The organism is Caballeronia humi (assembly GCF_001544475.1).
Classification (GTDB): Bacteria; Pseudomonadota; Gammaproteobacteria; order Burkholderiales; family Burkholderiaceae; genus Caballeronia; species Caballeronia humi.
The window spans coordinates 1-56,177 of the sequence record NZ_FCNW02000010.1; the positions used below are offsets into that span (position 1 = coordinate 1).

Genomic DNA, 56,177 nt, shown 5'->3' on the forward strand with positions numbered 1-56,177 from the left:
CAGTGGGTCCGCGAGCCAAGCCCGGTTCCATCGTGAGGGCGACACTTACTCTCCAGCGCCAATCCCAATCAAACGCTTGTGGTGGATTGTTAGTTTTGGCGGTGGGAAGCTGCTTTCTTTGCTTACTTTCTTTGCAGCAGCAAAGAAAGTGAGTCCCGCCCCGGACAGGGGCAGAGCTAATAGACCAAAAAGAAAGCAAGTTCCATAGAAGCACAAGCGCATCAAACGGTTGAAACAAGACAAACGACCACCCCAAGCGCCAGCGTCAAACCTTGTGCAAAGAAGGCGAGTGAGCACGAGCGCATCAACCGGTTCAAACAAACACCGCGTTGCGCACCAGCATCAAACATCAAACGGTGTTGAACACCTGAAACACAAAACCGAGCATTAAAGGAGCGATCATGGGCGTAGCCGGCAAGCACTATCCTCGACACGCAGAGCCACCGGAATCCGCCGACGCGGAAGACAAGGCGAAGCCATCCGACGAACGCGTGCGCCGCGAATCGTGGTTCGGGCATCTGCTGAACCGGCCGGAATTCGCCGCGATCTCGGGGACGGTGCTCGTGTTCGCCGTGTTCGGCTTCGGCGCCGGATCGTCAGGCATGTTCAATCTCGACGGCGTGATGAACTGGTCGCAGGTCGCCGCCTACCTCGGGCTGCTCGCAGTGGGCGCGTGCTTGCTGATGATCGCGGGCGAATTCGACCTGTCGATCGGTTCGATGATCGGCTTCTCCGGGATGATGGTCGCGCTCCCCTCGGTGTACTTCCACTGGCCGATCTGGGTCGCGATCGTCTTTGCGTTCGCCGCATCGATGCTGCTCGGCGCACTGAACGGCTATCTCGTGATGAAGACGCGGCTGCCGTCATTCATCGTCACGCTTGCGTTTCTCTTCATCCTGCGCGGCCTGACGCTCGCGCTCTCCATCATGTTCGCGGACCGCACGATCATCTCCGGCGTCGGCGACCTTGCACAGAACGACTGGATCACGAACGCGCTGTTTCATGGCGTCGCGCTGCACGGCTTCTTTACGTGGCTCGCGCATATGGGGATCGGCTCGCTGCTCGATAACGGTCAGCCGCTCGTGCCGGGCATTCCGAAAGTCATCCTCTGGTGGTTCGCGCTCGCGGCGGTCAGCGCGTTCATCCTCGCGAAGACACGCTACGGCAACTGGATTCTCGCGGTCGGCGGTGACGCGAATGCGGCGAAGAACGTCGGCGTGCCGGTCAAGCGCGTAAAGATTTCTCTCTTCGTCTTGACCGCGTTCTGCTCCTGTCTCTTCGCTGTGCTGCAAGTGTGCGACATCGGTTCGGCGGCGGCGGATCGCGGCTTGCAGAAGGAATTCGAAGCGATCATCGCGGCAGTCATCGGCGGGACGCTGCTGACAGGCGGTTATGGCTCGGTGATCGGTGCGTGCTTCGGCGCGCTGATCTTCGGCGTCGTGCAGATCGGCATCACCTATACGAATGTGAGCTCGGACTGGTTCCGCGTGTTCCTCGGCGTGATGCTGCTGCTCGCCGTGCTCTTCAATCACTACGTGCGCCGTCGCGTATCACAGGCTCAATGAGCGGACAACGATCATGAACGACGACATCATCCTCGCGCTCGAAAACGTCAGCAAGTTTTTCGGCAAGGTCATCGCACTGAACGGCGTCACGCTACGCTTGAAACGCGGCGAAGTGCATTGCCTCCTCGGCGACAACGGCGCGGGCAAATCCACGCTCATCAAAACGCTGGCCGGCGTGCATACGCCCTCCTCCGGCGAATATCTGGTCGACGGCAAGCCGGTGCATTTCGAGTCGCCGAAAGAAGCGCTCGACCTCGGCATCGCGACCGTGTACCAGGATCTCGCGCTCGTGCCGCTGCTCTCGGTCGCACGCAATTTCTTCATGGGACGCGAGCCGCAGAAAAAGCTCTTTGGCCTCTTCAACGTGATGGACCTCGACCTCGCCGCCGATACCTCGCGCGGCAAGCTCGCCGAGATGGGCATCAACGTGCGCGACCCGCATCAGCCGATCGGCACGATGTCCGGCGGCGAAAAGCAATGTCTCGCGATCGCGCGGGCGATCCATTTCGGCGCACGCGTGCTGATCCTCGACGAGCCGACCGCCGCGCTCGGCGTCAAGCAGAGCTTCAACGTGCTGCGGCTGATCCATACGGCGCGTGCCAAGGGCATCTCGGTGATCTTCATCACGCACAACGTGCACCACGCGTATCCGATCGGCGATTCGTTCACGCTGCTCAATCGCGGCAAATCGATGGGTACGTTCACGAAGGACACGATCAGCAAGAACGAAGTGCTCGACATGATGGCGGGCGGTGCCGAAATGCAGAAGATGATCGGCGAGCTCGAAGGCGCGACGATCTGAGGACGACAACATGCCAGTGAAATCCCGTTTTGCCCCGGGCCGCACGCGCGACATCGTGTGCCTGGGCCGCCTCGCCGTCGACCTGTACGCGCAGCAGGTCGGCGCGCGGCTCGAAGACGTGTCGAGCTTCGCGAAGTACCTCGGCGGATCGTCGGCGAACATCGCGTTCGGATGCGCGCGGCTCGGTCTGAAATCGTCGATGCTCGCGCGCGTCGGCAACGATCACATGGGGCGCTTTCTCACCGAGACGCTCGAACGTGAAGGCTGCGACGTGAGCCACGTGCGCATCGATCGCGAGCGGCTGACCGCGCTCGTGCTGCTCGGCATCGAGGATCGCGATACGTTTCCGCTCGTGTTCTATCGCGAGAATTGCGCGGACATGGCCGTCGATGAAGACGATTTCGACGAGGCGTATATCGCTTCGTCGAAAGCGCTGCTGATCACCGGCACGCACTTCTCGACCGAGCAAGTGAACCGCACGAGCCGACGTGCACTCGACTTCGCGCGCCGCAATCAGGTGCGCACGATTCTCGACATCGACTATCGGCCGGTGCTGTGGGGCCTCACGAGCAAGGCCGATGGCGAGACGCGCTTCATCGCGAACGAAGGCGTCACCGCGCATTTGCAGCGCATCCTGCCGCTGATCGATCTCGTGATCGGCACGGAGGAGGAGTTTCGCATCGCGGGCGGCAAGGATCAGTTGATCGACGCGCTCACGATGGTGCGCGCGGTGACGAGCGCGACGCTCGTCGTCAAGCGCGGGCCGCTCGGGTGCTCGATCATCGAAGGCGCGGTGCCCGCATCGATCGACGATGCGCCGATTCATGGCGGCGTCGAAGTGGAAGTGCTCAACGTGCTCGGCGCGGGCGATGCGTTCGCGTCGGGCTTTCTCTCCGGATGGCTGCGCGACGAACCGCTCGAAGCGTGCGCGCGCACGGCGAATGCGAGCGGCGCGCTGGTCGTATCGCGGCACGGCTGCGCGCCTGCGATGCCCACGCCCGCCGAGCTCGACTACTTCCTCGATGCCGCGAGGAAAGACCCGGTCCGCATGCGCCGCCCCGATCTCGATGCGACGCTCGCGCGCCTGCATCGTGTAAGCCCGAATCGCAAGCAATGGGACGAAGTGCTTGGCTTCGCGTTCGATCATCGCAACCAGTTCTTCGATCTCGCGCAGCAGACCGGTGCCGATGAAACACGCATCGCGAAGCTCAAAGGCCTCTTCGTGGAAGCGGTCGCGCAGACGGAAAAGCAGCTTGGGCTCGAAGGCCGTATCGGCGTGTTGATCGACGATCGGTATGGACAGGATGCGTTGAACGCGGCGACTGGACGCGGCTGGTGGATCGGCCGGCCGGTGGAACTGCCGGGTTCGCTGCCACTCGTCTTCGATCACGGCCGCTCGATCGGAACGACGCTGATCGAATGGCCGCGCGAGCATGTGGCGAAGTGCCTCGTTCAATATCATCCCGATCATCCGCACGAATTGCGGCTCGAACAGGAAGCGCAGATCCGCGCGCTCTACGACGCGGTGCAGACGAGCGGACACGAGTTGCTGCTCGAAGTGATCGTGCCGAAGAACGGCCCTGCAGTCGCGGACGATACGGTTTATCGTGCATTGAAGCGGCTCTACAACCTCGGCATCTATCCGGAATGGTGGAAGCTCGAGCCGATGAGCGCGCAGCAATGGCACGCGGTCGATGCGCTGATCGCCGAGCGCGATCCGGCTTGCCGGGGTGTCGTGCTGCTGGGCCTGTCGGCGGCGGTCGATCAGCTTTGCGACGGCTTCAAGGCGGCGGCCGCGTCGAGCACATGTCGCGGCTTTACGGTCGGGCGCACGATCTTTCATGAACCGAGTCATGCGTGGCTGGCGAACCAGATCGACGACGACGAACTCATCGCACGCGTGCGTGGCACGTTCGAAACGCTGATCGATGCCTGGCGCAACGCGCGCGCCGGGGCCGGCGTGGCGGTGAAACAGGAGCAGGCAGCATGAACCAGCGCGCAATGCATACGACACCGGAGCACGCCGTCATGGGTACGGTACGTCTCACCACAGCGCAAGCGCTCGTGCGCTATCTCGCTGCGCAACGCACGGCATCGGGCGAAGCGCTTTTCGGCGGCGTCTTCGCGATCTTCGGCCACGGCAACGTCGCGGGGATCGGCGAGGCCCTGTATCAGCATCGCGAGGCGCTCCCGACCTATCGCGCGCACAACGAGCAGGCGATGGCGCACAGCGCGATCGCCTACGCGAAAGCGAATTTCCGCAGACGCATGATGGCGGTCACGACGTCGATCGGGCCGGGCGCGACGAACCTCGTCACCGCTGCGGCGCTCGCGCATGTGAACCGCTTGCCGGTGCTGCTCCTGCCCGGCGACATCTTCGTCTCGCGCGCGCCCGATCCGGTGTTGCAGCAAGTCGAGGATGCGCACGACGGCGGCGTCTCCGCGAACGATGCGCTGAAACCCGTCTCGCGTTACTTCGACCGCATCGTGCACCCGGCGCAGTTGCTGAGCGCGTTGCCGCGCGCGATTCGCGTGCTGACCGATGCTGCTCTGTGCGGCCCCGTCACGCTCGCACTGCCGCAAGACGTGCAGGCGATGGCCTACGACTACCCCGCTTCGTTCTTCGAGCCGCGCGTCGTGCCGTTTCATGCGCCCGCGCCCGTCGCGCATGAAATCGAGCAGGCGGCCGCTGCGTTGCGCGAGTCGCGTGAACCCGTCATCGTGTCTGGCGGCGGCGTGCTCTATGGCGAAGCGACGAATGCGCTGTGCACGTTTGCGGAACGCCACGGCATCCCGGTAGCCGAGACTCAGGCCGGCAAGAGCGCATTGCCTTGGGATCATCCGTTGAATGTCGGCGGAATCGGCGTGACAGGGTCGTCGTCGGCTAACGAGCTCGCCAATGCAGCCGATTGCGTGCTCGCCGTCGGCACGCGTCTACAGGACTTCACGACGGGTTCGAACACGCTCTTCGCTGAAGCGCGTCTCATCGGCATCAACGCGAACGCGTTCGATGCGCTGAAGCAAAACAGCCTCGCCGTCGAATCCGATGCGGCACTCGCGCTCGATGCGTTGAGCCACGCACTCGGCGACTGGCGTGCCGCGCCGCAATGGACGACGCGCGTGCATCATCTCGCCGACGACTGGCGCACAGCGGTCGCGAGCGTGACGCACATGCCACCGCACGAAGGCCTCTTGCCGCGCGAAGCCGACGTGATCGGCGCGGTGCAGCGCTCGAATGCGCTCTCGGCTCAAAACGACATCGTCGTGTGCGCGGCCGGGACGCTGCCCGCTGATTTGCAGAAGCTCTGGCGCACGAGCACGCCCGGCGGGTATCACGTCGAATACGGCTACTCGTGCATGGGCTACGAGATCGCGGGCGGCCTTGGAGCCAAGCTCGCGAAACCGGATCGCGAGGTGATCGTGATCGTCGGCGACGGCAGCTACCTGATGATGAACAGCGAACTCGCCACCTCGGTGATGCTCGGCGCGAAGCTGATCGTCGTGCTGCTCGACAATCGCGGCTACGGTTGCATTAACCGCTTGCAGCAGGCATGCGGCGGCGCGCCGTTCAACAACCTCATCGACGATTGCAAGCAAGGCCCGCAAGGCGCACCCGCGATCGACTTCGCGATGCATGCGCGCTCGCTCGGCGCGGTGGCGGAACACGTTGCGAACATCGGCGAACTCGAAGCCGCGATGCAGCGCGCACGCGCCGCCGATCGCAGCTACCTGATCAGCATCGATACCGATCCCGCTCGACCCACCGAGGAAGGCGGCTGGTGGTGGGAAGTCGCAGTGCCGGAAGTGTCGGAACGCGAGGCAGTGCGCGACGCGCGCGCGGACTACGAACGCGCGCTCACGGCCCGCTCGACGAGCACGAGCCAATAAGGAAAACTTCAATGACGACTTTCGATGTACGCATCGGCATCAACCCGCTGTCGTGGATGAACGACGACCTGCCGTCGCTCGGCGGCGAAACGCCGCTCGATGTCGCGCTGACGGAGGGACGGCGCATCGGCTACGAAGGCTTCGAACTGGGCAACAAATTTCCCCGCGAGCCGCAGGCGCTGAAGACGCTGCTTGCGCAATACGACCTCGCGCTCGTGTCGGGCTGGTACTCGGGACGGCTCGCGGAACGCAGCGCGGAGGACGAGATCGCCGCCGTCGGGCCGCATCTCGATCTGCTTGCAAAGAATGGCGCGACGGTCATGGTCTATGGCGAAGTCGCGAACTCGATCCAGGGCGCGCCGCAGCCGCTCTATCAGCGTCCGCGCTTCTTCTCCGATGCGCGCTGGCGCGAGTACGCCGAGCGCCTGAACACGTTCGCCGCGTACACGCTCTCGCGAGGCGTGCGTGTGGCGTACCATCATCACATGGGCGCATATGTCGAAACGCCTGCTGACGTCGATCGCCTGATGCGCCTGACGAGCGACTACGTCGGCCTGCTTTTCGATGCGGGTCACATCACGTTCGCGGGCGGCGATCCGCTGACGGTGCTTGACAAGCACATCGCCCGCGTGTGCCACGTGCATTGCAAGGACGTGCGGCCCGAGATCATCCGGCTTGCACGCAACCGCAACTGGAGCTTCCTCGAAGCGGTGATCAACGGCGCGTTCACCGTGCCCGGCGACGGCACGATCGACTTCGCCTCGATCATCGCGCGGCTAAAAAGCCACGGCTATCGTGGCTGGCTCGTCGTGGAAGCCGAACAGGACCCGGTCATCGCGCCGAGCTATGCGTATGCCGAGAAAGGCTATCGCACGCTGCGGGCTTTGGTCGACGCTAACATTGAGGAGGCAGCATGAGTCTGCTAGTCAAGGCATCGCGCGAGGACCAGACGATCGCGCGCGTGACACCGGAATCGGCCGGCTGGAAGCATGTCGGCTTCGCGGCGTATCGTCTGGATGGCGGCGATCTCGTCCATATCTATGAAGCGGAGCGCGAGGTGTGCATCGTCGTGCTGACGGGCACGGTAACGGTCGAAGCAGGCGATCAGCGCTGGGAGTCGATCGGCAAGCGCGACAGCGTGTTCGAGGACACGGCGCCGTATGCGCTCTACCTGCCGCCGAAGCTCGCCGCGATCGTGCGCGCGGATCGCGAGAGCGAGATCGGCGTCGCGAGTGCGCCTGCGACCGGAAAGTATCCGCCGCGTCTCATCGAGCCTTCGCAGATGGCGCGCTCGACGCGCGGCAAAGGCGCGAATACGCGATATGTATGCGATATTCTTCCGCAGACGGAGCCGGCGGAGGGCTTGCTCGTGGTCGAAGTGAGGACACCCGGCGGACATGCTTCGAGCTATCCGCCGCACAAGCACGACAAGGACAACGTGCCCATCGAGAGTTCGCTCGAAGAGACTTACTATCATCGATTGAATCCGCCGCAGGGGTTCGCGTTCCAGCGCGTCTATACGGATGAACGCGATCTCGACGAAACGATGGCCGTCGAAAATCACGACATCGTGATGGTGCCTCGCGGCTATCACCCGGTCGTCGTTCCATATGGCTACGACAACTATTATCTGAACGTGATGGCGGGCAACAAAAGGACGTGGCACTTCAAGAACGATCCGAAGCACGAATGGATCTTCGAGCGCGACAGCAAGGGCTAACCGATCGAGAGCCAGTCGTTCATGATGCGCGCGTCGTTGGCGAGCGCGTCGAAGCTGCCGTCGAAGACGATCGCGCCGTGGCCCATCACCGCGACGCGATTCGCCAACGCACGCGCGATCGTCATGCGCTGTTCGATCAGCAGCATCGCGACGCCGCGTTGCTTCAATGTCGCGAGGCATTCGGTAAGTTGCGTGACCACTTGCGGGGCGAGTCCTTCGGCGGGTTCATCGATGATCACGAGTCGCGGATCGCCGACGAGCGTTCTCGCCAAGGCGAGCATCTGCTGTTCGCCGCCGGACAGCGCGCCCGCGCTCACCGATGCCCGTTCACTCAGCACGGGAAAGAGGCTCATGGCGTCGTCGAGCGTGAAGCGCACCGTGCGTGAACGCTCGCCGAGCATGAGGTTTTCGCGGACGGTCAGCGTCGGAAAGATGTCGCGTTGTTCGGGCACGTAGCCGACGCCCAGACGCGCGATGCGGAACGGCCGCATGCCCACGATCGCGCGGCCCAAAAACCGCATGCTTCCCTCCGCGCGCACGAGTCCCATGATCGCCTTGGCGAGCGTCGAGCGGCCCGAGCCGTTGCGTCCGCTCAACGCGAGCACTTCGCCATCAGCGATCGATAGCGTTACTCCGTGCAGCACGTGACTCGCACCGTACCACGCATGCAAGCCCTCGATGTCGAGCAGCGGCAAGCTCATTGCGGCACCTTCCCATCGCCGAGATACGCTTCGCGCACGCGTGCGTCCGCGCGAATCTGCGCGGGCGTCCCGGTCGCGATCACGCGGCCGCGCACGAGCACGGAGATGCGGTCGGCAAGCGCGAAGACCGCTTCCATGTCGTGCTCGACGATCAGCAACGTGCGGCCTTCGGTCGTTGCGCGGATCAGGTCTAGTGCGCGCGCAGCTTCCGCGCGATTCATGCCGGCGGTCGGTTCGTCGAGGAGCAAGGTCGATGCGTCCGTCGCGAGCGCGATGCCAAGATCGAGCGCGCGTTGTTCCGCGTAGCTGAGGCTCGCGGCAAGTTCATTGGCGCGCTTGTTGAGGCCAATCGCATCGAGGATCGTGTGCGCGCGCTGGTCAATCACGCGCGGACGCAGCCATCGATCAATAAAACGCGATGACGCCGCGCAGCGCAGATTATCGAAGACGGAGAGACCCGCGAACACGCGTGTCGTCTGGAAACTGCGCGCGAGTCCGCAGCGCGCGATGCGGTATGGAGGCTTCCGCGAGATGTCGATGCCGTTCAGGACGACGCGTCCCTCACTCGCTCGCGTGCGGCCGGAGACGAGATCGAAGAGCGTCGATTTGCCCGCGCCGTTCGGGCCGATCAACGCGTGACGCTCGCCCTGTTCAATCGACAGATCGACGCGGCGCAAAATCTCCGTTGCGCCGAAGCGCTTCGTGATTTGATGAAGTTCGAGCGCGACGGTCATCGTGCAAGCCGCGTCAGGAACGCAGCGACCAGAGCGCTGATCGAAGCAAGGAGCCACGGCATCCACGTTCTACCATTTAGAGCGAAGGCCCCGAGATGCGCGAGACCGTCGCCGCTGGTTGCGAACTGCATCGCGTAGGCGACTTCGCTCGCGATGACGATGGCGAGCACCCACGCCAGCGCTGCGAGAACCGCAAGAGGCGAAGCGCGCCGGCCAATACCATCGGGCGCGGCCACGACGACAAACACGAAGAAAACCCCGAGATACATCATCCAAGCCGGCGACACGCTTGCAACCGCGACGCTGAAGAACGTCAGCACCGCAGCGCCCAACACCGGCCCGAAGAACGACGACGTCCCGCCGATCACCGTCGCGATCAGCACGCTCCCCGAGCGCGCCAAGCCGACGCCTTCCGCCGATGCCAGCTCGACGTTGATCAAACCCAGCACGCCCGCGACGCCCGCGAAGAACGCCGACACGACGGACATCGTGAAGCGCACGCGCCGCGGATCAAAGCCGATCGCCGCGACGCGCACGGCGTTGTCGCGCACAGCATTCGCGAGGCGAACCGTCGGCGTGCGGGAGAACAGGAACATCGCGATGCACGCGATCACGCACCACGCCGCGATCAGCGCGTACGCTTCGCGCGCGGGGCCGAACGTCCACGCGAAAACGCGCACACCGCTCGCGCGATCGATCGGAACACCGCCCTCCCCGCCGAACCAGCCCGGCACGAGCCACACGCTCGCCGCGACCAGTTCGCCGATGCCGAGCGTGATCATCGCGTAGGTGGTGCCCGCGCGGCGCGTCGAGACGAAGCCGAACAGCACGCCCGCGAGCGCACCCGCCGCGCCGCCTGCAAGCGGCAAAAGCGGCAGCGGCACGTCGTATCGATTGAATGCGTGCGCCGCGGCGAACGCGCCGAGGCCCGCATACGCGGCGTGGCCCAACGAGAGCAGTCCCGTCTCGCCGAGCAGGAGGTTGTAGGAGAGCGCGAAGACGATCATCGTCGCGGTTTGCGCAAGGTACGCGAAGAGCCAGCTTTGCGACGAGAAGCACACCGGAACGCCCAGCGCCGCGATCAGCACGAGCCACGGCACGAGCGATCTACGCATCGTCGCCACGCTCGCCGAAGAGTCCGCGCGGCCGCACGCTCAGCATCGCGACGAGCAGCAAATAAGGCAGCACGGGCGCGATCTGTGCCACCGTCAGCGACGCCCACACCTTGGGCACCGAAGCCCCCAACATCGCCGCGATGCTGCCCACCGACGCCGAACTCGCGACCGCAAACGTCTGCACAAAGCCGATCAAGAGCGATGCCACGAGCGCGCCACCGAGCGACCCCAATCCGCCAATCACCACGACGACGAATACGATCGGCCCCATCGCATCGGCCATCGACGGTTCGATCACCGAGAGCGGTGCGCCGATCACACCGGCCAGCGCAGCGAGCGCTGTGCCGACGGCAAACACCATCGTGAAGACGCGCGGCACGTCATGGCCCAGCGTCTCGACGGTCGAAGGATGCGTGAGCGCGGCGCGCACGATGAGCCCTGTCTTCGAGACGCGCAGCACCGCGTACAACGCGACGAGCATCGCGATCGATAACGCCATCATGAACGCGCGATATCGCGGGAACGCTGCGCCATAGAGCGTGAAGAGCGGACCATCGAGCAAGGAAGGAATCGATGCCGCGAGCGGCGCCAATCCCCAGACGAGCTTCACCGCTTCAGCGATCAGATACGCCGCGCCGAACGTCAGCAGCAGTTCGGCGAGCGCGCCGCGCGCATGAACGCGGCGCAAGAGGAAGCGCTCGAACAGCGCGCCCAAGATACCTACGATCAAGGGCGCCGCGATCAATGCGAACCAGAATCCGCCGTGCGCGGCGAGCGCGTAACCCGTGTACGCGCCGAGCATGTAGAAACTCGCGTGCGCAAAGTTAAGCACGCCGAGCATGCTGAAAATCAGCGTCAGCCCCGCCGACAGCATGAACAGCAGCAGCCCCACGCTCACGCCGTTGAGCAGGCTCGGGGCGAACCACTGAACGAACGACTGCACGCTCAGGCGTTCGCCAGCGGTTCGAGCGCGGCGCGCAGCGCGTCGGGCAACGCGACCGGCCGGCGCGTCACGCGATCGACGTACACGTGCACGAAATGCCCGTGCGCCGCCGCTTCGTTCACGCCCTCGCGGAAGATCGCGACTTCGTAGCGCACGCTTGTCGTCCCGAGTCTCGTCACGCGCAGGCCTGCCTCGATGCGCTCGGGAAACGCGATCGACACGAAGTATTTGCAATGCGTATCGACGACCAGGCCGATCGTCGCGCCATGCTCGAAATCGAGCACGCCGGTGCGCATCAGATACTCGTTCACGACCGTATCGAAGTAGCTGTAGTACACGACGTTGTTCACATGGCCGTAGACGTCGTTATCGGACCAGCGCGTCGGGATCGCGAGGAAGTGCGGATAGTCGGCGCGGGTTGTCGGAAGGGGCCTGGTCATCGTTTCAAGCCGCGCAGAGCGTGCGGATTTCGTCGGTGAATTGCTCGACGGTCTCGCGCTTCGTATCCCATGCGCACATCAGCCGGCAGCCGCCCGAGCCGATGAACTGGTAGAACTTCCAGCCCTTGTTGCGCAGCGCGAGCGCCACATGTTGCGGCAGCTCCGCGAACACCGCGTTCGCTTGCGTTTCGAACAGCACCTTCACGCCGGGGAGTCCGGCGAGGCGCTCGGCCATCAGGCGCGCCATCGCGTTCGCGTGGCGCGCGTTGCGCAACCAGACGTCGTTATCGAGCAGACCGAGCCATGGCGCCGAGATGAAGCGCATCTTCGAGGCGAGCTGCCCGGCCTGCTTCAGGCGATACGCGAAATCGGCGGCGAGCGCCTTGTCGAAGAACACGACCGCCTCGCCCACCGGCAAGCCGTTCTTCGTGCCGCCGAAGCACAGCACGTCGACGCCCGCGCGCCACGTGATCTCCGACGGATGCACGTCGAGCGCCGCCACCGCGTTCGCGAAGCGCGCGCCGTCCATATGCACCGTCAGATGCCGCCGTTTGGCGATCGCCGCGATCGCGCGCACTTCCTCGACGGTATACACGGTGCCGACTTCCGTCGATTGCGTGAGCGTGACGACCTTCGGCTTCGGATAGTGGATGTCGGCGCGGCGCGTGACGACCGCTTCGATCGCGTCGGGCGTCAGCTTGCCGTTTGCGCCGGTCGCAGTAAGAAGTTTGGAGCCACCGGAGAAGAATTCCGGGCCGCCGCATTCGTCGGTTTCGACGTGCGCGAGTTCGTGGCAGATGACCGAGTGATACGACTGGCAGAGCGACGCCAGCGCGAGGGAATTCGCCGCCGTGCCGTTAAATACGAAGAAGACTTCGCAGTCGGTCTGGAACAGGTCGCGGATGCGGTCGCAGACTTGCTGCGTCCACGAATCCTCGCCGTAGGACGGCTCGTGGCCGCTGTTGTTGGCGTCGATCAGCGCGGCGAGCGCTTCGGGGCAGATGCCGGCGTAGTTGTCGGAGGCGAAATGTTGCATGCGGCTTTTCTTGGGGTCACGTGGTGGGTCGGTAGTGCGGGCCATTTTAGCCCGTGCTAAATCAACGCGCGGGATGGCTGAGTTTCTTCGGTAGCATCGAGCGCCGCCGCATCCGCGAGCAGCATCTCACGCAGCACGTTGAGCGCCGCCGAGAAGTGCCCGCGCCGCCAGACGAGCAGCGTATCGATGATGCCGATCGACGGCAGCGCATGCACCGCGACGCCCTCGCTCGGCGTGCTGCTGAGCACCGCGCGCGGCGCGACCGCGACGCCCGCGCCCGCCGCCACGCACGCGATGATCGCGTGGTATGAGCCGAGTTCGAGCACGCGCGCCGGCCGCACTCCGTCGCGCTCGTACCATCGTTCCGCATACGCGCGGTACTCGCAGCCGCGCTCGAATGCGACCAGAGTCGACAGCGCGATATCGCGCGCGCTCGCGATCGGCCGATGCCCGCGCGGCGTCAGCATCACGAGTTCCTCGTGAAAGACCGGCACGTAATCGAAGGTATCGGAGGGCGTGGTTTGCGCGCCGGGCGCCTTCGCGACGAGCGCGGCATCGACTTCGAAATTGCGCACGCTCTCGATCAGGTCACGCGTCACGCCGGTCACGAGTTCGAGCGTCACCTCGGGCCAATTCTGGTGATACTGCGCGAGCGCGCGCGGCAGACGGCTCGCGGCGGTGCTTTCCATCGTCCCGAGCCGCAGACGCCCGCGCGGACGGTTTTCCGCGATCGCATGGCGCGCTTCGTCCGCGAGCGCGAGCAGGCGCTCGGCGTAGGGCAAAAGCGTCTCGCCGGCGGGCGTCAGCACGAGTCGGCGACCGTCGCGCGTGAAAAGCTCGGCGCCGAGTTGCTCTTCGAGTTGCTTGATGCGCGTCGTCACGTTCGACTGCACGCGGTTCAGCTTCGCCGCCGCGCGCGTCACGCCGTTTTCACGCACGACCGTGCGAAAAATATGAAGCGCTGCGAGATCCATTTGAATCTCTCCTGGTGATCCATTCAATCTCGATTATTCATTTTTCAGGATGGATCGGTCAAGTTAGCATGGGCTTCAGTTCTTCCTGGTGCGCTAAAAATGTCCGCCTTGCTGCCGCTTCGCCTCTCCGTCCGTCATCCCGCACGCGATGCCGCGCTCGGCTGCGCCGTCGTGCTGGCGGTCGCGCTCGGCGTCGGGCGCTTCGCGTTCACGCCGCTCCTGCCGATGATGCTCGCGAGCGGGGCCATCGATATCCGTCACGGCGGCTGGCTCGCGTCGTTCAACTACGCAGGCTACTTCGTCGGCGCGCTTTCATGCGCGGCCATTTCCGCCGATCCCGCGAAGATGGTGCGCGGCGGCCTCGTCGCGACAGTCGTCCTGACCTTCGCGATGGGCGTCACCGATGCGTTCTGGCTCTGGGCGATCGTGCGGTTCGCCGGAGGCGTGGTGAGCGCGTGGACGTTCGTGTTCGCGTCGCAGTGGGGCTTGCGGCGGCTCGCCGAACTCGGCGCGCACGGCTGGAGCGGCGTGATCTACACGGGGCCGGGTGTGGGGATCGTCGTGACGGGGTTGCTCGGAGGAGCGGCCGGAGCGCTCGGTGCGAACGTGGCGTGGATCGGGTTCGCGGTGTTATCGGCGGTGGCCGGCGCGTTCGTTTGGGGAATTTTCGGGAGGGCCTCCGGCGTTGCGGGGAAGCCTGTGTCTCAAGCCGGTGCGAGCGCTTTCGTACTGGTCACAGCGCATCGAGCACAGGCCGCGTGGCTCGTGTTCCTTTACGCCCTGCCGGGGTTCGGCTACATCATCACGGCAACCTTCCTGCCCGTCATCGCGCGACACGCATTGCCGGGATCGCCCTGGCCCGACCTGTTCTGGCCGATGTTCGGCGCGGCGCTGATCGTGGGTGCGCTGATTGCCGCACGCCTGCCGAACGCTTGGGACAATCGCACGCTTCTCGCCGGCTGCTACGTGCTGCAGGCGGCGGGAATCGCATCGGGGATCGTCTCTCCGACGACGGTCGGCTTCGCCGTCGGCAGCTTGCTGATCGGCTTGCCGTTCACCGCGATCACGCTTTTCGCGATGCGCGAAGCGCGGCGGCTACGCGGCGAGCGCGCCGCCGGGCTGATGGGTTACGCGACGGCGGCCTACGGCCTTGGACAGATCGCGGGGCCGCTCGTCGCCGCGCCGATCGCCGCGCACACCGGATCGTTTTCGATCGCGCTGTGGCTGGCGGTTGCGGCGCTGGCGGGTGGAAGTGTGGGGCTGGTTGGAGTGGCGATGCGGCATCGGCCCCGCCGTTGAGCCCCTACTTCGCCGCCGGCTGGCTCGCGGCGGCATCTTTCTGCGCTTTGTCCTTCTTGCTCGCTTCGTGATGGCCGATGGCGCAGCCGCCCGCTGCGCCGACCGCGCCGTGCTTGCCGGCCACGTGTCCCGCCACGCCACCGACGGCCGCGCCTTCGATACAGCCCTTCGCCTGCACGGCGCCGGTTGCGATCAGCATCGTCGATGCAAGGGCTAGAGAGGCAAGTTTGATGTTCATCGAGGGTCCCTGTTTATTGGTTGAGGTGACTTGGTATCCGCACGGCGCGTACCTGTTGGCGTTTTGCAAGGACATAAAAAAACCTGCTCCGTCGAAACGAAGCAGGTTTTCTCAAGCACGGCGCCCGTAACGGACGCCCGTAGCGTCAAAGCTGCTGCTGCACCCAGCCGGTGACACCCGCCAGCGCCGCCGCCAGATTCGCCGGCTCCGTGCCGCCTGCCTGCGCCATGTCGGGCCGGCCGCCGCCCTTGCCGCCCACCTGCTGCGCGACGAAGTTCACGAGTTCGCCTGCCTTCACCTTCTTCGATGCATCCGCTGTCACGCCCGCGATCAGGCTGACCTTCCCGCCATCGACGGAAGCCAGCACGATCGCCGCGCTCTTCAGCTTGCCCTTCAGCTTGTCGACGGTTTCGCGCAGCGTCTTGACGTCGGCGCCATCGAGTTGCGCGGCGAGCACCTGCACGCCGCTCACATTGACCGCCTGCGACACGAGTTCGTCGCCCTGGCTCGATGCGAGCTTCGACTTCAGCGCGCCGAGCTCTTTCTCCAGCGACTTCACGTGCTCCTGCACCTGCGCGATGCGCTGCGTCAGCTCCGACGGCTGCGCTTTCAGCACGGCTGCCGCCGCGTTGATGCGCGAATCGAGTTCCTGCACGAAGCGCACGGCGTTGTCGCCGGTGATCGCCTCGACGCGGCGAATGCCCGCCGCCACGCCGCCTTCCATCACGATCTTGAAGAAGCCGATATCGCCCGTGCGATGCACGTGCGTGCCGCCACAGAGTTCGCGCGAGAAGCCGAGGTCGAGCACGCGCACGGTGTCGCCGTATTTTTCGCCGAAGAGCGCCATCGCGCCGCCTTTCACGGCTTCGTCGTAAGGCATCACGCGCACGATGCCCGGCGCGTTCGCGAGCACTTCCTCGTTCACGATGGCCTCGACGCGGCGGATCTGGTCGTCGGTCATCGGTGCGTTGTGCGCGAAGTCGAAGCGCGTCTTGTCGGCATCGACGAGCGAGCCTTTCTGCTGCACGTGGCCGCCGAGCACTTCGCGCAGCGCCTTGTGCATCAGGTGCGTCGCGGAGTGGTTGCGCGCGGTGCGGGCGCGGCGGATGGCGTCGATCTCGGCCTTCACGACGTCGCCGACCTTGAGCGTGCCCTGCTCCACCGAGCCGTGATGCCCGACGACATCGGCCTGCACCTTCAGCGTGTCGAGGACGGCGAAGCGCACGCTCGCGTTCGCGAGCACGCCCTGATCGCCCGCCTGACCGCCGGATTCGGCGTAGAACGGCGTGTGATCGAGCACGACGACGGCTTGCTGGCCGGCTTTGGCCTCCTGCACCGACGCACCTTCGACATACACCGCGACGACCCTGGCGTCGTCGAAGATTTCTTTTTCGTAGCCGTGGAATGTGGTCTTCGCGCCCGAGTATTCGAGGCCTGTCGCGATCTTGAACTTGCCGGCCGCGCGGGCCTGATCGCGCTGGCGCGCCATCGCGTCGTCGAAGGCGGGTTCGTCGACGGTGATGCCGCGCTCACGACACACGTCCGCCGTCAGATCGAGCGGGAAGCCGTAGGTGTCGTGCAGCTTGAACGCGAGTTCGCCATCGAGCGTCTTCGAGCCTTTCTTTTCCAGCGCCGCAAGCTCGCCTTCGAGGATCGACATGCCGTGCTCGATCGTCTCGAAAAAGCGCTCCTCTTCCTGGCGGAGAACATCAGTGACGCGCGACTGCGCATCCTTCAATTCGGGATAAGCCGCGCCCATTTCCTCGACGAGGTCCGGCACGAGCTTGTGGAAGAACCCGCCCTTGCGGCCGAGCTTGTAGCCGTGGCGGATCGCGCGGCGCACGATCCGGCGCAGCACGTAGCCGCGGCCTTCGTTGCCGGGAATCACGCCATCGACGATCAGGAAGGAACACGCGCGGATATGGTCGGCGATCACCTTGAGCGAGTTGTTCTCGAGGTCAGCGGTATCGGTTTCGCGGCCCGCTGCCTTGATGAGCGTCTGAAAAAGATCGATCTCGTAATTGCTGTGGACGTGCTGCAGCACCGCCGCGAGCCGCTCCAGCCCCATGCCCGTATCGACGCATTGCTTCGGCAGCGGCGTCATGGTGCCCTGCGCGTCGCGGTTGAACTGCATGAACACGAGATTCCAGATCTCGATGAAGCGGTCGCCGTCTTCCTCCGGCGATCCGGGCGGACCGCCCCAGATTTCCGGACCGTGGTCGTAGAAGACTTCCGAGCACGGGCCGCACGGGCCGGTGTCGGCCATCTGCCAGAAGTTGTCGGAGGCGTAGCGCGCGCCCTTGTTGTCGCCGATGCGGATGATGCGCGCCGCCGGTACGCCGATTTCCTTTTCCCAGATGCCGTAGGCCTCGTCGTCTTCCTGATAGACCGTGACGGTGAGCTTGTCGGCGGGAAGCTGGTAGACCTTCGTCAGCAATTCCCAGCAGTAGTGGATCGCGTCGCGCTTGAAATAGTCGCCGAACGAGAAGTTGCCGAGCATCTCGAAAAACGTGTGATGCCGCGCCGTGTAGCCGACGTTTTCGAGGTCGTTGTGCTTGCCGCCCGCGCGCACGCTGCGCTGCGCGGTGGTGGCGCGCGCGTACGGGCGCGACTCGGCGCCGAGGAACACGTCCTTGAACTGGACCATGCCCGAATTGGTGAAGAGCAGTGTCGGGTCGTTACCGGGCACTAGGCTCGACGAACGGACGATCGTATGGCCCTTCGATTCGAAGAACCTCAGGAATTTCTCGCGGATTTCGGCAGCTTTCATGGCGTACTGGGGCGGTCTGCTGTTTTGTGAGGCGTCGGACTGGCGGCGAGGGCTTGGCTCACGTCGCCTGCTGTGTCGGTTTTGCCGCGCGCCGGGTGAGAACGCGCGGGCAAAGGTGGTCATTGATTATACGGGATCGCTGAACGCCAGACGCGGCGCGGTTCGGGCGGCGCGTGAGGGTCGGCGGCAGTGCGGTCGGCGTCGCGAATTGTGAAACGTTGATGCATGGCATCTCGAAAATTGACCCGTTCAGGCGCGCGTGAGAGATTGCATCGCCCCCAAAAAAGGGACACATGTCGCGGCTGAAAACGCCGCGCTCCACCCGCGCCGCAAGGCATCTCAAGCCAAGAGAACCATCGATTCCAGCATGACAAACCGCCTCCTGATGACGCTCGCCCTGAGCACAGCCACCCTCGCCATCGCAATGAACGCCAGCGCCGAAGTCCGGGGCCACGATCGCGATGCCCGCGTGAACAATGTCCGTGTCGACAACTCGCGCCACAACGTGAACGTGAATCGCAACGTCGATGTCGACGTTCACGGTCGCGACGACTATCACCCGGTCGCGACCGCCGCCGCGGTGACTGCAACCGTCGGTTTGACGGCGGCCGTCGTCGGGTCGATCACGCGCTCGCTGCCTTCGGGCTGCGCGCCGGTCCTGGTCGGCAACGTGGCTTACCAGCAATGCGGCAGTACGTGGTATCAGCCGCAGATCGTCGGATCGCAGACGCAGTACATCGTCGTGACCGCGCCGCGTTAAAGCCTCGGCGGCGGTGCGCGGGGCCCGCCGAATGCCTTACCATGCTCCAAAACGCGGAATCCGGTGCCGAAGCCAGAATCCGCCCTACACGGAGACAGAAAAACCGCATGGGAGCACTCAGCCACATCCGCGTACTGGACCTGACCCGCGTGCTCGCGGGCCCCTGGTGCGCGCAGACCTTCGCCGATTTCGGCGCCGACGTCATCAAGATCGAACGCCCCGAAACCGGCGACGACACCCGTCACTGGGGCCCGCCCTACCTCAAGACGCCTGCGGGCGAAGACACGCACGAAGCCGCCTACTACCTCGCCGCGAACCGCAACAAGCGCTCGGTGACGGTCGATATCGCGACGGCCGACGGCCAGCGCATCGTCCGTGAACTGGCGGCGCAAAGCGATGTCGTGCTGGAGAACTACAAGGTCGGCCAGTTGAAGAAATACGGGCTCGACTACGAGTCGCTGAAAACGGTGAAGCCAGACCTCGTCTACTGCTCGGTGACGGGATTTGGGCAGACCGGCCCGTACGCGACACGCGCGGGCTACGACTTCATCATTCAGGGAATCGGCGGCTTCATGAGCATCACCGGCGAGCGCGACGGCCAGCCGGGCGGCGGGCCGCAAAAAGCGGGCGTCGCGATCGCGGACCTGATGACCGGCATGTACGCGACGATCGGCGTGATGGCGGCCCTCGCGCACCGCGACCGCACGGGCGAAGGGCAGTACGTCGACATGGCGCTCCTCGACGTGCAGGTCGCCATGCTCGCGAACATGAACACGAATTTCCTCGCGAGCGGCCAGCCGCCGGTGCGCTGGGGCAACGCGCATCCGAACATCGTGCCCTATCAGACGTTCCAGACCAGCGACGGCTGGATCATCGTCGCGGTGGGCAACGACGGCCAGTTCCGCAAGTTCGTCGATGCGGGCGGCCGACCGGACCTCGCCGACGATCCGCGCTTCTCGACGAACCCGTCGCGCGTGCGCAACCGCGACACGCTCGTGCCCGTCCTCTCCACGATGGTGCGCGAGCGCGGCAAGCACGAATGGCTGGCGTCGCTGGAAGCGGCGGGCGTGCCGTGCGGACCGATCAACGATCTCGGCGAGGTGTTCGAGGACCCGCAGGTGATCGCGCGCGGGATGCAGGTCGAGTTGCCACATCCGACGGGCGCGAACGTGAAGCTGGTCAAGAGTCCGATCCGCATGAGCGCGACGCCGCCCGAAGCGCGCCTGCATCCGCCGATGCTCGGCGAACACACGGACAGCGTACTGCGCGACCTGCTGGATTACGACGATGCGCGGATCGCGCGGTTACGGGAATCGAAGGTGATATGAGCGTCTGTCCGCTCGCGTTTGCGCTTTTTAACGCGTGCCCGCGCCGATCAGCCCGCCCGCGGCCGCCCCGGCGATCGTGCCGATCGGGCCGCCGGTGAGCACATAGCCGAGCGCGCCGCCCGCGCCCGCGCCGATGGCGGCGTGCGCCTGCTGGCGGCTCATCCCGGAGCACGCGGCAAGACTAGCGATGAGGGCGCCGGCAGCGGCGAGCTTGATGGTCGTGTAGGCGATCTTGTTCATGTCGGTACGTTCCTTGTTTTAATCGATGGCCCCGAAAGGCGAGTGAATCTTACGGGTCGCGCTCGAACACCAACAACTCGATTTACGTCCCGTTACGCCCGAAACAAATCCTGTGAAGAACCGCCAAACCGCTTCGCAAAGCCCGCGCGCCTTGCATCCACCGTCCCGCGCCCCCATTTTCGACGGGTATTCGCAACACACCGGGACATACAGGCAATGTCCGAGTGACAAAAGTCCCGGTGTGGCCATCGCCGGGCGGCGCCTAAGGTAGAATCGACAGATAAATCAGGTCTTTTCGAACGCTTTTTGCACGCTTCCGAACGCTTCGGAACGTCTGGCGCCCTCGTCCGCTCTCTTTTTTCGCATGAACACCGATCGCAACGACGCCCCGGCGGTATCCAATTTCATCCGCAACATCATCGACGAAGACAATCGCAACGGCAAATGGTCGCAGCGGGTGGAGACGCGCTTCCCGCCTGAGCCGAACGGCTATCTGCACATTGGCCACGCGAAGAGCATCTGCGTGAATTTCGGCATCGCGCGCGACTACGGCGGCGTCTGCCATCTGCGTTTCGACGACACCAATCCGGAGAAGGAAAGCGTCGAGTACGTGGAATCGATCATCGACGCCGTGAAATGGCTCGGCTACGACTGGAACAAGAACGGCGAGGAGCACCTTTACTTCGCGAGCGACTATTACGACAAGCTCTACGATTTCGCTGAAACGCTGATCCAGCGCGGCCAGGCGTATGTCGACAGCCAGTCGGCGGAGGAAATCCGCGCGAATCGCGGCTCCGCCACCGAAGCCGGCACGAATTCGCCGTTCCGCGACCGCTCGCCTGAAGAAAACCTCGACCTCTTCCGCCGCATGAAGGCGGGCGAGTTCCAGGAAGGCGAGCACGTGCTGCGCGCGAAGATCGACATGGCGTCGCCGAATTTCAACATGCGCGACCCGGTCATTTATCGCATCCGCTTCGCGCATCACTACCGCACGGGCGACACGTGGTGCATCTACCCGATGTACGACTACACGCACTGCGTGTCGGACGCGCTCGAAAACATCACGCATTCGCTCTGCACGCTCGAATTCGAGGATCACCGCCCGCTCTACGACTGGTTCCTCGCGCAACTCGCGGACGACGGCGTCTTTACGCGCCCGCTGCCGCAGCAAATCGAGTTTTCGCGCCTGAACCTGACCTACGCGATCACCAGCAAGCGCAAGCTGCTGCAACTCGTGCAGGAAAATCACGTCGACGGCTGGGATGATCCGCGCATGCCGACCATCGTCGGCGTGCGCCGGCGCGGCTTCACGCCGGAGAGCATCCGCCTGATGGCGGACCGCATCGGCGTAACGAAGGTCGATTCGTGGATCGACATGAGCGTGCTGGAAGGCTCACTGCGCGACGATCTCGACGCCAAGGCGCCACGCGCGATCGCGGTGCTCGATCCGCTCAAGCTCATCATCGACAATTATCCCGAAGGCACGAGCGAGAATTGCAGCGCGCCGGTGCATCCGCATCATCCGGAGCGCGGCACGCGCACGTTCCCGTTCTCGCGCGAACTGTGGATCGAGCGCGAGGACTTCCAGGAAACGCCGCCGAAGGGGTATTTCCGGCTGTTTCCGGGCAACAAGGTGCGTCTGAAGTACGGCTTCGTCGTCGAATGCACGGGCGCGGACAAGGACGAAAACGGCAACGTGACCGCCGTCCACTGCAACTACTTCCCCGACAGCAAATCCGGCACGGAAGGCGCGAACGGCTACAAGGTGAAGGGCACGATCCACTGGGTCAGCGCCGAGCACGCGTACGCGGCCGAAGTGCGTCTCTACGACCGCCTCTTCAAGGAACCGCAGCCGGGCGCGGGCGGCGCGGAGTTTCTGGACGCGCTCAATCCGGATTCGAAGCGCATCGTGAACGCGTTCCTCGAACCGAGCGCACGCGATGCCGCAGCCGAAGACCGCTTCCAGTTCGAGCGTCACGGCTATTTCGTCGCGGACCGCCTCGATTCGCAGCCGGGCAAGCCGGTGTTCAACCGGATCGTCAGCCTGCGTGACAGTTGGGGCAAACCCGCCTGACGGGTGGCGCGTTTTGCTTGCAAAGCGCCTCGTGCGCTGACTTCCGGGTCCGCGCACGTTTTCACTTTTCATAGAAGCGCCGTAAGCCGCACCCTGCCGCAACGAGCGAGGACACCATGAAATCGCAGCATGCTCCCCCGCTTAGCCGCATTCGCTGGATCGCCGCCGCCTTGCTGTGCGCCGTCACGACCGCTCATTCAGCGGGAGAGATCGCCTCGGCGCAGACCGCCGTCGACCAGTTGCCGCCGTCCGCCACGCTCCGCAAGATCGTCGAGAACGGCGCGATCGTGCTAGGCGTGCGCGAATCGTCGGTGCCTTTTTCGTATCTCGACCGCCAGCAGCAACCGATCGGCTATTCGCACGACATCGCGCTCAAGATCGTCGACGACATCAAGAAGCGCCTGAAGCTCCCCAATCTTGCCGTCAAGACCGTGCTCGTGACTTCGGCGAACCGGATTTCGTTCGTCGTCAACAATCAGGTCGATCTGGAATGCGGCTCGACCGCGCATATCGCCGAGCGCGACCCGCTCGTCGCGTTTTCGAACAGCTTCTTTCAGTACGGCATCCGCATGGCGGTGAAGCGCAAGTCCGGTATCACGGACTATGCCGATCTCGCCAACAAGACCGTCTCGACGACCGCCGGCACATCGGACGAGCGCATGCTGCGAGAAATGTCGCGTGAGAAGAAGCTGAATCTGCGCATCATCAGCGCGCGCGATCACGCAGAGGCATTCCAGGCACTGAAAACCGACCGCGCGGTCGCGTTCGTGATGGACGATCCGCTGCTCTACGGCAAGATCGCGCAGGAAGGCGCTGCGCGGCGCGATTACATCGTGACGGGCGCGCCGCTCGCGTTCGAAACCTATGGCTGCATGATGCGCAAGGGCGACCCGGTGTTCAAGCGCATCGTCGACGACGTGATCGCCAACATGCAGCGCTCGGGCGAAGCCGCGAAGCTCTACGACACCTGGTTCATGCAGCCGATCCCGCCGGACGGCATCAATCTGCAGTTCCCGATGTCGGCGGAGATGAAAGCGCTCTTCGCCAATCCGAACGACCGCACGCTCGATTAATCGAGGGCTGCGTGGAGATCGGCGAGCGAGAGCGTCGTCTGGAAGAGTCGCGCTAGGCTGCGGCTCGCGAATTCGTCGACTTCAGCGGGGCTGACCCAGCGGTAGGCATCCATTTCCGGAATCATCGTACCGTCGCCGCGGCGCGGGAAATAGGATTCGCAGACGCATTTATCGAGCTGCACTTCTTCTTCGGTCACGCGCACGGCGAACAGGTGCAAATCCTTGTCGCGGCGATACAGGAAGCGCCCGAGGTCTTTCAGGCGCGCGGCGGGCAGCACGATGCCCGTCTCCTCGACGAGCTCACGCAACGCCGCTTCGACCGGTTCCTCGCCGGGATCGGCCTGGCCTTTGGGCACGTCCCAGTGCGAGGTTTCGGTCGCGTGGCAGAGCAGCACGTCGCCCTGCGCGTTCAAGATGACGACGCCGCACGAGACGGTACGACCGGTCATCCGCGTTCACTCCGGCTCACGCCGCGCGCCGCCATCATTGCTTCTTCAGTTGCCATTTGCCGCCGCCGCTCGGCTTGCAGGCGGTGGGCGTCCAGCTTTGAGTCTGCCCCTTCGCGACCGCGACGAGCGTCACCTTGCGGCAGGTGCGCCCGCCTTCCTCGAAGGATTCGTGCGGCGTCACGGTGCCTTTGATCGATACCGGATTGCCCGTGCCCTGGTTGTTCCAGTCCGACGACTCGCCGTTCTTGTTGCTTTCGAGCGCCGCGCTCGCCGCCTTGTTGAGCGCCTGCAGGTCTCGCTGCTTCATGTAACTGATCGGGGTGTCGTTGAGAAAGCCGAGGTTCGCGGCGAATGCGGCCGCCGTCCCGGCGACGAGCGCGACAGCCACCACCGACTGGACACAGCGACGGGTGAACGCACGGGATTGCATCGGCATGGAACATCCTCCTCAAGGTCGAATTCGATGGCCGCGCGCGAAGCAAACCGGAGCGCGGCCGGGTCCGACGAGAATAGCATGAGGCGCTGTCCGCAAGCGCCGCCGGACGGCCGTCGGACGCTTATGAGAGTCTTATCAGAACGTATCGGGGGAATTTTAAGATTGGTCCAATGGCCCGCTCATCCGGGCATGTCTAGCATGACGGGATTGTCCTTTCTCCGCTCATCCGATCATGTCCGAACTTCTGTTTTCCCCCCAGTCGCCCACTATTTACTGGCTGCTCTCGATCGTCAGCGTGGCGTGCGCGGCGGGTATTCCCGGTGCCGTCCTTCTCGTCGACCGGGTGCTCGCGCGCGGACCGGTCTGGAAGCAGCAGGACGACGTCTGCGACTGGCCGCGCGTCGTCGCGTGGAGCGGCATGACGCTTTTGCTCGCGTCGTTCGTCGCGCTCGTGCTGCTCTGCCGTTTGCTTGCTACGGCTTAGTTCTCTGCTGTCTTGGCCGGCGCCTTCGCCGCCGGCTCGTACCCATCCGTCAGCGTGTTCAGAAACGCGACGACATCTCTGATCTCCGCCTCATTCAACGCCGGCTTCTCGCCGCGTTTGCGATCAAACGGCGGCTCCATGTTCACGTTGGCCCAGTAACGCTTCGGCAAGTCGTCGAACTTCTGCGCCACGCCCTTCGATACCGGATAGAACTTCTCCGGATTCGTATCCCGCTCGACATAGAACCGCACCACGTCCTCGAGCGAGTGGTAGATCCCGTTATGAAAGAAGGTCTTGCGCAGCGCGACGTTGCGCAGCGACGGCGTGCGGAATAATCCGCAGAATTCGTCGCGTCCCTTCAGATCCGTCCGCTCCGGGCCGCAGGCGCCCAGGTCGTGAAAACGCGCGTCCTTGTTGATCGGCAGCGCGCGGTTGCGCGGCACGCCGATCGCGATCAGGCCGAAGTCACTGAACTGCGGCGGCGTGCCGTCTTTTGCGCGCTGGCTGATGTGGCACGCAGCACAATTGCCCTTCCGTTCATCGTTGAAGAGTTCCAGACCATGCATCTCCGCCGTGGTCAGCGTCGCCTTGCCTGCGAGAAAAGCGTCGAACTTGCTCGTGTACGGGTAGAACTTCTTCGGCTCCTGCTCGAACGCTTCGAGCGCGCGCAGCACGGCGGCGAAAGTCTTGTCGTCGCTATCGAAGACGCTAGTGCCGAACGCGCGGCGGAAGTCGTCCGCGTAGGGCGCCGCCTTTACCGCTGCCGCTACCTTCGCGGGCGAGCTGCCCATTTCGAACGACGACAGCAACGGAATCCGCGCCTGGTCCGCGCCATGATCGACGCGTCCGTCCCACGTGAGGCCGCCAGTCGGCCCGGCATCGACGCTTTCGTCGCCTTCATCATCGGAGTCGTGAAAATGCTCGCTGAACGCGGGCACCGCCTGCAAATACGTGAGCGACGGCACCGCGCGAAAGCCCGGCCGATGCATGTCACTGCCCCCGAATTGCACTGATAGCGCATTCGGCGGCCCGAACGCGTGACTCGGGCTGTGGCACGACGCGCACGCGAGCTTGCCCGATCCCGAGAGCGACGGATCGGAGAACAGCTTCGCACCGACAGACGTCATCTCCTTCACCGCGGCGAAGACCTGGGCCCGCGATTGCGCCTGCGGCGACGCGGTCGCCGTCTCGTGAACGGGTGGCGGGTTGGCCGCGTGCGAATCGCAACCGCTCAATACGATCGCCGCCAGCGCAGCTGCGATGAGGGAGAAAGACAAACGCATCGGGGACATAAGCGGACAGGCGAATGAAAAGAAGCCGAAGCGTATGACGCGAAGATGTCGATTACATGTCACCGCGAAAAGGCCGCACGACCTTACGCATCCGAAAGCGTTATTACACGGCCACGTCAAACGCGCTTGCGACACTTGCGCGCCGGCCACGTACGGCAGCGCTTCCGCGCGCTCCGGCGAGCGCCGGCTCCCCAACATCAGAGACCATTCAATGAACAAGAAACTCGTGTGCGCAACGCCCCTCGCGGCGCTGCTCGCATTCGGCCTCTACGCGTGCGGCGGCAATGGCAGCACGCATGCGGATCTGTCGTCGGTGAAGAACGTCGTCGTGATCTATGCGGAGAACCGCAGCTTCGACAACCTGTACGGCAATTTCCCCGGCGCGAACGGCCTGCAGAACGTCGCGACGGCAAACTACCAGCAGCTCGACCGCAACGGCAGCGTGCTCGCCACCCTGCCCGCTGTCTGGGGCGGACTGACGGCGAAGGGCATCACGCCGGCCGTCACCGAGGCGATGACGGTCAACCTGCCGAACGGACCATTCGCGATCGACGATCCCGCCGGTTTCAATACGACGCTCTCGGTCACGACGCGCGACCTGTATCACCGCTTCTACGAGAACCAGATGCAGATCGACGGCGGCAAGAACGACAAGTTCGCCGCGTGGGCTGATTCGGGCGGCCTCGTGATGGGCCACTACAACACGAACGCCGACAAGCTGCCGCTCTACAAGATCGCGCAGCAATACACGCTCGCCGACAACTTCTTCATGGGCGCGTTCGGCGGCTCGTTCCTGAATCACCAGTGGCTCGCGTGCGCGTGCACGCCGGTCTACCCGAACGCGGACAAGAGCCCGGCGGCCAGCTCGATTTCCGCCGTCGATACCGATGGCGTCTCGCTGAAAGTCGCGTCGAACTCGCCCGCGTCGGCGCTTGCCGGCATCCCGAAGTTCGTGAATTCCGGCAACCTCACGCCCGACTTCTTCGCGATCAACACGATGCAGCCGCCGTATCAGCCGAGCGGCAACAAGGCGGCAACGGGCGGCGATCCCGCGTATGCCGATCCTTCAGTGGCGACGACGCTGCCGCCGCAAACGCAGCAACACATCGGCGACTTGCTGAACAACGCGGGTGTGTCGTGGGCGTGGTACGGCGGCTCGTGGGGCGCGGCACTCACCGATCCGACGAAGATCTACGGCTCGACGAATTCGGTGCCGAACTTCCAGACGCATCACCAGCCGTTCAACTACTTCGCCGATCTCGCGCCGGGTACGGCGAACCGCGCGCAGCATCTGCTCGACGGCGGCACCGACGGCGCCGGGTTCATCGCGGCGATCAATGCCGGCACGCTACCGCAAGTGGCGTTCTACAAGCCGCAGGGCAACCTGAACGAACACGCGGGTTACACGGATGTCGCTTCGGGCGACGCGCACATCGCCGATCTGATCGCGCATCTGCAGAAGAGCCCGCAGTGGAAGAACATGGTCGTCGTCGTAACCTACGATGAAAACGGCGGCTTCTGGGATCACGTCGGCCCGCCGAAGGGCGATCGCTGGGGTCCGGGCTCGCGCATTCCGGCGCTCGTGATTTCGCCGTACGCGAAGAAGGGTTTCGTCGATCACACGCAATACGACACGACTTCGATCCTGCGCCTCATCACGCATCGCTTCTCGCTGCCGACGCTGCCCGGTCTCGCCGCACGCGATGCCGCGCTCGTCGCCAACGGCGGCAAGCCGATGGGCGACCTGACGAACGCGCTCGACTTCTCGCAGTAGTCACTTTCGATATTACGCGCCGCGTGAAAAGCTTCGCTCGATCGCTTGGTCGACGCGAAGCTTACGCGCCGTTATGTTCGACGGAATCACGTCTTTCCATCGAACATAACGGTCGTCATGAAACACACTCTTCGCCAGATTCTTTCGGCGGCAGCGCTCGTCGCGTTCGCCGCCTCTTCCACGTCGGCGCTCGCCGAGAACAAGCAGGTCCGCATCGGTTACCAGAAGGCCGGGCTGCTGGCGATTCTCAAGGCGCAGGGCACGATCGAGCAGAAGCTCAAGCCGCTCGGCTACAGCGTGTCGTGGTTCGAGTTCCCCGCCGGGCCGCAACTGCTCGAAGCGCTCAATAGCGGCAGCGTCGACTTCGGTTATACCGGTGCGCCGCCGCCCGTCTTCGCGCAGGCCGCGGGCGTGAACTTCGTTTATGTCGGCGCGGAGCCGGGTGCCGAGAGCAACGAGGCGATCTTCGTCAAGGCCGATTCTCCCGTGCGCTCGCTTGCCGACCTGAAGGGCAAGCGGATCGCGTTGCAGAAGGGATCGAGTTCCAATTTCCTGCTGCTCCAGGTGCTGAAGAAGGCGGGTCTCAAGTTCGACGACATCAAGCCCGTCTACCTGCCGCCCGCCGATGCGCGCGCCGCGTTCGAAAGCAGCGACGTCGATGCGTGGATCGTGTGGGACCCGTACTACGCGTCGGCGCAGCAGGCGTTGAAAGTGCGCACGCTCGCCGACTACGCGGGCCTGCCGAAACCATTCAACTTCTACGAAGCGACGCGCGGATTCGCGCAGAACAATCCGCAGGCGGTGCGCGCTCTGATCGAGCAGTTGCGGGCGGGCGGGCTGTGGGTCGGCGCGCATCCGGCCGAGACCGCCGCGCTGCTCGCGCCGAAGGTCGGGCTGGATACGGCGACGGTCGAGAAATGGGTGCGCCGCGTGCCGTACGCCGCCACGCCGATCGACGACAGGATCATCGCGACGCAGCAGACCGTCGCCGATGCGTTCTATCAGGCGAAGCTGATTCCGAAGCAGGTCGTGGTGAAGGACAACGTCTGGCGTGACGACACGCCTGCGCGGACGGCGACGGCGAATTAAGCCTGACGTTCAGGCGCCGCTGAAGAGCGACACGAGATCCGCGCCGCCGCGCGCGCTCGCCCGCGCGACGACGCGCTCTTCCAGTTCCTTCAAATGCTCGCGCATGGAGGCGAGCGCGGCGTCGGAATCGCCTGATTCGAGCGCTTCGATGAGTTGCGTGTGATCGTCCGATGCGCAGATAGACGCCTTAGATGGATCGAAGAGCGCCTTGTAAAGCTCAGTCTTCGCGACGAGTTGCGCGAAGAAAGCATGCAGTTCCGGCGCGCCGGCCAGTTCCACGAGCAGCAGGTGAAACTGGCCAGCGAGCCGCACGCAATCCTCGACCTTACCGGCCTTCGACGCCCGCTCCTCGCTTTTCACATGCGCTCGCAGACGGCGCTTTTGCTGCCCGGTGAGCGCGCCGCACAGCGTCACGACGATCCCCGCCTCCACCAGTTGCCGTGCGCGATACACCGCGCGGATATCGCCTTCCGATGGTGAAGGCACGAACGCCCCGCGATTCGCCTCCAGCACGACTTTTCCCTCGAAGCCGAGCCGCGCCAGCACCTTGCGGATCGTGCCGCGCGTGCAGTCGAACGCGGCGGCAAGATCGCGTTCGACGAGTTGCGCGCCCGGCGCAAGCTTGCCCTGAAGCAGCGCTGAAGTGAGCGCGGCGTGAATGCGTTCGTCGATGGGAAGCTGCTCGGGCGAGGACATGGAGGAGTAAAAGCGCTTGTTATACGCCGTATTTGGACGGTTCTCATTGTATCGGCTGAGTTACTCTCTCGTCGATGGTTAACCAAAATTAGCTAGAATGGTCAACCAAACACCGAGGGATTGCATCATATGAAATCGTCTGTCTGGATCAGAAACGTGCGGCCGCTCGGCGCGGCATCGGTCGACGTGCAGGTGATCGACGGCACGATTGCCGCGCTCGCGCCGCATGGGAGCGCGCCGCCGGCGAGCGGCGACACCGTCATCGATGGCGAGGGCGCGCTGCTCTTGCCGGGTTTCGTCGAAGGCCACACGCATCTCGACAAGACCACGTGGGGCATGCCGTGGTATCGCAACGAAGTGGGACCGCGTCTCGTCGATCGCATCGAGAACGAGCGGCGCTGGCGCGCGGCGAGCGGCCACGACGCGGCGCGCGCCTCCCGTGCGCTCGCGCTCGCGTTCCTGCGCGCGGGCACGACGCGTCTGCGCACGCACGTCGACATCGATACCGACGCGGGCCTGCGGCATCTCGACGGCGTCCTCGCCACGCGCGATGCGCTGAAAGACGTGCTCGACATGCAGATCGTCGCGTTCCCGCAGTCGGGCGTGACCGGCCGTCCGGGCACGCCCGAATTGCTCGACGCCGCGCTCGCAGCCGGCGCCGACGTGCTAGGCGCGCTCGATCCCGCCGCGATCGACGGCGATCCGGCCGCGTCGCTCGACATCACCTTCGCGCTCGCGACGAAACACCAGAAGCCGATCGACATTCATCTGCACGAGCCCGGCGAACTCGGCGCGTTCACGTTCGCCCTGCTGCTCGATCGCGTCGAGGCGCATGGATTCGGCGGGCGCGTCGTCGTGAGCCACGCGTTCTGTCTTGGCGAACTGGCCGCGCCGAAACGCGACGCGCTGCTCGAACGAATCGCGCGCGCGGGCGTGGCGCTCCTGACGACCGCGCCCGCCTCCACGCCCGTTCCGCCGCTGCGCGCGGCGCAAGCGGCGGGCGTCACGCTCTTCGGCGGCAACGACGGCATCCGCGACGCGTGGACGCCCTACGGCTCGCCCGACATGCTCGAACGCGCAATGCTGATCGCAATGCGCTACGACCTGCGCCGCGACGACGACCTCGCGACCGCCCTCGCCTGCGTCACGACCGAAGGCGCGCGCGGCTGCGATTTCGATCGATATGGCCTTGCGCCCGGCGCGCGTGCGGACCTCGTGCTCGTCGATGCCGAGACCGTCGCGCACGCGATCACGTCGCGGCCGGCGCGCCGCCTCGTGATGGCGAACGGCGTCGTCATCGCAGCGGATTTCGTGCGATGAAATCACGCTCCAATCTTGCGTGGCTCGTCGTTATCGTCGCGATCGGGCTCAACCTGCGGCCGCTCCTCACGTCGATCAGCCCGCTCGCCGGCGTGATCCTCGAATCGACCGGGCTCACATTTCATGACGCGTCGCTGCTCACCGGGCTGCCGGTCGTCGCGATGGGCGTCTGCGCGTTCGGTGCGAGCGCGCTCGCGCGGCTCGTTGGCGAGGCGCGCGGCGTGGCGGCGGGGCTCGTCGCGATTGTGATCGCGTGCGGGTCGCGGCTATTCATCGACAGCGGCAGCGTGTTGATCGCGAGCGCGGCGGTCGCGGGCGTGGGCGTCGCGGTGATTCAGGCGCTGTTGCCGGGCGTCATGAAGACGCGCTTTGCCGCGCGCCTGCCGTTCGCGATGGGCCTCTATTCGGCATCGATCATGGCGGGCGGCGGACTCGGCGCGAGCATCACGCCGGGCGTCGCCGCCCGCTTCTCGTGGCACGCAGGGCTCGCGGTTTGGGCGCTGCCCGCGCTGGTCGCGCTCGTGTCGTGGCGCTTGCTGACGCGCGGTCAGAGCGTACACGCGACGCAGCGTTCCGGCGCGGCTGGCAGCCACCCGACGCTCTTTCTCAACCGCCGCGCGTGGGCGCTCGGCGTCTACTTCGGGCTGGTGAACGGCGGCTACACGTGCCTCGTCGCGTGGCTGCCGGCTTACTACCAGCAGCTCGGGCGCAGCGTGACGGCAAGCGGCGCGCTGCTCGCGATCATGACGGTGTTCCAGGCATCGTCGGCGTTGCTGCTGCCGATGGCCGCCGCGCGCTTTCGCGACCGCCGGCCGTGGCTTGCTGCAGGCCTCGTCGCGCAACTGGCGGGCTTCGCCGCACTGCTCGTCGCGCCGATGGCGGCGCCCATCGTCATCGTCGCGTTGCTGGGCGGCGGGCTTGGCGGCGTGTTCGCGCTGACGCTCGTCCTCACGCTCGATCACACCGACGACCCGAGGCTCGCCGCGCGGCTCGTCGCATTCGTGCAGGGCGTGGGGTTCGTGATCGCGGCGGTGGCGCCGATCGTCGCGGGCATCGTGCGCGACGTGACGGGCGGTTTTTCGCTGTCGTGGACCATGCTCGCGACGAGCGTCGTCGCGATGACCGGATTGACCTTGGTGTTTGCGCCGCGCAGCTACGAGCGGGCGATGCGGGGAAATGCGGAGAAGGTGACGCGGACTACAGCGTTGGAAGAAGCTTGAAGAAGTCTCTGGCACGGCAGGAGGGACTCGAACCCCCGCCCCTCGGCTTAGAAGGCCGATGCTCTATCCAGCTGAGCTACTGCCGCGTCGCAAGAGAGCGAGGATTTTACCTCATCGACGGCGCCGGAGCGCCATCGAGATGACGATCAAACCGGTTGCGGATGCAGCATGAACCAGCCGAGGCACAGCGCCCCCGCGATCACGCAATACACGCCGAACGACGCCAGCCGTCCGCGCCCCTCGAAGTAGTGCATCAGGAAGCGGATGCTCAGATAAGCCGCGATGCCGGTCAGCACCCCGCCGAGCAGCGCATCGCCCAGTTGGCCGGGCGCGTGGAAGAGCTTCGGCAACTCCAGCACGCCCGCCGCGAAAATGATCGGTGTGCCCAGGAGGAACGAAAACTCCGCCGCCTTCTCGGCCGTGAGCCCCGCGCCGACGCCCGCGATCATCGTCAGCCCGCTACGCGAAAAACCGGGCACGAGCGCGCCGATCTGCGCGAGACCCACCAGAAACGCCTGCTTGAACGTGAGGCTTTCCGGCGTGCGGGTCGCGCGGGTGCGTTGCAGACGGTCGCCGAACCACAGCAGCACGCCGTTCACCATCAGCGCCGCCGCAACGATCCGCAGGTCGTGAAAAATCGCTTCCAGCCGCTTTTCGAGCAGCAAGCCGACGATGCCCGTCGGAATCGTGCCGATGATCAGCGCCCACATCATGTGGCCGTGCTCGTTGCGCCGGCCGCCGAGCGAAGTGAACCACCCGCCGATCAGCTCGATCCAGCGCCGCCGGAAATACCAGAGGAGCGCGAACGCGGTGCCGAGATGCAGCGCGACCAGGAACGGCAGCAATTGCGGCGCGTGCTTGTCGATATGCATGCCCATCAGGCCGGGCACGAGCAGCGTATGTCCAAGGCTGCTGACCGGAAACAGCTCGGTCACGCCCTGCAGGACGCTAAGAAAAACCAGAAACCACAAAGTCACGCGTCGATCCTTTTATCGTTACGGGGAGGACGCGTCGTGCGTTTGCCATCGATCGGGACTGCGGGAGTTCGACCGGATTGACGTTACGAGGGGATTTGAAACGGCACGGCGCGCGAAACCGGACCGATTATGCCGGTGGCGAAATCGGGCGCCAAGCGTTTAAGGCAAGCGGGATGAACCGACAGTCAAACGTCGGCCAAACAAATATCGAGGTAAGCAAGAACGAATGAAATCGAAAGCGTGGGCGCGCTTTCAGCCGCGCCGAGCGACGATTTCGCGCGTCACAGCTTATAGAGGAAAACCAGTGTGCTCGCGCCGAAGAGACCGAACATCGCCAGAGCCATTGTCATCGCCAAATCCATTCCTTCTCCTCGCTCTGTCTGGTTGCCAACACAGGGTTGAATAACAACACATCGCGCGCGCGGGCGTCAGTCGCGATTTCCCCCAAAGGGTTTCCCCGTACCAAAAAGCAGGGCAGAATCTGCGAGTCTGTTGCCACCACCCCGCCGTCAATACGCCTCCCGGAGCGCCCCATCATGTCATCCGACGTAGACATCACCGACATCACGCGCGACGGCGCCTCGATCTCGCTTGCGCCCAGCGCGGGTGGCCGGCTCATGACGTGGCAGGTCGGCGGCGAGCCGGTAATCCACTGGCCGGCGTCGCCCGACTGGTCGCAGTTCGCGAAAATCCGCGGCGGCAATCCGCTGCTCTTTCCGTTTCTGGGCCGCCATTTCGTCGACGGCGAGATCGGCAGGTGGCGCGATCCCGACGGCAAGATCCACGCGCTGCCGACGCACGGCTTCGCCCGCAACCTGCCCTTCACCTGCACGAAGGACGCGGACGGCCACGGCCTGCGCATGACGCTCGTCGATGGCGACGCGACCCGCGCGGGATATCCGTTCGCGTTCCGCTTCGAGGCAGCCTACCGGCTCGTCGATGCCACGACGCTCGAAGTCGAACTGACCACATCGAATCCGGGCGAAATCGCGCTGCCGTACTACGCGGGCCATCATTTCTACTTCCACTTGCCGCACGATCAGCGCGCGATCAGCAGCGTGGAACTGCCACGCACGGAGCGCCGTCATCAGCTCGACGACGGCTCGATCAGCGAGGCGCAGCCGGGCGCGCCGCGCTACACGCTCGACGATCCGGGCATCGTCGACCGGTTTCATTGCTTTACGGGCCCGTCCGACCAGCCGGTGCGGGTCTTCATGCCGGGGCTGAGGCGCGTGGTGAGCTTCGAGCTGGACCAGCCGGACTCGGTGCCGTGGTACGCGGTGACCACCTGGACCGAAGCGGATACCTCGGATTTCTACTGCGTCGAGCCGTGGATCGGCCTGCCGGACGCGATCCACAACGGGCGCGGCCTGCGCTGGCTCGCGCCGGGGAAGACGGAAGCGGCGTCGCTCAGGCTCTCCGTATCGCCCCTCGACTGAACGCGGCGCGCCGGCTTTTCGCGTCCGGATAGTCGATGACGTTAAAATCCGATGTTTGGACCGCCGCGCACCTTTGCACGTGGCGGCGCTTCGCGAGGTTTAAAGTTGGCAACAAGAATTCGACGGCTCCTCTGCGCCTCGCTGGCCGCAGTGCTCGCCGCTTGCGGCTCGGCGCCGGTCGGGCCGGGTTTCTATCGCGTGGAACAGGGCGACACGGTTTCGAAGATCGCGCGGGCGAACCGGACCTCGGTGCAGAACATCACGCGCTGGAACAGCCTGCCGAACGCCGATTCGATCGAAGTCGGACAGGTTTTGCGCGTCGCGCCCCCCGCGGGCACGGCAGCCGCATCGACCGGCGGATTGCGGACGGCGCCGGCTCCTGCTGCATCGGCGAATCGTGACACCGCGCCCGATCCCGCGCCCGCGAAGGCGCCCGCCGTCTCGCTGATCTGGCCGGCGCAGGGCGATTTGATCCGCGGTTTCGACGGCAAGACGTCGAAGGGCATCGACATCGGCAATGCGCCGGGCACGAAGATCGTCGCGGCGGCGGGCGGCACGGTCGTCTACGCGGGCAACGGCCTGCGCGGCTACGGCAACATGCTGATCGTCAAGCACGATTCGGAATACCTGACCGCCTACGCGCACAACCGCGCGCTCCTGGTGAAGGAAGGCCAGACGGTCACGCAGGGGCAGCAAATCGCGGAAATGGGCGATACGGACTCGAATCGCGTGATGCTGCATTTCGAGCTGCGCTATCTGGGCCGTTCAACCGATCCGTCGCGCTACCTGCCGCCGCGCTAACACTGAAGTCATGAGGAAAGAATTGATGAAGATGATGAACCGAGCTGCGTGCCTTGCGGCGCTGGGCGCCGTCGCGGCGCTCGGCGGCTGCGCGAATACGTCGACGATGACCTACCTGCCCTCGGGCGATACCGGTTTCGCCATCAACTGCAGCGGCGGCGATGCGAGCACGAGCTGGGCGGAGTGTTACAAAAAGGCAGGCGAGACGTGCGGCGCGTACGGCTACGAAGTCGTGTCGAAGGACACCGACGGGGGCGCGACCACAGGCGGAACGGTAGGCGGGATTTTCGGCGCGAACATCAAGAACCGCTCGATGGTGATTCGCTGCAAGCAATGACGGATGCGTTCGGCGCGCGTCTTGCGCGCCAGCGCGCGGAGCGCCAGCGGCCTGATAGCGGATCGATATGCGCCGCGAACGCGATGAGCAACGCGATTGCGACGGGACAAACGGCGAGGCAAATCCACAGCAGAATCATGATCGAAGCTAAGACGACGAATGCTCCGATCATAACGGCGCGGCAATAATTTCGCTGATACGGGATGTCGCTCGCGGTTACAGGGCATTTTTTACGCGGCACGCCTTGAACGCGATTCACTGTGCTGCTATCAACTCGTTACGCTCCGATACAAGCGCATACAACCCCGCGCCGCCCTCGCTACTATGATCGTTTTCAGCCCGCTCATTCTCTGCGCGAACAGTTAGTGCGGGTCAGAAGCCCCGATGTGCCCGCGTCGGGGCTTCGCCTTTTGCGGCGCTACAAGATCAAAAAAACCGCTTACTTCGACTGCTCCGGCGCATTCAGCATGGCCGGCGGGCGCGTATCCGTGGGAACGCCCTTATAGTCTGGCGGGTCCTGCGGCGGCTTGTGCTTCTGAGTCGACGATGAATCGGCGCAAGCGGCGAGCGTGAGCGCGAGGGCAGCAATGAAAACGATACGCGGCATGGGATGTCCGGAAGTCGGCCTGAAAAGACAAAGGGGTTGCAAGCCGAAACTTGTAACCCCTTCATGTACGGTGGTCGGAGCGAAAGGATTCGAACCTTCGACCCTCTGATCCCAAATCAGATGCGCTACCAGGCTGCGCTACGCTCCGACAAGCCGCAGATGATAGCGTTTTCCCGCACCACGCGCAATGAAAAGTGTCGAAGGAATTGGCACGCGCGATGCAACCCACGGTCGAAGTATTGTCGAACGCAATTCGAACTCACGGAGACACTCGATGAACCTCATTCTCTGGCGCCACGCCGAAGCCGAAGACCACGCCGCAAGCGATCTCGTGCGGCAACTCACGCCGCGCGGACGCAAGCAGGCGCAGGCGGTCGCGAAGTGGCTCAAGGCGCGCATCGACGATGACGCCGTCTTCATCGTCAGCCCCGCGACGCGCACGATCCAGACCGCCGAGGCGTTCGGCGACCGCTATCGCGTGGTCGAGCAACTCGCGCCCGGCAAGAGCGCGCAGGCCGTACTCGATGCCGCGGGCTGGCCCGAGGGCATCGCGGAGACGGTCATCGTGGTCGGCCATCAGCCGACGATCGGCCGCGTCGCCGCGTTGCTCCTTAGCGGGCAGGAAGCGGAGTGGTCCGTAAAGAAGGCCGGCATCTGGTGGTTCCAGCAACGCGCGCGCGGCGTCGACCAGATCGTCCTGCGCGCCGTGACGAATCCGGACCTCCTGTAGCCATTTCATCGAAGCGTCACGTGCACGCCATGCGAGCGTCACGCGCGATTACTACATTGGCGGGGATTCAAGAGAATCCCACCGAGGAACGCCAATGCAAGATTCATCATCCAAAGCGCGCCCGACGCTTCTGCACGACTCGCGCCGCCGTCTTCCGCGCGCGGCGGAAACGGTTACCGGACAGCATCGTCTGCAAGTCGCGTGGGCCCGCTCCGAGGGCGAACTGCGCGAGGCGCAACGCCTGCGCTATCGCGTGTTCTCCGACGAAATGGGCGCGCGCCTGTCAGGCCCGGCCGGCCTCGACGTCGATCGATTCGACGCCTTCTGCGATCACCTGCTCGTGCGCGATCTCGAAACGCTCAGAGTGGTCGGCACGTATCGCGTTTTGCCGCCGCATCAGGCGGCGCGCATCGGGCGGCTCTATGCGGAAAGCGAATTCGACGTGTCGCGTCTTGCGCACTTGCGGCCGAAGCTCGTGGAAGTGGGCCGCTCGTGTGTGCATCCCGACTATCGCAACGGCGCCGTCATCATGTCGCTGTGGGGCGGGCTCGCCGCCTACATGAAGCAGAACGGCTACGAGACGATGCTCGGCTGCGCGAGCGTCGGCATGATCGATGGCGGGCATTACGCGGCAAACCTCTATTGCTCGCTGCAAGGCGATTCGCTGACCGCCCCCGAATACCGCGCGTTCCCGCATACGCCGCTGCCGGTCGAGGAATTGCGCACCGGCGCCGAGGTGAGCCCGCCGCCGCTGGTGAAGGGCTATTTGCGGCTCGGTGCCAAGATTTGCGGCGCGCCCGCGTGGGACCCGGATTTCAACACGGCCGATTTCCTCACGCTGTTCCGCCTGTCCGACATCAACGCTCGCTACGCGCGCCACTTCATGAGCTGATGGGCGATAAAAAGCCCTGCCGCGCTCGCACGCGGCAGGGCTTTCGATTCCATCGATCCCGCTCAATCGTCCGTATAGACAACCCGATACGGCCGCCCGATCTTCTCCCACTCCGCCGCTTCCTGCACGAGGCTGTAATCGGTGAGCGGATTGTTGGCGACCCAGTCGTTCGGCAGGCGCACGTCGAAGCCGCTGCCCGCCTGCTTCACGCGAATGGCCGGCAAGCCGGCATCGGTGCGGCGGCGGCACAACAGCGCCGCGAGCCGCAGACAAAACAGCAGCGTCCAGTCGACATCGCGTGCGTGCGCGAGCTTGCCGAGTTTGCCCGCGTGGCCGAGCACGAGCGCCGCGAGCCGCGCCTGATCGGTGCGCGAGAAGCCGGGCATGTCCGCGTGACTCGCGATATACGCCGAGTGCTTGTGATACGCGCTGTGCGCGATCGACAGCCCGATCTCGTGCAGCGCCGCCGACCACGCGAGGAACATGCGGTTCTCCTCGCGGCGCTCGTCGTCGGGTTCGTCGAGCTGATCGTAGAAGCTGATCGCCAGTTCGGCGATGCGATCGGACTGCGCGGCATCGACGGCATAGCGCCGCTTGAAGCCCTCCACCGTCACCGTGCGCATGTCCTGATGCTGCGAGCGCCCGAGCAGGTCGTAGAGCACGCCGAGACGCAGCGCGCCGTCCGTCGTATCGACGTAATCGATGCCCAGCTCCTCGAACACGCCGAGCATGATCGACAAACCGCCCGCCAAGACAGGAATGCGGTCCGGCTTCAGCGCGATGAGTTTCAGCCGGTTCACGTTCTCCGCCTTGATCAAGGCGCGTTTCAGGCGCTCCAGGCCGCCGCGCGAGATGCCATGCGTGATGTGCGGATCGTTGAAACCGTTCGCCTCGACGAGTTCCGCCAGCGCGCGCGCCGTTCCCGACGAACCGATCGCCTGGTCCCAGCCCGTGTGCTTGTATTCGCTCGAAATGATCTGGATTTCGCGCTTGGCGGCGAGTTCGGCCTGGCGCATCGTGTATTCGTCGACGTTGCCCGCCGCGAAAAACTGCCGGCTGTGGCTCACGCAGCCGATGTAGAGGCTTTCCATGTGGATCGGCGTGTAATGCGAGCCGATGATGAATTCCGTCGAGCCGCCGCCGATGTCCACCACGAGGCGCTTGCCCGCGCTCGCAGGCACGGAATGCGCGGCGCCCGCATAGATGAGCCGCGCTTCCTCGCGGCCCGCGATCACTTCGATCGGGAAGCCGAGCGCGCTTTCCGCCTCGGCGATGAATTCGTTCGCGTTTTTTGCAACGCGCAGCGTATTGGTTGCGACGGCGCGCACGTGGTCCGGATGAAAATCGCGCAACCGTTCGCCGAAGCGCTTGAGCGCATCCCAGCCACGCAGTTGCGACGCGCGGTCGAGATATTTGTCGCGCGACAGGCCCGCGCCCAGGCGCACCGGCTCGCGCAGCGCATCGACCTGATAGATCTGGCTGCCGGCGTCGGTTTCCTCGACGCGCCCGACGATCAGCCGGAAGCTGTTCGAACCCAGGTCTACGGCGGCGAGAAGATGCGGGTGAGTGACCATCGGTTGTCCAGGATTCGTAAGAAAGGGACCGCAAAAAACCGCATCGCGGCGCCGCACCAATTCTAAAGCAAGCGCGCCCGGCCGCACCGCTACGCGGCCGCTCCTCTCGCGACGCTATTCCCAATCTGCGTAGAATTTGTGACACTGGAACTGTCACGAAAATTTAATCTTACTGTGAGAGTATCCGAGCCTCCGTTTGCCCTCCCGATCGACCCCCACCGCTCCTCGCCGATGTCCATACGCTATCCGCTTTTCAACCGCGAACTGGGCATACTGGGATTCAACGAGCGCGTGCTCGCGCAAGCCGCCGACACCGCCGTCCCTCTTCTCGAGCGGCTCCGTTTCATCTGCATCACCAGCAGCAATCTCGACGAGTTCTTCGAAGTCCGCATGGCAGGCCTGCAGGAACAGATGCGCGACAACCCCGGCTCGCTTTCGCCCGACGGCATGTCGCTGCAGCACGTGTACGACCTCGTCGTCGAGCGCACGCACCGGCTCGTGCGCCAGCAATACGCGATGCTGCACGAAATCGTGCTGCCCGCGCTCGAAAGCGAAGGCATCTTCTTTCATGGCGCCGACGGCTGGTCGCAGCAGCAGACCGCCTGGGCGCGCGCTTACTTCCAGGATGAACTGCTGCCCGTCCTGACGCCGATCGGGCTCGACCCCGCGCATCCGTTTCCGCGCGTGTTGAACAAGAGCCTGAACTTCGTCGTCGAGCTGGAGGGCAAGGACGCGTTCGGCCGTCAGGCGATGATGGGCATCGTGCAAGCGCCGCGTGCGTTGCCTCGCCTCGTGCGGATGCCCGAGGCGCTGTCGGGGTATCCACACGGCTTCGTGCTGCTGAGTTCGCTGATGCAGCACTTCGTCGCCGAGCTGTTTCCGCATCTGAACGTGCGAAGCTGCAACCAGTTTCGCATCACGCGCAATAGCGAACTGTTCGTCGACGAAGACGAAATCACGAATCTGCGCGTCGCGTTGCAGGGCGAATTGCCCGCGCGGCATCTGGGCAATGCGGTACGGCTGGAAGTGTCGGCGGAGACGCCGCCGCACATGATCCGGCGCCTGCTCGACGAGAGCCAGTTGAACGAGCGCGACTGCTATCGCGTGAACGGGCCTGTGAATCTCGTGCGGTTGATGCAGTTGCCCGAGATGGTGGACCGGCCGGACCTGAAGTTCGTGCCGCACATTCCGGCGATCCCGAAGACGATCGCGAGCGCCGCGAATCTCTTCGATGCGATCGATCAGGGCGACATCCTGCTGCATCATCCGTACGAGAGTTTTCAGCCGGTGCTCGAGTTGTTGCTGCAGGCGGCGAAGGACCCGCAGGTCGTCGCGATCAAGCAGACGATCTATCGCACCGGCACTGACTCCCCATTGATGGACGCGCTCATGCAGGCCGCGCGCAACGGCAAGGAAGTGACGGTGGTCGTCGAGTTGCTCGCGCGCTTCGATGAGGAGACGAACATCAACTGGGCCGCGCAGCTCGAAGCGGTGGGCGCGCACGTGGTGTACGGCGTGGTCGGCCACAAGTGCCACGCGAAGATGATGCTGATCGTGCGGCGCGTGTCGGTCGGCGGGAAGATGGTGTTGAAGCGCTATGTGCATCTGGGCACGGGGAACTATCATCCGCGCACGGCGCGTCTTTATACCGACTTTGGCATGATGACGTCCGACCAGGAGCTATGCGAGGACGTGCATCACGTGTTCCAGCAACTGACGGGCATCGGCGGGGAGATCGCGCTGCACCAGATCTGGCAGTCGCCGTTTACGCTGCACGCGCGGCTGATCGATGGCATTCGCGCCGAGGCCGATCATGCGCGGGCCGGGCGCAAGGCGCGCATCGTGGCAAAGATGAATGCCTTGCTGGAGCCTTCGGTAATTGCCGCGCTTTACGAGGCGTCGCAGGCGGGGGTGAAGATCGATTTGATCGTGCGCGGAGTGTGTTCCTTGAAGCCCGGCGTTGAAGATCTATCGGAAAACATCACCGTGCGATCGATCGTCGGGCGGTTTCTCGAGCATCATCGGATCTTCTATTTTTATGCGAATGGGCGAGAGGACGTTTATCTGTCGAGCGCGGACTGGATGGATCGCAACTTCTTCCGGCGTGTCGAAGTGGCGTTTCCGGTGCGTGATCGTCGGCTCAAGCGGCGCGTGATTGCCGAAGGATTATCGGTGTTTCTCGGTGACAATCAGGCGGCATGGCTCATGCAGAGCGATGGACATTACAAGCGCCGCCGGCCGGGGAAATCGATGCGCAATGCGCAGTTGGGGCTGCTCGCCAAGTTTTGTTCTTGAAGGTGCTGGCGCTATTTTTAAGAAGCGCCAGCGGAATTCAAACCGCTATCGATTTCCTCAAAGCAGTGCGCGCAGCGGGAAAGCGCACGATGAACGTACTTCCCCGTCCTTCCTCGCTTTTGACGTCAAGCTCGGCATGATGCCGCTGCAGCACATGCTTGACGATGGCAAGCCCCAGTCCCGTGCCGCCCGTGTCGCGTGAGCGGCTGCGATCCACGCGATAAAACCGCTCGGTCAAGCGCGGAATATGCTCCGCAGGAATGCCCAGCCCGCTGTCCCGCACCGAGAACACTGCGCGATCCTTCACTCGCTGCCAGACGACATCGATCGTCCCGCCGTCTGGCGTATAGCGAATCGCATTGGTGACGAGATTCCCGAGCGCACTCACGATCTCCGTCTCCGCGCCTGCGACCGTCAACGCCTCATCAGCGTTAAACGTAATCCGGTGCCGCCCGCCCGAAAGATTGTTGGCATCATCTTCGAGATGACGCAGGACCGCGCGCATATCGAGCAGATCATCGCTGGGCGGACGCATATCGCCTTCGAGATTTGCGAGCACGAGCAGATCGCGCACGATGTTCTGCATCCGCGAAGCCTGCTGGTCCATCATTTCGAGGTAACGCGCGCGATCCGCTTCATCGAGCGGCAACTCGCGCATCGTTTCCAGAAAGCCCGACAGCACCGTCAGCGGCGTCTTCAGTTCGTGCGATACATTCGCGACGAAATCACGCCGCATTGAATCGGTGCGCTCAAGCTCGGTAATGTCCTGCGTCAGAATCAGCTTGCGATTCTCGCCATAAGGAAACACCTGCACCGATAGCGTGTAGTGCCGCCGCACGCCCATCCCGCGCATCACGAGCATCTCTTCGTAATGGTGCGAGTTCAGATAACGCACGAACTCCGGCTGACGCACGAGATGCGTCACATGCTGGCGCAGATCGCGCTTCGCATCGAGCCCGAAGTGCGTCTCGGCGATCGCGTTGCACCACTCGATCTGATCACGGTCGTCGAGCATGGCGACGCCGTTCGGCGATGCCTGGATCGCCTGGATGAAGCGCGAATGCTGCTGCTCGACCTGACGCACCTGCGCGTGCCAGCGCTTCGCGAGCTTGTGCAGCCGGTAATAGATTTCGCCCCAGATGCCAAGCGCGCTCGGCACTTCGCCGTAGACGGGCGCATCGAGCAGACGCCACAGACGCTGCGTATGAAACGTGCTGATGAAGCTCTGCACGACGAGCACGACGACCGCGAACGCGAGCGCCACGCGCACGCCGAGGAAAGCGCCGATGAGCGCACTCAGCGCCGCGAGCAGCGCCAGGGACACGATCGAACGCGTCCAGATGATGTTCATGGATCGGCGAAAGAAGGAGTGGGGACCGGCGGCGGGTCAGGCGCTCCGGGCAAGCCGGTAGCCGCTGCCACGCACTGTTTCGATCATAGCATCGCAGCCCGCCGGCTTGAGCGCGGCGCGCAGGCGCTTGATATGCACGTCGACGGTCCGCTCCTCCACGAACACGTGATCGCCCCACACCTGATCCAGCAGTTGCGTGCGGCTATGTACACGCTCCGGATGCGTCATGAAGAAATGCAATAGCCGGAATTCGGTCGGGCCGAGATCGAGCTTGATATCGTTGCCCGAGTGGCTCGCGGCCACGCGATGCGTCGCCGGATCGAGGCGCAAGCCGTTGATCGCAACCACGTCTTCCGTCAACTGCGGCGCCCGGCGGCGCAGCACCGCCTTGATGCGCGCCATCAGTTCCTTCGGCGAGAAGGGTTTCGTGACGTAGTCGTCGGCGCCGATTTCGAGGCCGAGCACCTTGTCCTGCTCGTCGCCGCGCGCGGTCAGCATGATGATCGGAATGTGCTTCGTGCGCTCGTTGTTGCGCAACTCGCGAGCGAACGTGATGCCGGACTTGCCCGGCAGCATCCAGTCGAGCAGCACGAGATCGGGCAGGACATCGCTGATCAGGTTCTGCGCCTGCTCCGCGTTGTAGGCGCGGATCGGGCAATGTCCCGCGTGTTGCAGATTCACCGAGATCAGTTCGGAAATCGCGGGTTCGTCTTCGATGACGAGGATACTGCTGGGCATCGGCACCTCTGTGACCTTTTTGCTTGAAGTGAAATTAGCTGAGCGCTTCGCGTTCGAGCTGGTCGCGCGACACATGGCGCACGTCGGTTCCCTTCACGATGTAGATGATGAACTCGGCGATGTTCTTCGCATGGTCGCCGATCCGCTCGACCGCCTTCGCGATGAACAGATAGTCGAGCCCCGCCGAAATCGTGCGCGGGTCTTCCATCATGTACGTGATGAGCTTCCGGACGAACGCGCGGAATTCCTCGTCGATCGCCTTGTCGTCGCGCACGATCTGCGCGGCCGCGACGGTGTCGAGGCGCGCGAACGCATCGAGCGCACGGCGCAGGATCGTTACCGCCATCTCGCCCGAGAGCTTGATCTCCGCGATGTTCACCGTACGGCCCGCGCCGTCTTCGCTGATGCGCTTCACGCGCTTCGCGATCTTCTCGGCTTCGTCGCCGGCGCGTTCGAGGTTCGTGATCGTCTTCGAGATCGCCATCAGGAGGCGCAGGTCGCGCGCGGCGGGCTGCCGGCGCGCGATGATGTTGCTGCACTCCTCGTCGATCTCGACTTCCATCGTGTTCAATCGCACTTCGGCCGCGATCACCTGGTCGGCGACGGCAATGTCGAACGTGTTGAGCGCCTGCATCGCGTGGATGATCTGCGACTCGACGAGCCCGCCCATTTCCAGCACTTTCGACGATACCGCGTTGAGATCGGCATCGAACTGGCTCGACAGATGTTTATCGGACATGTATTGCTCCTGTAATCCCGTTCTCTCTCCGGCGGCTTAGCCGAACCGCCCGGTAATGTAGTCTTCCGTTTCCTTGCGGCCGGGCTTGATGAAGATCTTTTCGGTGTCTCCGAATTCGATCAGCTCGCCGAGGTACATATATGCAGTGTAGTCCGAGCAGCGCGCCGCCTGTTGCATGTTGTGCGTGACGATCACGACCGTGTAGTCGTTCTTCAGTTCGGCGATCAGTTCTTCGATGCGGCCCGTCGAAATAGGATCGAGCGCGGAGCACGGTTCGTCGAGCAACAGCACTTCGGGCCGGATCGCGATGCCGCGCGCGATGCACAGGCGCTGCTGCTGCCCGCCCGACAATCCATAGCCGCTTTGCTGCAGCTTGTCCTTCACTTCGTTCCAGAGCGCGGCCTTCGTCAGCGCCCATTCGACGCGATCGTCCATCTCCGAACGCGACAGTTGCTCGAACATCTTTACGCCGAACGCGATGTTGTCGTAGATCGACATCGGAAACGGCGTCGGCTTCTGGAACACCATGCCGACGCGCGCGCGAAGCAGCGAAATGTCGCGGCGCGTGTCCAGCAGGTTCTCGCCGTCCATCAGGATCTCGCCTTCGGCGCGCTGCTCCGGATAGAGCGCGTACATCTTGTTGAACGTGCGCAGGAGCGTGGACTTGCCGCATCCCGACGGGCCGATGAACGCCGTCACCTTCTTCTCGGGAATGCGCAGGTTGATGTTCTTCAGCGCGTGATACTTGCCGTAGAAGAAGTTGAGATCGTTGACTTCGATCTTCGGCTTCATCGAATCGGCGGGTTTTGCGCTGTGCGTCGGCTTGAAGCTGCCGGGCACCGGGCCGCGCTCGACCGGCGCCGCAGTCTTCTCGTCGACCGCGTTTGCGTTCAGGTGGCTGACACCACTGGTGACCATGTTCATGGAATCACTCCGCCTCTATTTCTTTGAAATGATCGTGCGTGCAAGGATATTCAGACCCAGCACGCCGAGCGTAATCAGGAATACGCCGGCCCACGCGAGTGCTTGCCACTGCGGGAACGGGCTCATCGCGAACTTGTAGATCGTGACCGGCAAATTCGCGACCGGCTGGTTCATGTCCCACGAGAAGAACTGGTTCGACAGCGCCGTGAAGAGGAGCGGCGCGGTTTCGCCGGCGATGCGCGCGACCGCCAGCAGCACGCCCGTCACGATCCCGCCGACTGACGCCTTCAGCGTGATCGACATCACCATCTTCCACTTCGGCGTGCCGAGCGCGAACGCCGCTTCGCGCAGCGCGTTCGGCACGAGCTTCAGCATGTTCTCGGTCGTGCGGATCACGATCGGAATCTGCAGGAGCGCCAACGCGATCACGCCGGCCCAGCCGGAAAAGCGCCCCATCTTCGCGACGACGAGCGCGTAGACGAACAAGCCGATCACGATCGACGGCGCCGACAGCAAAATGTCGTTGATGAAGCGTGTGACGCTCGCGAGCCATTTCTTCTGGCCGTATTCCGCCAGATACACGCCCGCGAGAATGCCGAGCGGCGTGCCGAGGAACGTCGCGAGCACGACGAGCATCAGGCTGCCAACGATGGCGTTCGCGAGACCGCCGCCGTCGGTGTTCGGCGGAGGCGTCGACTGCGTGAAAAGATCGATCGACAGGCCGCCGATGCCGAGCTTCAGCGTCGTGAAGAGAATCCACACGAGCCACAAGAGGCCGAAGGCCATCGCCGCGAGGGACATCGTCAGCGCGATCGCGTTCTTGCCGCGGCGGCGGCGCTGCAGTTTGATGCGCGTCGCATCCGACGCGTCATTTTCGATGAATGCGGGCTGGCTCACTTGGCGCCCTCCCCTTTTTCGAGGCGAAGCAGCATCAGCTTAGAGAGCGCGAGCACGAAGAACGTGATCACGAAGAGAATCAGGCCGAGTTCCATCAACGCGGACGTGTGCAGGCCGGGGCTCGCTTCGGCGAATTCGTTCGCGAGCGCCGACGTGATGCTGTTGCCCGGCGAGAAGAGCGACACGTTGTCGAGCAGGTTCGTGTTGCCGATCACGAACGTGACCGCCATCGTTTCACCGAGCGCGCGGCCGAGGCCGAGCATCACGCCGCCGATCACGCCGGTACGTGTGTACGGCAGCACGATCTTCCACATCACTTCCCAGGTCGTGCAGCCAATGCCGTACGCCGATTCCTTCAGCAGCACCGGCGTGACTTCGAACACGTCGCGCATCACGGCCGCGATGTACGGGATGATCATGATCGCGAGGATGACGCCCGCGCACAGGATGCCGATGCCGATCGGCGGCCCCTGAAAGAAGCGGCCGATGAGCCACACATCGCCGAGCAGACGCCCGAGCGGCTTTTCGAAATAAGCCGCGAAGATCGGGGCGAAGACGAGCAGGCCCCACATGCCGTAGACGATCGACGGAATTGCCGCGAGCAGTTCGATTGCGACGCCGAGCGGGCGGCGCAGCCACGCCGGCGACAGTTCCGTCAGGAAGAGCGCGATGCCGAAGCTCACCGGCACGGCGATCAGGAGCGCGATGATCGAGGTCGCGATGGTGCCGTAGATCGGCACGAGCGCGCCAAAGCTGTCGGTGTTAGGGTCCCACTCGCCGCGCCAGAGGAAGCTGAAACCGAATTTCTGGATGGTCGGCAGCGACGCATAAATCAGCGAAACGATGATGCCGCCGAGCAAAAGCAAGGTGACGACGGCCGCGAGCAGTGTCACGCCGCCGAAAATGATGTCGCCGAGACGGCTCGGCGCGCGTTGCGTATGACTTCCGGGGGGTGTCGAGGCTAGATTGATGTCCGACATGGGAACCTTGGGTCGGGCCGCGCGGCACATGCCGCGCGGCGAAACTTACTGCTTTTGTCCTGCCTCATCAGCTTAGGACGTTTTAGGACATGCGTATCGCGCGTTTATTGCGCAACCGCCTTGCCCGACCCGTCCTTCACCTTCGCCTTCCACTGCGAGCGGATTTCCGCGACCACCGAATCCGGCAGCGAGATGTAATCCAGATCGTTTGCTGCCTGATTGCCGTTCTTGAACGCCCAGTCGAAGAATTTCAGGGTTTCGGTGCCTTGCGGCGCCTTTTCCTGCGTCGAGTGCAGCAGCACGAAGGTCGCGCCGACGACCGGCCATGCGTCCTTGCCCGATTCGTTCGTCAGGATCTGGTAGAACGACTTCGACCAGTCCGCGCCCGCGGCGGCGGCCTTGAACGTCTCCGTCTTCGGCTGCACGACCGTACCGGCGGCATTCTTCAGGCCGACGTAGGTCATCTTGTTCTGCTTGGCGTAGGCCCATTCCACATAGCCGATCGCGCCCGGCAGACGCTGCACGAAAGCCGCGACGCCGTCGTTGCCCTTGCCGCCCGTGCCCGTCGGCCAGTTGACGGTCGAGCCTTCACCGATCTTCGACTTCCACTCCGGGTTCACCTTCGACAGGTAGTTCGTCCAGATGAAGCTCGTGCCCGAACCGTCGGCACGGCGGACCACGGCGATGTCCGTGTCCGGCAGCTTGACCTTCGGGTTGAGCGCGGCGATCGCCGGGTCGTTCCACTTCTTGATCTTGCCGAGATAGATGTCGCCGAGCACTTCGCCCGACAGCGTCACTTCACCCGCCTTCACGCCCGGCACGTTGATCACCGGCACCACGCCGCCGACCACCGTCGGGAACTGGAAAAGCCCTTGCTTTTCAAGCTCGTCGTCCTTCAGCGGCGCGTCGGAGCCTGCGAAATCGACCGTTTTCGCGATGATCTGCTTGATCCCGCCCGACGAACCGATGCCCTGATAGTTCACCTTGCCGCCGCCGGTCTTCTGGTAGGCGTCGGCCCACTTCGTGTAGATCGGTGCTGCGAACGTGCTGCCCGCGCCGGTAATATCGGCTGCTTGCGCGGAGATGGCGACGAGTGCGCCGATTACGCCAGCCAGCGCGGTTTGCATCAATTTCATGAGACCTCCAGGTTGTAAGCGAATGACACGACAAGGCGAAGCATAGGCACAGTCTGTGACAGTAATATGACTCTTCGTGAAGCTCGCGTGTCAGTGCGCTTACGGCATGAAAGCCGTTGAGGAAAAGCAAAAAAGCCGCTGCGGATCGCTCCGCAGCGGCTTTTTGTGTGCTCGCCTGATACTTAGGAAGTCGCGTCTTTTACGACCTGCGCAATCGTTTCCGCGTGACGAACCGCGTCCCGTTCGGCTGCGGCCTCGACCATCACGCGCAGCACCGGCTCCGTGCCCGACGCGCGAATCAGGACGCGTCCGTGCCCTTCGAGCGCACGCTCGGCACCGCTGATCGCCTTGGCAATCGCGTCGCTTTCTTTCCAGTTCGCGCCCGGACTCATGCGAACGTTGATCAGCTTCTGCGGGAACAGCGTCACGCCGTCGAGCTGATCCGCGAGCGACTTGCCGCTACGCTGCATCGCGGCGAGCACGAGCAGCGCGGACACGATGCCGTCGCCCGTGGAATGCCGATCCAGCGACAGAATGTGTCCCGAGCCTTCCGCGCCGAGCTGCCAGCCGTTCTCGCGCAGCTTCTCCAGCACGTAGCGGTCGCCGACGTTCGCTCGCACGAACTGCACACCCGCTTCCTTCAGCGCCACTTCGACGGCCATGTTCGTCATCAGCGTGCCGACGGCGCCGTCCACCTTGCCGTCGGTCGCCATGCGGTCCTTGACCAGCACGTAGAGCAGTTCGTCGCCGTTGTAGAGACGGCCCGCCGAATCGACGACTTGCAGGCGGTCGGCGTCGCCATCGAGCGCGATGCCGATATCCGCGCGATGTTCGAGCACGGCGTTCACGAGCGCGTCGGGCGCGGTGGCGCCGACACCGTCGTTGATGTTGAAGCCGTTCGGCGAAATGCCGATCGGGATCACTTCTGCGCCGAGTTCGTGGAACACGTTCGGCGCGACGTCGTACGCGGCGCCGTGCGCGCAATCGAGCACGATCCGCAGGCCGCGCAGGTCGAAACTCGCCGGGAACGTGCTCTTGCAGAACTCGACATAGCGGCCACCAGCGTCATCGAGCCGACGCGCCTTGCCGAGCCGCTCCGACGGCGCGCATGCGAGCGGCTCTTCGAGTTGCGCTTCGATCTGGAGTTCGACGTCGTCGGGCAGCTTGTTGCCGTCAGCGGAGAAAAATTTGATGCCGTTGTCGTAGTACGGATTGTGCGACGCGCTGATCACGACGCCCGCCGCAAGCCGCAGCGCACGCGTCAGGTAAGCGATGCCGGGCGTCGGCATCGGGCCGGCCAGCATCACGTCGACGCCCGCCGCCGAGAAACCCGCTTCCAGCGCGGCTTCGAGCATGTAGCCCGACACCCGCGTGTCCTTGCCGATCAACACGGTCGGACGGCTGCCCTTTTTCTGCCAGCGATCGGCGCCCGCGAGCACTTTGCCCGCCGCATAGCCAAGCCGCAGCACGAAATCGGGCGTGATCGGCGCTTCACCGACCTTCCCGCGAATCCCATCCGTTCCAAAATATCGACGTGCCATTAGTTTATTACCCCCGCGGACGTGGATGCGCGTGTCGTGCGCCCGCATGTGTTGTTGAAACCGTGGACGGCGCGCACGCCCGCGCTGCAATCCGCTGTTTATAAGTGTTAATGATGCCTGCTTTGGCCAGCGGCTTTCGTTGCCTGCCAAACCTTCAGACCATCGAGGATCGGCGCGACGTCGTGAACCCGCACGATCACCGCGCCCCGCTCCGCCGCGCAGACCGCCGCCGCGATGCCCGCCGCCAGCCGCTCGCCCTTCTTGCGGCCGGTAACGGCGCCGAGCATCGACTTGCGCGACATCCCGACGAGCAGCGGAAAGTCCGTCGCGACGGGACGGGTTTTGTCGAGATGCGCGAGCAGCGCGAAATTGTGCTCCTCGGTTTTGCCGAAGCCGTAGCCGGGATCGAGACAGATCCGCTCGGACGCAATGCCGGCCTTCGACAACGCATCGACGCGATCGGCGAAAAAGTCCCGCACATCCTCGACGACATTCCGATACACCGGCTCCTCGGCCTGCATCGTCCGCGGCTCGCCGAGCATGTGCATCACGCAGAGACCGCAATTGCTGTTCTTGACGGCTTCGATTGCACCGTCCTGACGGAAGCCCCAGACGTCGTTGATCATGTCCGCGCCGGCGTCGAGCGCCGCGCGCATCACCTCTGGCTTGTACGTATCGACGGACAGCGGCACGTTCATCGACCGCAACGCCTCGACGATGGGAATCACGCGCCGCAACTCTTCGTCGAGCGGCACGGGCAGCGAGCCGGGACGCGTCGATTCGCCGCCGATATCGATCATGTCGGCGCCATCGGCGAGCATCTGCCCGGCGCGCTTGATCGCATCATCGCGTGACAGGAACTGGCCGCCATCGGAAAACGAATCCGGCGTGACATTCAGAATGCCCATCACGAGCGGACGCTCGAAAGTCAGCGTGAAGCGGCCGCACTGAAGTCGAGACGGCGCCGAAGATTGCAAATTGGATGAAGTCAACGATTCGACTGGAGACTGAGTTGGGAAGTTCGCGCACTGGCAAGGCACCAGCAGGCCGATCAAAGAAAAAGGGCCGGTGTGTCGAACACACCAGCCCTTGAACGGATCGAGTAAAACTCAGGCCGGCGCGGTGGCGTTGCCCGGCTTCACTTCGGTGCCGCTGTTGCCGCTGCTCGGCGTATCGCCCGACGGCGGCGGCAGATTCTTCGGCGGCCGCGGCGGACGGCCCGCCATGATGTCGCTGATCTGGTCCGCGTCGATGGTTTCCCATTCGAGCAGCGCCTTCGTCATCGCTTCGACGTTGTCCCGGTGATCTTCGAGCAGCTTGCGGGCGAGCCCGTATTGCTCGTCGAGGATGCGGCGGATTTCAGCGTCGACCTTCTGCTGCGTCGCTTCCGACACCGTCTTCGATGCAAGCTTTCCGAACATGCCGTCCTGCTCGGTATCGACATAGACCATCGTGCCGAGCACGTCGGACATGCCGTAACGCGTCACCATGTCACGCGCCATCTTGGTCGCGCGCTCGAAGTCGTTCGAAGCACCCGTCGACATCGAGTTCAGGAACACTTCTTCCGCTGCGCGGCCACCAAACAGGATTGCGATTTCCTCCAGCATCTTGTCGCGATACAGGTTCACACGGTCATGCTCCGGCAACTGCCAGGTCACGCCGAGCGCCCAGCCACGCGGCATGATCGTGACCTTGTGCACCGGATCGGCATGCGGCAACAGCTTCGCGACCACCGCGTGACCCGACTCGTGGTACGCCGTATTGCGACGCTCTTCCTCGCGCATCACAGCCGACTTGCGCTCCGGACCCATAAAAATCTTGTCCTTCGCGTCCTCGAAGTCCTGCATTTCGACGATCCGCTTGCCACGACGCGCTGCGAACAGTGCAGCTTCGTTCACGAGATTCGCGAGATCGGCGCCTGAGAAACCCGGCGTCCCACGCGCGATGACCGATGCATCGACGTCGTTCGAAATCGGAACCTTGCGCAGGTGCACCTTCATGATGTGCTCGCGGCCCCGGATGTCCGGCAGACCGACGTACACTTGGCGGTCGAAACGGCCCGGACGCAGGAGCGCCTTGTCCAGCACGTCGGAGCGGTTGGTCGCGGCGATCACGATCACGCCGGAATTCGCTTCGAAGCCGTCCATCTCCACAAGCATCTGGTTCAGCGTCTGCTCGCGTTCATCGTTACCGCCGCCCATGCCAGCGCCGCGATGACGACCGACCGCGTCGATTTCGTCGATGAACACGATACACGGCGCATGCTTCTTCGCCTGCTCGAACATGTCGCGCACACGAGCCGCGCCCACGCCGACGAACATTTCGACGAAGTCCGAACCCGAGATGCTGAAGAACGGCACCTTCGCTTCGCCAGCGATGGCGCGCGCGAGCAGCGTCTTACCCGTGCCCGGAGGCCCGACCAGCAGCACGCCGCGTGGAATCCGGCCGCCCAGCTTCTGGAATTTCTGCGGATCGCGCAGGAAGTCGACGAGTTCCGACACTTCTTCTTTCGCTTCGTCACAGCCCGCGACATCGGTGAAATTGATTGCGTTGTTGTTCTCGTCGATCAGCCGCGCTCGCGACTTGCCGAACGAGAAGGCTCCGCCTTTGCCGCCCCCCTGCATCTGCCGCATCATGTAGAACCAGAAGCCGATGATCAGGATCGTCGGTCCGAGGTAATACAGTGCCGATACGAGCGCATTGGGTTCGTCGTCGGCCTTGCCGCTGACCTGGACGCCGTATTTCATCAGATCGCCGACCATCCAGATGTCGCCGGGGGACACGATCTGGTACTTCTGGCCGTCTGCCGGAGTGACCGTCAAATTGCGGCCCTGAACGGTCACGGTCTTGACCTTGCCGCTCTTCGCGTCGTCCATGAACTGCGAATACGACACACCTTCCTGGACGCGGGGCTTATCGAACTGCTTGAACACCGTGAACAGCACCAGTGCGATCACGAGCCACACTGCCGCCTTAGAGAACATATTGTTGTTCAAAGCACCACTCCTAATCATAGACGGGCGCCTACATACACCTTGCGGCACCACCTAAACCATTCTAATCCAGTCCGCTAGCCCCTGCCATAAGCATTCTCTACCACGCAAATAGCGATGGAGGCCTTTTTTCAGGCGCATTCGGCGGTAATCGGCGTTTTTTTGCCACTTCCGACGAGGCTGACCTTACGCGGGGCGCTTCAACTGCCTACCCAAGATAAACGTTTCAGACGATTTGTCGCGCGACGCCTTCGGCTTGCGCGGCGCGACGATTTTGAACTGGTGCTTGAATTTCTCGACGACCTGGCTGTAACCGCTGCCATGAAAGCACTTGACCAGCAACGCGCCCTCCGGTTTCAGGTGATTCTGTGAGAATTCCAGCGCGAGATCGCATAAATGCTCCATCCGCGCCGCATCGGCACTTGCCACCCCCGACAGGTTGGGGGCCATGTCCGAGATTACAAGGTCCACTTGACGCTCGCCGACCAATTCCCTGAGCTGATCGAGCACCGAATCCTCGCGGAAGTCGCCCTGGATGAAGGTGACGTCGGCGATCGGCGCCATTGGCAGGAGATCGAGCGCGATGATCGTGCCGTCGATGCCGCCCTCGCGCTGCTGGTCGCGCTTTGCCCCCTGCGCAAGCTTGTTGCGCACGTACTGGCTCCAGCTTCCCGGTGTCGAGCCGAGATCGACGATGATCTGGCCCGGGCGGATCAGCTTGTCCTGCTCGTCGATTTCCTTGAGTTTGTAGGCGGCGCGCGCGCGATAGCCCTCCCGCTGCGCGAGTTTCACGTAGGGGTCGTTGATGTGGTCATGCAACCACGAATGATTGAAGCGGTTTTTTGCCATTGATAATGATTTGGTGCTGCCTGATCTGCTGCAACAAGTTGCTGCATCAAGCAATGCTTTTAGCGGATAATACGCGTCTTATTCGGCCGGCCGGCGGTTCTACGCGTCGCCGGTATCGGTGTTTGCGGGCACTTGTTGCCCGGCAGTGAGCAAAGTTTTGTTATTCCTCTGCCGCCTTGCGACGAGTCTTTCGTCTCGCGGCTGGCTTTGTCGGGGAAGCCCTGACTCCGCGCTGTGACTGGCCCTTTATTGGCCCTTCATACTGTCGGCGCCAGCGTCGTCGATACGAGCCGCAGCCCCGCGCAACGCCTTTCGTCCTTTTTGCGCTTCAGCACCTCTCATATATTAGTCGAGTCCGTTACTTCACATGCCCGCCCTCAAACTCTCTCCCGCCCAACGTGCCGATCTGCGCTCGCAGGCCCACGCGCTCAAGCCCGTCGTTCTCGTCGGCGCTGAAGGGCTGACCGAAGCCGTGCTGGCCGAAATCGAAGTCCACCTCGGCGCTCATCAGCTCATCAAGATCCGTGTGTTCGGCGACGAACGCGACGCGCGCGTTGCGATGTACGAGGAGATCTGCGATCACTTGAAAGCCGCGCCTGTTCAGCATATCGGCAAGCTGCTCGTGATCTGGAGGCCCGAAGATACGACGCCGCTGAAAGCATCCGGCCGCCGCTCCACGATGCCGAGCGCCCGCGAAGCCGCCGCGGAACCGACGACGAAGGGTCGCGCGCCGCGCATCGTCAAGGCGGTGAAGATCACTCGCGACGCGCCCACCGTTCGCAAGCCGAAAAAGGAAAAGCTGCTGGTGCGCGGCAACGAGCGCGTGACGGCTGGCGGCAACGTCAAGCGCGCGAAAAAGCGCCAGACGAGCGCCAAGCGCCAGCATCAGACGTCGAAATAAGGCGTTGATTTCGGGCAGCGCCCGGAAAGACGTGGCGCCCGAACATTCCGGGCGCCGGCAGCATCAGCGACGCGCGCGCCGCGCCGCGACTGCGGCGGATTGTCCCCGCGCCACAACCGGCCCGGACGATGACGGTCCCGGCAACCGCCACACAAGCAGCACACCCAGCAGGCTCTCGACGACATAAAACGCGCTCGACACGCCATGCAACATGCCAAACTGCTTGGCGTACGGCGAACTAGCGAGATCCGTCCCCGCTTCTTGCGCTGCCACGCGCAGCGAATTCATGAACGGCTGCAGGCCGAAATAGCCGATCAGCACACACAGCAGCATCACTGCGACGATCCACCGCACGCGCTTGTAGTCGGCGAAACCGCCGCGCACCATGCGATTGGCGATCAACAGCAGAATCAGCGCGCACACCACGCCCAGCATCGCTTCGATGCGGAAGATCTGCGCCGCTACCGATCCCGCCGACGCGCGATCGAGCATCGAAAAAAGCACCGGCGCGGCGATAAAGCCAAGGCTCAGCAAGCTGCCGACCCACGCCATCGATACGATCCGGAAGAGTCGATGTGCCATCAGACGTACTTGACGGAGATGACTTCGTATTCACGCGCGCCGCCCGGCGCCTGCACCGACGCGATATCGCCATCGGTCTTGCCGATCAGCGCCCGCGCGATCGGCGAGCTGATCGACACGAGGCCGTGGTCGATGTCGGCTTCGTCGTCGCCGACAATCTGGTACTTCACCGGCTTGCCTGACTCCAGGTCCTCCAGTTCGACCGTCGCGCCGAACACCACGCGGCCATCCGCTTCGACGGTGGTCGGATCGATGACCTGTGCCGCGGCCAGCTTCGACTCGAGTTCGGCGATGCGGCCCTCGATGAAGCCCTGCTTTTCCTTCGCGGCGTCGTACTCGGCGTTTTCCGACAGATCGCCCTGAGCCCGCGCTTCCGCGATCGAATTCACGACCGCCGGCCGCTCGACCGATTTCAGGCGTTGCAATTCCGCGCG

Annotated in this window: 53 protein-coding genes and 2 tRNA genes (1 of these 55 running past the window's edge); 23 read left to right on the forward strand and 32 right to left on the reverse strand. The window is 64.0% G+C overall.

Annotated features, from left to right (window positions below; all coding sequences use genetic code 11):
* The first annotated feature begins 401 nt into the window (after nt 1–401).
* From AWB65_RS12280 to iolB, 6 genes are read left to right on the forward strand one after another with little or no spacing between them, the layout of a single operon-like run.
* The gene (locus tag AWB65_RS12280) at nt 402–1,565 is read left to right on the forward strand and encodes an ABC transporter permease (protein ID WP_087667437.1); all 1,164 of its coding nucleotides are present in this window, start codon (nt 402–404) and stop codon (nt 1,563–1,565) included.
* A 13-nt stretch (nt 1,566–1,578) separates the two neighbouring features.
* Nucleotides 1,579–2,367 (forward strand): ATP-binding cassette domain-containing protein, encoded by a 789-nt coding sequence (locus AWB65_RS12285; protein ID WP_087655608.1) that lies wholly within the window; start codon nt 1,579–1,581, stop codon nt 2,365–2,367.
* A gap of 10 nt (nt 2,368–2,377) precedes the next feature.
* Entirely contained in the window at nt 2,378–4,357 is a 1,980-nt protein-coding gene (locus AWB65_RS12290) for a bifunctional 5-dehydro-2-deoxygluconokinase/5-dehydro-2-deoxyphosphogluconate aldolase (protein ID WP_087667438.1), read from the forward strand.
* Complete coding sequence (gene iolD / locus AWB65_RS12295; RefSeq protein WP_087667439.1) at nt 4,354–6,255, forward strand: 3D-(3,5/4)-trihydroxycyclohexane-1,2-dione acylhydrolase (decyclizing); 1,902 nt, start codon at nt 4,354–4,356, stop codon at nt 6,253–6,255. The genes AWB65_RS12290 and iolD overlap by 4 nt, the downstream gene beginning before the upstream one ends.
* Nucleotides 6,256–6,266: 11 nt before the next feature.
* Complete coding sequence (iolE, locus tag AWB65_RS12300; RefSeq protein ID WP_087667440.1) at nt 6,267–7,172, forward strand: myo-inosose-2 dehydratase; 906 nt, start codon at nt 6,267–6,269, stop codon at nt 7,170–7,172.
* Nucleotides 7,169–7,975: a 5-deoxy-glucuronate isomerase gene (gene iolB, locus AWB65_RS12305; protein WP_087667441.1), complete on the forward strand. Its 807-nt coding sequence runs from the start codon at nt 7,169–7,171 to the stop codon at nt 7,973–7,975. The genes iolE and iolB overlap by 4 nt, the downstream gene beginning before the upstream one ends.
* On the opposite strand, the gene AWB65_RS12310 is transcribed toward iolB, so the two are convergent.
* The 7 genes from AWB65_RS12310 to AWB65_RS12340 are packed head-to-tail and all read right to left on the reverse strand — an operon-like array spanning nt 7,972 to nt 13,918.
* A complete protein-coding gene (locus AWB65_RS12310; RefSeq protein ID WP_087667442.1) occupies nt 7,972–8,676 on the reverse strand; it encodes an ABC transporter ATP-binding protein in 705 nt (234 codons plus the stop codon). The genes iolB and AWB65_RS12310 overlap by 4 nt on opposite strands.
* Nucleotides 8,673–9,410, reverse strand: a complete 738-nt coding sequence (locus tag AWB65_RS12315; RefSeq protein ID WP_087667443.1) for an ABC transporter ATP-binding protein — start codon at nt 9,408–9,410, stop codon at nt 8,673–8,675. The genes AWB65_RS12310 and AWB65_RS12315 overlap by 4 nt, the downstream gene beginning before the upstream one ends.
* Nucleotides 9,407–10,525, reverse strand: a complete 1,119-nt coding sequence (locus AWB65_RS12320) for a branched-chain amino acid ABC transporter permease (protein ID WP_087667572.1) — start codon at nt 10,523–10,525, stop codon at nt 9,407–9,409. Before AWB65_RS12320 ends, AWB65_RS12315 begins: the two co-directional genes overlap by 4 nt.
* Nucleotides 10,518–11,468: a branched-chain amino acid ABC transporter permease gene (locus AWB65_RS12325; protein WP_327357910.1), complete on the reverse strand. Its 951-nt coding sequence runs from the start codon at nt 11,466–11,468 to the stop codon at nt 10,518–10,520. The genes AWB65_RS12320 and AWB65_RS12325 overlap by 8 nt, the downstream gene beginning before the upstream one ends.
* A 2-nt stretch (nt 11,469–11,470) precedes the next feature.
* Nucleotides 11,471–11,908 carry an acyl-CoA thioesterase gene (locus tag AWB65_RS12330; RefSeq protein WP_087667444.1) on the reverse strand — a complete coding sequence of 146 codons (438 nt, stop codon included), beginning with the start codon at nt 11,906–11,908 and terminating at the stop codon, nt 11,471–11,473.
* 4 nt (nt 11,909–11,912) lie between these two features.
* The gene (locus AWB65_RS12335; RefSeq protein WP_087667445.1) at nt 11,913–12,944 is read right to left on the reverse strand and encodes a threonine aldolase family protein; all 1,032 of its coding nucleotides are present in this window, start codon (nt 12,942–12,944) and stop codon (nt 11,913–11,915) included.
* A 56-nt stretch (nt 12,945–13,000) separates the two neighbouring features.
* Nucleotides 13,001–13,918, reverse strand: coding sequence for a LysR substrate-binding domain-containing protein (locus tag AWB65_RS12340; protein ID WP_087667446.1), 918 nt, complete (start codon nt 13,916–13,918; stop codon nt 13,001–13,003).
* Nucleotides 13,919–14,017: 99 nt separating this feature from the next.
* Here AWB65_RS12340 and AWB65_RS12345 point away from each other — a divergent pair, with 99 nt between their 5' ends.
* Nucleotides 14,018–15,217, forward strand: a complete 1,200-nt coding sequence (locus tag AWB65_RS12345; protein WP_087667447.1) for a YbfB/YjiJ family MFS transporter — start codon at nt 14,018–14,020, stop codon at nt 15,215–15,217.
* A 4-nt stretch (nt 15,218–15,221) separates the two neighbouring features.
* Here the strand turns inward: AWB65_RS12345 and AWB65_RS12350 are convergent, their stop codons facing one another.
* Nucleotides 15,222–15,416 (reverse strand): hypothetical protein, encoded by a 195-nt coding sequence (locus AWB65_RS12350; RefSeq protein WP_374729744.1) that lies wholly within the window; start codon nt 15,414–15,416, stop codon nt 15,222–15,224.
* 184 nt (nt 15,417–15,600) lie between these two features.
* A complete protein-coding gene (gene alaS / locus AWB65_RS12355) occupies nt 15,601–18,225 on the reverse strand; it encodes an alanine--tRNA ligase (RefSeq protein ID WP_087667448.1) in 2,625 nt (874 codons plus the stop codon).
* A gap of 367 nt (nt 18,226–18,592) precedes the next feature.
* Here alaS and AWB65_RS12360 point away from each other — a divergent pair, with 367 nt between their 5' ends.
* Together AWB65_RS12360 and AWB65_RS12365 are read left to right on the forward strand one after the other, a co-directional pair.
* Nucleotides 18,593–18,985, forward strand: coding sequence for a DUF6515 family protein (locus AWB65_RS12360; RefSeq protein WP_087667449.1), 393 nt, complete (start codon nt 18,593–18,595; stop codon nt 18,983–18,985).
* 107 nt (nt 18,986–19,092) lie between these two features.
* Nucleotides 19,093–20,313 (forward strand): CaiB/BaiF CoA transferase family protein, encoded by a 1,221-nt coding sequence (locus tag AWB65_RS12365; protein ID WP_087667450.1) that lies wholly within the window; start codon nt 19,093–19,095, stop codon nt 20,311–20,313.
* A 27-nt stretch (nt 20,314–20,340) separates the two neighbouring features.
* On the opposite strand, the gene AWB65_RS12370 is transcribed toward AWB65_RS12365, so the two are convergent.
* On the reverse strand, nt 20,341–20,553 hold the full coding sequence (locus AWB65_RS12370) for a hypothetical protein (RefSeq protein WP_062633439.1): 213 nt from the start codon (nt 20,551–20,553) through the stop codon (nt 20,341–20,343).
* Between the two features lie 364 nt (nt 20,554–20,917).
* Between AWB65_RS12370 and AWB65_RS12375 the strand changes: the two genes are divergently transcribed.
* Both AWB65_RS12375 and AWB65_RS12380 read left to right on the forward strand, forming a co-directional pair.
* Nucleotides 20,918–22,627, forward strand: coding sequence for a glutamine--tRNA ligase/YqeY domain fusion protein (locus tag AWB65_RS12375; RefSeq protein WP_087667451.1), 1,710 nt, complete (start codon nt 20,918–20,920; stop codon nt 22,625–22,627).
* Between the two features lie 116 nt (nt 22,628–22,743).
* Complete coding sequence (locus AWB65_RS12380; RefSeq protein ID WP_087667452.1) at nt 22,744–23,700, forward strand: transporter substrate-binding domain-containing protein; 957 nt, start codon at nt 22,744–22,746, stop codon at nt 23,698–23,700.
* On the opposite strand, the gene AWB65_RS12385 is transcribed toward AWB65_RS12380, so the two are convergent.
* Both AWB65_RS12385 and AWB65_RS12390 read right to left on the reverse strand, forming a co-directional pair.
* A complete protein-coding gene (locus AWB65_RS12385; protein ID WP_087667453.1) occupies nt 23,697–24,149 on the reverse strand; it encodes an NUDIX hydrolase in 453 nt (150 codons plus the stop codon). The genes AWB65_RS12380 and AWB65_RS12385 overlap by 4 nt on opposite strands.
* Before the next feature lie 34 nt (nt 24,150–24,183).
* Complete coding sequence (locus tag AWB65_RS12390; RefSeq protein ID WP_087667454.1) at nt 24,184–24,585, reverse strand: RT0821/Lpp0805 family surface protein; 402 nt, start codon at nt 24,583–24,585, stop codon at nt 24,184–24,186.
* Nucleotides 24,586–24,817: 232 nt separating this feature from the next.
* On the opposite strand from AWB65_RS12390, the gene AWB65_RS12395 reads away from it, so the two are divergent.
* The gene (locus AWB65_RS12395; protein WP_087667455.1) at nt 24,818–25,069 is read left to right on the forward strand and encodes a hypothetical protein; all 252 of its coding nucleotides are present in this window, start codon (nt 24,818–24,820) and stop codon (nt 25,067–25,069) included.
* On the opposite strand, the gene AWB65_RS12400 is transcribed toward AWB65_RS12395, so the two are convergent.
* Entirely contained in the window at nt 25,066–26,352 is a 1,287-nt protein-coding gene (locus AWB65_RS12400) for a cytochrome-c peroxidase (protein WP_235007608.1), read from the reverse strand. The two genes, AWB65_RS12395 and AWB65_RS12400, sit on opposite strands and share 4 nt — an antisense overlap.
* Before the next feature lie 220 nt (nt 26,353–26,572).
* On the opposite strand from AWB65_RS12400, the gene AWB65_RS12405 reads away from it, so the two are divergent.
* Both AWB65_RS12405 and AWB65_RS12410 read left to right on the forward strand, forming a co-directional pair.
* Nucleotides 26,573–28,135: an acid phosphatase gene (locus tag AWB65_RS12405; protein ID WP_087667456.1), complete on the forward strand. Its 1,563-nt coding sequence runs from the start codon at nt 26,573–26,575 to the stop codon at nt 28,133–28,135.
* 117 nt (nt 28,136–28,252) lie between these two features.
* Nucleotides 28,253–29,224, forward strand: coding sequence for a sulfonate ABC transporter substrate-binding protein (locus tag AWB65_RS12410; protein WP_087667457.1), 972 nt, complete (start codon nt 28,253–28,255; stop codon nt 29,222–29,224).
* A 9-nt stretch (nt 29,225–29,233) separates the two neighbouring features.
* On the opposite strand, the gene AWB65_RS12415 is transcribed toward AWB65_RS12410, so the two are convergent.
* On the reverse strand, nt 29,234–29,920 hold the full coding sequence (locus AWB65_RS12415) for a GntR family transcriptional regulator (RefSeq protein ID WP_087667458.1): 687 nt from the start codon (nt 29,918–29,920) through the stop codon (nt 29,234–29,236).
* A gap of 129 nt (nt 29,921–30,049) precedes the next feature.
* Between AWB65_RS12415 and AWB65_RS12420 the strand changes: the two genes are divergently transcribed.
* Both AWB65_RS12420 and AWB65_RS12425 read left to right on the forward strand, forming a co-directional pair.
* Nucleotides 30,050–31,240 carry an amidohydrolase family protein gene (locus AWB65_RS12420; protein WP_087667459.1) on the forward strand — a complete coding sequence of 397 codons (1,191 nt, stop codon included), beginning with the start codon at nt 30,050–30,052 and terminating at the stop codon, nt 31,238–31,240.
* On the forward strand, nt 31,237–32,460 hold the full coding sequence (locus AWB65_RS12425; RefSeq protein ID WP_087667460.1) for a cyanate transporter: 1,224 nt from the start codon (nt 31,237–31,239) through the stop codon (nt 32,458–32,460). Before AWB65_RS12420 ends, AWB65_RS12425 begins: the two co-directional genes overlap by 4 nt.
* A gap of 9 nt (nt 32,461–32,469) precedes the next feature.
* Here the strand turns inward: AWB65_RS12425 and AWB65_RS12430 are convergent.
* Nucleotides 32,470–32,546 (reverse strand) — tRNA-Arg (locus tag AWB65_RS12430).
* Between the two features lie 60 nt (nt 32,547–32,606).
* A complete protein-coding gene (locus tag AWB65_RS12435; RefSeq protein WP_087667461.1) occupies nt 32,607–33,437 on the reverse strand; it encodes an undecaprenyl-diphosphate phosphatase in 831 nt (276 codons plus the stop codon).
* Between the two features lie 536 nt (nt 33,438–33,973).
* Between AWB65_RS12435 and AWB65_RS12440 the strand changes: the two genes are divergently transcribed.
* The 3 genes from AWB65_RS12440 to AWB65_RS12450 all read left to right on the forward strand — a co-directional run bounded on the left by AWB65_RS12440 (nt 33,974) and on the right by AWB65_RS12450 (nt 36,014).
* Nucleotides 33,974–34,876, forward strand: a complete 903-nt coding sequence (locus AWB65_RS12440) for an aldose epimerase family protein (RefSeq protein ID WP_087667462.1) — start codon at nt 33,974–33,976, stop codon at nt 34,874–34,876.
* A 105-nt stretch (nt 34,877–34,981) separates the two neighbouring features.
* On the forward strand, nt 34,982–35,677 hold the full coding sequence (locus AWB65_RS12445; RefSeq protein ID WP_235007609.1) for a peptidoglycan DD-metalloendopeptidase family protein: 696 nt from the start codon (nt 34,982–34,984) through the stop codon (nt 35,675–35,677).
* Nucleotides 35,678–35,711: 34 nt separating this feature from the next.
* On the forward strand, nt 35,712–36,014 hold the full coding sequence (locus tag AWB65_RS12450; protein ID WP_200821715.1) for a hypothetical protein: 303 nt from the start codon (nt 35,712–35,714) through the stop codon (nt 36,012–36,014).
* A gap of 439 nt (nt 36,015–36,453) precedes the next feature.
* Here the strand turns inward: AWB65_RS12450 and AWB65_RS36330 are convergent, their stop codons facing one another.
* Both AWB65_RS36330 and AWB65_RS12460 read right to left on the reverse strand, forming a co-directional pair.
* A complete protein-coding gene (locus AWB65_RS36330; protein ID WP_159907622.1) occupies nt 36,454–36,621 on the reverse strand; it encodes a hypothetical protein in 168 nt (55 codons plus the stop codon).
* Between the two features lie 71 nt (nt 36,622–36,692).
* A tRNA-Pro gene (locus AWB65_RS12460) sits at nt 36,693–36,769 on the reverse strand.
* A 126-nt stretch (nt 36,770–36,895) separates the two neighbouring features.
* Between AWB65_RS12460 and AWB65_RS12465 the strand changes: the two genes are divergently transcribed.
* Entirely contained in the window at nt 36,896–37,351 is a 456-nt protein-coding gene (locus AWB65_RS12465; protein WP_087667466.1) for a SixA phosphatase family protein, read from the forward strand.
* 94 nt (nt 37,352–37,445) lie between these two features.
* On the forward strand, nt 37,446–38,243 hold the full coding sequence (locus AWB65_RS12470; protein WP_087667467.1) for a GNAT family N-acetyltransferase: 798 nt from the start codon (nt 37,446–37,448) through the stop codon (nt 38,241–38,243).
* Between the two features lie 62 nt (nt 38,244–38,305).
* Here AWB65_RS12470 and ppx read toward each other — a convergent pair whose 3' ends face one another.
* A complete protein-coding gene (gene ppx, locus AWB65_RS12475) occupies nt 38,306–39,817 on the reverse strand; it encodes an exopolyphosphatase (RefSeq protein ID WP_087667468.1) in 1,512 nt (503 codons plus the stop codon).
* A gap of 231 nt (nt 39,818–40,048) precedes the next feature.
* Here ppx and ppk1 point away from each other — a divergent pair, with 231 nt between their 5' ends.
* Nucleotides 40,049–42,112, forward strand: coding sequence for a polyphosphate kinase 1 (ppk1, locus tag AWB65_RS12480; RefSeq protein WP_087667469.1), 2,064 nt, complete (start codon nt 40,049–40,051; stop codon nt 42,110–42,112).
* A 37-nt stretch (nt 42,113–42,149) separates the two neighbouring features.
* Here the strand turns inward: ppk1 and phoR are convergent, their stop codons facing one another.
* The 11 genes from phoR to AWB65_RS12535 all read right to left on the reverse strand — a co-directional run bounded on the left by phoR (nt 42,150) and on the right by AWB65_RS12535 (nt 54,260).
* The gene (gene phoR, locus AWB65_RS12485) at nt 42,150–43,463 is read right to left on the reverse strand and encodes a phosphate regulon sensor histidine kinase PhoR (protein WP_087667470.1); all 1,314 of its coding nucleotides are present in this window, start codon (nt 43,461–43,463) and stop codon (nt 42,150–42,152) included.
* 36 nt (nt 43,464–43,499) lie between these two features.
* Complete coding sequence (phoB, locus tag AWB65_RS12490) at nt 43,500–44,201, reverse strand: phosphate regulon transcriptional regulator PhoB (RefSeq protein ID WP_087642761.1); 702 nt, start codon at nt 44,199–44,201, stop codon at nt 43,500–43,502.
* A gap of 34 nt (nt 44,202–44,235) precedes the next feature.
* The gene (gene phoU / locus AWB65_RS12495; RefSeq protein ID WP_087655643.1) at nt 44,236–44,940 is read right to left on the reverse strand and encodes a phosphate signaling complex protein PhoU; all 705 of its coding nucleotides are present in this window, start codon (nt 44,938–44,940) and stop codon (nt 44,236–44,238) included.
* Between the two features lie 36 nt (nt 44,941–44,976).
* Nucleotides 44,977–45,858, reverse strand: coding sequence for a phosphate ABC transporter ATP-binding protein PstB (gene pstB, locus AWB65_RS12500; RefSeq protein WP_374729745.1), 882 nt, complete (start codon nt 45,856–45,858; stop codon nt 44,977–44,979).
* 21 nt (nt 45,859–45,879) lie between these two features.
* Entirely contained in the window at nt 45,880–46,761 is an 882-nt protein-coding gene (gene pstA, locus AWB65_RS12505) for a phosphate ABC transporter permease PstA (RefSeq protein ID WP_087667471.1), read from the reverse strand.
* A complete protein-coding gene (gene pstC, locus AWB65_RS12510) occupies nt 46,758–47,741 on the reverse strand; it encodes a phosphate ABC transporter permease PstC (protein WP_087667472.1) in 984 nt (327 codons plus the stop codon). Before pstC ends, pstA begins: the two co-directional genes overlap by 4 nt.
* A 104-nt stretch (nt 47,742–47,845) precedes the next feature.
* Entirely contained in the window at nt 47,846–48,877 is a 1,032-nt protein-coding gene (pstS, locus tag AWB65_RS12515; RefSeq protein WP_087667473.1) for a phosphate ABC transporter substrate-binding protein PstS, read from the reverse strand.
* Nucleotides 48,878–49,059: 182 nt separating this feature from the next.
* Entirely contained in the window at nt 49,060–50,418 is a 1,359-nt protein-coding gene (glmM, locus tag AWB65_RS12520) for a phosphoglucosamine mutase (RefSeq protein ID WP_087667474.1), read from the reverse strand.
* Nucleotides 50,419–50,525: 107 nt separating this feature from the next.
* Complete coding sequence (gene folP, locus AWB65_RS12525) at nt 50,526–51,410, reverse strand: dihydropteroate synthase (protein WP_374729743.1); 885 nt, start codon at nt 51,408–51,410, stop codon at nt 50,526–50,528.
* Nucleotides 51,411–51,527: 117 nt separating this feature from the next.
* A complete protein-coding gene (gene ftsH / locus AWB65_RS12530) occupies nt 51,528–53,414 on the reverse strand; it encodes an ATP-dependent zinc metalloprotease FtsH (RefSeq protein ID WP_087655648.1) in 1,887 nt (628 codons plus the stop codon).
* Between the two features lie 183 nt (nt 53,415–53,597).
* Nucleotides 53,598–54,260 (reverse strand): RlmE family RNA methyltransferase, encoded by a 663-nt coding sequence (locus tag AWB65_RS12535; RefSeq protein WP_087667476.1) that lies wholly within the window; start codon nt 54,258–54,260, stop codon nt 53,598–53,600.
* 367 nt (nt 54,261–54,627) lie between these two features.
* On the opposite strand from AWB65_RS12535, the gene AWB65_RS12540 reads away from it, so the two are divergent.
* On the forward strand, nt 54,628–55,161 hold the full coding sequence (locus AWB65_RS12540) for a YhbY family RNA-binding protein (RefSeq protein WP_087667477.1): 534 nt from the start codon (nt 54,628–54,630) through the stop codon (nt 55,159–55,161).
* 63 nt (nt 55,162–55,224) lie between these two features.
* Here the strand turns inward: AWB65_RS12540 and AWB65_RS12545 are convergent, their stop codons facing one another.
* The gene (locus AWB65_RS12545) at nt 55,225–55,743 is read right to left on the reverse strand and encodes a DUF4149 domain-containing protein (protein WP_087667478.1); all 519 of its coding nucleotides are present in this window, start codon (nt 55,741–55,743) and stop codon (nt 55,225–55,227) included.
* Nucleotides 55,743–56,177, reverse strand: the 3' portion of a protein-coding gene (gene greA, locus AWB65_RS12550; RefSeq protein WP_087667479.1) for a transcription elongation factor GreA. The gene runs 42 nt beyond the window's last position; 435 of the gene's 477 nt are visible here — the last part of the coding sequence; its start codon lies off the right edge, out of view; its stop codon occupies nt 55,743–55,745. The genes AWB65_RS12545 and greA overlap by 1 nt, the downstream gene beginning before the upstream one ends.

Excerpts from the sequence above, each read along its gene's own strand:
- AWB65_RS12280 (WP_087667437.1), top strand. The coding sequence starts at position 402 with ATGGGCGTAGCCGGCAAGCACTATCCTCGACACGCAGAGCCACCGGAA.
- AWB65_RS12285 (WP_087655608.1), top strand. The coding sequence starts at position 1,579 with ATGAACGACGACATCATCCTCGCGCTCGAAAACGTCAGCAAGTTTTTC.
- AWB65_RS12290 (WP_087667438.1), top strand. The coding sequence starts at position 2,378 with ATGCCAGTGAAATCCCGTTTTGCCCCGGGCCGCACGCGCGACATCGTG.
- iolD (WP_087667439.1), top strand. The coding sequence starts at position 4,354 with ATGAACCAGCGCGCAATGCATACGACACCGGAGCACGCCGTCATGGGT.
- iolE (WP_087667440.1), top strand. The coding sequence starts at position 6,267 with ATGACGACTTTCGATGTACGCATCGGCATCAACCCGCTGTCGTGGATG.
- iolB (WP_087667441.1), top strand. The coding sequence starts at position 7,169 with ATGAGTCTGCTAGTCAAGGCATCGCGCGAGGACCAGACGATCGCGCGC.
- AWB65_RS12310 (WP_087667442.1), bottom strand. The coding sequence starts at position 8,676 with ATGAGCTTGCCGCTGCTCGACATCGAGGGCTTGCATGCGTGGTACGGT.
- AWB65_RS12315 (WP_087667443.1), bottom strand. The coding sequence starts at position 9,410 with ATGACCGTCGCGCTCGAACTTCATCAAATCACGAAGCGCTTCGGCGCA.
- AWB65_RS12320 (WP_087667572.1), bottom strand. The coding sequence starts at position 10,525 with ATGCGTAGATCGCTCGTGCCGTGGCTCGTGCTGATCGCGGCGCTGGGC.
- AWB65_RS12330 (WP_087667444.1), bottom strand. The coding sequence starts at position 11,908 with ATGACCAGGCCCCTTCCGACAACCCGCGCCGACTATCCGCACTTCCTC.
- AWB65_RS12335 (WP_087667445.1), bottom strand. The coding sequence starts at position 12,944 with ATGCAACATTTCGCCTCCGACAACTACGCCGGCATCTGCCCCGAAGCG.
- AWB65_RS12340 (WP_087667446.1), bottom strand. The coding sequence starts at position 13,918 with ATGGATCTCGCAGCGCTTCATATTTTTCGCACGGTCGTGCGTGAAAAC.
- AWB65_RS12345 (WP_087667447.1), top strand. The coding sequence starts at position 14,018 with ATGTCCGCCTTGCTGCCGCTTCGCCTCTCCGTCCGTCATCCCGCACGC.
- AWB65_RS12350 (WP_374729744.1), bottom strand. The coding sequence starts at position 15,416 with ATGCTGATCGCAACCGGCGCCGTGCAGGCGAAGGGCTGTATCGAAGGC.
- alaS (WP_087667448.1), bottom strand. The coding sequence starts at position 18,225 with ATGAAAGCTGCCGAAATCCGCGAGAAATTCCTGAGGTTCTTCGAATCG.
- AWB65_RS12360 (WP_087667449.1), top strand. The coding sequence starts at position 18,593 with ATGACAAACCGCCTCCTGATGACGCTCGCCCTGAGCACAGCCACCCTC.
- AWB65_RS12365 (WP_087667450.1), top strand. The coding sequence starts at position 19,093 with ATGGGAGCACTCAGCCACATCCGCGTACTGGACCTGACCCGCGTGCTC.
- AWB65_RS12370 (WP_062633439.1), bottom strand. The coding sequence starts at position 20,553 with ATGAACAAGATCGCCTACACGACCATCAAGCTCGCCGCTGCCGGCGCC.
- AWB65_RS12375 (WP_087667451.1), top strand. The coding sequence starts at position 20,918 with ATGAACACCGATCGCAACGACGCCCCGGCGGTATCCAATTTCATCCGC.
- AWB65_RS12380 (WP_087667452.1), top strand. The coding sequence starts at position 22,744 with ATGAAATCGCAGCATGCTCCCCCGCTTAGCCGCATTCGCTGGATCGCC.
- AWB65_RS12385 (WP_087667453.1), bottom strand. The coding sequence starts at position 24,149 with ATGACCGGTCGTACCGTCTCGTGCGGCGTCGTCATCTTGAACGCGCAG.
- AWB65_RS12390 (WP_087667454.1), bottom strand. The coding sequence starts at position 24,585 with ATGCCGATGCAATCCCGTGCGTTCACCCGTCGCTGTGTCCAGTCGGTG.
- AWB65_RS12395 (WP_087667455.1), top strand. The coding sequence starts at position 24,818 with ATGTCCGAACTTCTGTTTTCCCCCCAGTCGCCCACTATTTACTGGCTG.
- AWB65_RS12400 (WP_235007608.1), bottom strand. The coding sequence starts at position 26,352 with ATGCGTTTGTCTTTCTCCCTCATCGCAGCTGCGCTGGCGGCGATCGTA.
- AWB65_RS12405 (WP_087667456.1), top strand. The coding sequence starts at position 26,573 with ATGAACAAGAAACTCGTGTGCGCAACGCCCCTCGCGGCGCTGCTCGCA.
- AWB65_RS12410 (WP_087667457.1), top strand. The coding sequence starts at position 28,253 with ATGAAACACACTCTTCGCCAGATTCTTTCGGCGGCAGCGCTCGTCGCG.
- AWB65_RS12415 (WP_087667458.1), bottom strand. The coding sequence starts at position 29,920 with ATGTCCTCGCCCGAGCAGCTTCCCATCGACGAACGCATTCACGCCGCG.
- AWB65_RS12420 (WP_087667459.1), top strand. The coding sequence starts at position 30,050 with ATGAAATCGTCTGTCTGGATCAGAAACGTGCGGCCGCTCGGCGCGGCA.
- AWB65_RS12425 (WP_087667460.1), top strand. The coding sequence starts at position 31,237 with ATGAAATCACGCTCCAATCTTGCGTGGCTCGTCGTTATCGTCGCGATC.
- AWB65_RS12440 (WP_087667462.1), top strand. The coding sequence starts at position 33,974 with ATGTCATCCGACGTAGACATCACCGACATCACGCGCGACGGCGCCTCG.
- AWB65_RS12450 (WP_200821715.1), top strand. The coding sequence starts at position 35,712 with ATGAACCGAGCTGCGTGCCTTGCGGCGCTGGGCGCCGTCGCGGCGCTC.
- AWB65_RS36330 (WP_159907622.1), bottom strand. The coding sequence starts at position 36,621 with ATGCCGCGTATCGTTTTCATTGCTGCCCTCGCGCTCACGCTCGCCGCT.
- AWB65_RS12465 (WP_087667466.1), top strand. The coding sequence starts at position 36,896 with ATGAACCTCATTCTCTGGCGCCACGCCGAAGCCGAAGACCACGCCGCA.
- AWB65_RS12470 (WP_087667467.1), top strand. The coding sequence starts at position 37,446 with ATGCAAGATTCATCATCCAAAGCGCGCCCGACGCTTCTGCACGACTCG.
- ppx (WP_087667468.1), bottom strand. The coding sequence starts at position 39,817 with ATGGTCACTCACCCGCATCTTCTCGCCGCCGTAGACCTGGGTTCGAAC.
- ppk1 (WP_087667469.1), top strand. The coding sequence starts at position 40,049 with ATGTCCATACGCTATCCGCTTTTCAACCGCGAACTGGGCATACTGGGA.
- phoR (WP_087667470.1), bottom strand. The coding sequence starts at position 43,463 with ATGAACATCATCTGGACGCGTTCGATCGTGTCCCTGGCGCTGCTCGCG.
- phoB (WP_087642761.1), bottom strand. The coding sequence starts at position 44,201 with ATGCCCAGCAGTATCCTCGTCATCGAAGACGAACCCGCGATTTCCGAA.
- phoU (WP_087655643.1), bottom strand. The coding sequence starts at position 44,940 with ATGTCCGATAAACATCTGTCGAGCCAGTTCGATGCCGATCTCAACGCG.
- pstB (WP_374729745.1), bottom strand. The coding sequence starts at position 45,858 with ATGGTCACCAGTGGTGTCAGCCACCTGAACGCAAACGCGGTCGACGAG.
- pstC (WP_087667472.1), bottom strand. The coding sequence starts at position 47,741 with ATGTCGGACATCAATCTAGCCTCGACACCCCCCGGAAGTCATACGCAA.
- pstS (WP_087667473.1), bottom strand. The coding sequence starts at position 48,877 with ATGAAATTGATGCAAACCGCGCTGGCTGGCGTAATCGGCGCACTCGTC.
- glmM (WP_087667474.1), bottom strand. The coding sequence starts at position 50,418 with ATGGCACGTCGATATTTTGGAACGGATGGGATTCGCGGGAAGGTCGGT.
- AWB65_RS12535 (WP_087667476.1), bottom strand. The coding sequence starts at position 54,260 with ATGGCAAAAAACCGCTTCAATCATTCGTGGTTGCATGACCACATCAAC.
- AWB65_RS12540 (WP_087667477.1), top strand. The coding sequence starts at position 54,628 with ATGCCCGCCCTCAAACTCTCTCCCGCCCAACGTGCCGATCTGCGCTCG.
- AWB65_RS12545 (WP_087667478.1), bottom strand. The coding sequence starts at position 55,743 with ATGGCACATCGACTCTTCCGGATCGTATCGATGGCGTGGGTCGGCAGC.